Source organism: Chitinophaga sp. 10T418 (genome assembly GCF_056394125.1).
In genome coordinates this window covers 288,357-346,027 of sequence record NZ_JBFTHG010000009.1, presented here as the reverse complement: position 1 = coordinate 346,027, position 57,671 = coordinate 288,357, and the positions used below count along the sequence as shown (strand labels likewise).

Here is a 57,671-nt window from a genome sequence, read left to right as displayed (position 1 = left end):
TAGTATTGTTAACAAGTACCTGCTGGTACTAAAAATATTTATCTACCCCGTAGCCGCCTTTTTGCTATTTTATTCTGACTTGTTTTTTCAATAAGTACTGACATCTTTACGAAATAGTTTGCTGATGAAAAGGGAGTGTTATTGATAGGCCATTTCCTGGTTGACAGCTATGTTTGGGTAAAACCCAAACGATCTATTTCCTCGTCCTGTCGGATTCGAAGTATAATTAACTAAGCTATTACTCCAGCACCTTCCTACGCTCAATCCTTTCCTTAGTTTCAATGAAGAGATGATGTATTTTCTTCTCCAGTTCTTTTTTAGGAGGGAGTTCTGTCCAATATTCCGCTACCATGATCCCATCCGTGTGCATTTCCAATAACTCTACTTGGTCTCGTCTGCTTTCGGCACATAATATTAAGCCAATCGGGGATTGTTCTTCTTCTTGCTTTTCGTATTTATCCAGCCACTTTAAATACAATTCCATTTGTCCCTTGTGCTGGGCTTCGAATTTTCCCAGTTTCAGCTCAACAGCTACGAGGCGTTTTAAATTCCGGTGATAAAACAAAAGGTCCAGATGAAAATCTTCACCATCAATAATCATCCTTTTCTGACGCTCTATGAAGGCAAACCCTTTGCCCAGTTCCAATATGAAAGCCTCTAGTTCCCGAAGTATGGCTTCTTCGAGATCCTTTTCCATATAGGTATTTTGTAACCCGAGGAAGTCCAGAAAATAGGGATCTTTGAAGTTATCATTAATTGCAGGATGGTTACTGATGTTTTGTGTATTCGCAATCCCCGTCCGCTCAAATGTTTTGGTTTCAATTTGTTTCCGTAGTTCCCGGATACCCAATGCCTGATCAGCGGCCACCTGTGCATAGAAAAGCCTTGCTTCCCGGTTCTTCAATGGCAGTAATTCCACAAAATGCGACCAGCTTAGCTGTCGTGACAATGGTAGGATCGTCTCCAGATTTGTGAATTGCTCCGCAAATTGAATCATCCGTCTTAAATTCCTTATCTCAAAGTTTCTTCCATACTGACTCTTTAATTGTGTCGACAGTGTCGACACAATCTGTTTAGCATACTCCGCCCGCTTATTTTTAAGAATTTCGTCGTTAATGCGTTGGCCAATCCGCCAGAAAAGTGCAGTAAGAGTACTGTTTGCATGTGAAAATACTTGTCGTTGACTTTGCTCGATAAGCTCCGAAAGCTCATTGAATAAGGATTGTTCGATTAACGTTACGCTTTTCTTTTTTGCCATTGTACTTATTCTTTATCAGTAATCCCATATAGAAGAATGCAGGTTTTTCAGGCTAATTAAATAACCTGAAAATTAGATAGCCAAAGAATAGTATGCGTTAATTGAAAGTTAATGCAGTGAGAGAATAATTCAATTTTAAAAGAAAGTATGGTTCGATTTGCCCTGAAAAACTCACTTTTGATGGAATCAATATATGCCAGACGCGGGATTACCACAAAATAAAAATGGACAAACCGAAGTAAATCTCGATTTGTCCACTTTAGTGCCCAGAACTGGATTCGAACCAGCACACCCTTGCGAGCGCTGCGACCTGAACACAGTGCGTCTACCAATTTCGCCATCTGGGCAACTGATATTGTGTCAGGGGTTGCAAATATACATCCCCATTTTATTTTTCCAAAATTTTACTGCACTATTTTTTCACCCGGCATGTTCATTGCTGTTGAATGCCAATAACATAAACAATAACGACCAATTGGTGTTGTTAGAACAAAACCGCCCTCCTTATGGCTTCCATCATCATTATACTCGTACTTATTGCGCTCAACTTCTACTTCTCCATTGCGGAAATCGGACTCATATCCGTAGATAAAAACATGCTGCAGCAACAAGCGGATAATGGTAACAGGAAGGCCATGAACGTGCTTAACCTCATTAAAGAACCCGATGAATTCCTGAGTGCGGTGCAGGTAGGCATTACGCTGGTAGGCATCCTGGAAGGGCTTTACGGAGGCGATCTGATGGCGGCATGGCTGGAACCGGTTTTCACCAAATGGGGGTTGCATCCCTACGGGGCGCATTTAACAGCGTTGTTGGTGGGCGTAGGTAGTATTACTTACCTGACCATTGTGATCGGGGAACTGATACCTAAAACCCTTGCACTGCTGGACCCGCTCAAAACCTCCTACCTGATCACGCCGTCTATGGTCATCTTCTCCAAAGTAACTTATCCGTTTATTAAACTGCTCACAGCGAGTACCAAGCTTATCCTCGGCCTCTTTTCCATTAATACCATCCGGGAAGAAAAACTCACGGAGAACGATATACGTAGTATGCTGACCGCAGCCTATAAACAGGGATTAATCGACAAAGGCGAATTCACATTACATAAAAATCTCTTTTCTGCCTATGACCTCATGGCGGAAAACATTATGACGCCTGCTTCCATGATCACCTATGTCAAAGAAAGCATGAGCCGGGAGGAAGTAACGGAAACGATTAAACGTAGTATCCACCGCACCTTCCCGGTATCGAACGATAAAAAGGAAGTATTAGGCGCACTGGGTGCAAAGGATTTTCTGCTGTATCCGGATAAAGCCCTGACGGATATCCTCGCACCTATTTCTTTTCTGGCGCCCAACCAGGCAGTATATGATATCTTCCAGCAACTGAGGCGGGAAGGCACCAATATGGGAATTGTACTCAATGAATTCGGGGAATGCCAGGGCCTTCTCTCTTATCACGATATTGTGGCCGGTCTCCTGGGTGGTAGCCTGCCCGGATTCAATGCTACGGAACGCTTCCTCGTACAACAACCAGATAAAAGCTGGCTGACCTATGGCTATACGAAACTGAGCTACATCCGGGAAACACTGAATTATGAATGGATGCGGGAATATGAAAAAGAAGATATCACTATCGCAGGTTTGCTGATTGATAAACTAAGACATATCCCTCAGCCCGGCGAAAAAATAATGCTGAACCAGATCACTTTTGAAATCAGGAAAATGGATCACCACCGGATCGATGAAGTAATTATCCGTACGCAAACGCTTGCGCAATAAATGCTGCTCCCATAGTTATTCTACCATAACGTGTTTATCTTAACACAAATATTTTGATTGTTATGGTAAGAAGAATCCTCCTGCTAACTTTGGCTGTCCTGCCGGGCATGATGGTCGTGGCACAAGGCAAAAAAGCAACAACGGCCAGGCAAAAACCAAATATCATATTTATTTATGCTGACGACCTGGGCTATGCAGAAACAGGGCCTTATGGTCAACAGAAAATAAAGACGCCCAACCTTGACCGCCTCTCTGCAGAAGGTATTCACTTCAACCAGTTTTATACCAGCACACCAGTTTGTGCACCTGCCCGTTGCATGCTGCTTACCGGCCACCATGGCGGGCATTCCTATATCAGGGGGAATTACGAAATGGGCGGGTTTCCTGATTCACTGGAAGGCGGACAAATGCCTTTACCGGAAGGTACCGTGACCATTGGCCGCATGTTGCAACAGGCCGGATATACCACTGCTGCCATCGGCAAATGGGGACTAGGCATGCAGTATAGCAGTGGTGATCCCAATAAACAAGGCTTCAACTATTTCTATGGCTACCTGGATCAAAAGCAGGCACATAACTACTACCCTACTCACCTGTGGGAAAATGGTAAAGCCGACAGTCTGCATAATACCTTCATCAACGTACATAAATTATTGCAGCCCGAAACGGCCACCGACAGCGATTTTGATTACTTCAAAGGAAAAGATTATGCGGTAGATGAGCTGACGAAAAAAGCCACTCAGTTTATTAAATCAAATCATTCGGCGCCTTTCTTCCTCTATCTGCCCTATACGATACCGCATGTTTCCCTGCAGGTACCTGATAGTGCACTTAAACAATACATCGGACAGTTCAATGAAAAACCCTATTACGGACAACAGGGATATACGCCGCATAAATATCCATTGTCGGCCTACGCAGCCATGATCACTTACCTCGATACACAAATAGGTATTATCATGAACCTGGTGGCCAGCATGGGATTGGACGACAATACCATTATCCTGTTTTCCAGCGATAACGGCACCACTTTTAACGGCGGGGTGGACGCTGCCTTCTTCAATAGTACCGGCGGCCTTAAAGGGCTTAAAATGGACCTTTATGAAGGTGGTATCCGGGAGCCGCTCATTGCCAGGTGGCCGGGGAAAATTCCTGCCGGCAAAACATCTGAGCTGCCAGGCGTACAATATGACATGCTGGCTACGTTTGCAGACATTGCCGGTATCTCCGCTCCCGCCAATGACGGCATATCCCTGCTCCCGGAAATGACCGGCAAACACGGGCAACAAGCCAGCAGAAAATATATCTACTTTGAATATCCGGAGAAAGGTGGCGCAGTGGCCATCCGCATGGGCCAATGGAAAGCCATTAAAAACGGATTGAAGAAAAACCCGGACGCAGCCTGGGAATTATATGATCTCAATACCGACAAATCAGAAGAACATAATGTGGCAGCCGCTCACCAGGACCTGTTAGCCGGCTTTGACGCTATTGTGAAAAAGGAACACCGGAATGCTCATCTCAACGAATGGGAATTCCTCAACTCAAAAATGACAGTGACGAAATAAATGTTACACATATTACAGGGAGATGGAGCAGGTATCCATCTCCCTGTAAATACAATACCGGCTACTTACTCTCCCACTTAAACCACTTCACTCCCAGTACCACAAAAATGATAGTATAGGCAATGGACGCCAGCAACGCATAAGTTGTTTCCAGCCTCCAGGTGGCCGGATCCAGGCTCGCMGCCAGTATTTTTCTTACCACTCCATATGGCGACCAGATCACAACTTTTTCTATGACATCTCCCAGCACCCCGAATTCTCCAAACATCCCGATCATAATAAAAACAAAATAAACCAGCCGCGTAGTAGAATTTACGGTATCAGGATTTTTAATGCGGCCTACGATTGCCTGCCCCAAACCCAGGTACACAGCGCCTCCCAGCACAGCCATTAATAAGCCCGCCACATAACCGGCAGGTGATATCTTTATATGATCTACAAAATATCCGACTATAAAAACCAATATCGTCATCAGCACAATCATCGCTATCTGTACAGATATGCGGCTGATCATAATTGTCCATGCCGAAACGGGGCCTACCCGCAACCGCTGAAATACGCCCCTGTCGCGATCCCGCGCAATGCTGTTGGAATATCCCATCAGTCCAATGCTGGTAAGCCCGATGGTGATACAGGCAGAGAGTACGAATACGCCGCCCAGTTTATCGATCAGTCCTTTCCAGGAAACCAATATAATTAATGGTACAATCAGCACGAGGCGAAAAGAGCGGCGGTTGCGCCAGAGTGTGGTGAAATCTGCCCGCAGCAAGGCGGACATCACGGCAGAATTTTTAGGTATTCTTGTTTCCATGTTAAGCGCGTTTAATTATGGGCGAACTGCGGTACCGGTTAAACCAATAAATACATCTTCCAGGGTCACTTTCCCCTTCCGTACTACTTTCAATACTTCCGGATCATGACGATGCTTTTCTATCAATGCCTCCGGCGTATCAATCGCAATGATATGTCCGTGGTCGATGATAGCGATGCGGTCGCAGATGGCTTCCGCCTCTTCCATGGAATGTGTGGTGAGTAATACGGCGTGGCCGTTGTTACGGAAGTGTTCTATCCTTTCCCACAACTGCCGCCTCGACTGTGGATCCAGCCCTGTGGTGGGTTCATCCAGGAGTACCAGTTGCGGATCGTGAATGGTGGATATCACCAGCGATACCCGTTGTTGCTGACCTCCGGAGAGTTCCGATATTTTTTTACCGGCCGCATCTTCCAGGCTGATCTCCGACAGCTTTTGCTTTACCTTCTCATCATTCAGATCTACCCCATAAATGCTGGCAAAGAGCCGGATGATTTCGGCGATGGTCAGCTCCGGCTGAAAGCTGGTAGCCTGTAGCTGCACCCCCATGTTGGCGCGGGCATGCAAGGGCTTTTCCTGCGTATTGAAACCGGCTACGGAAACACTACCGGAAACAGGGCGTAACAATCCTTCGATGGCGCTGAGTGTGCTCGTTTTGCCGGCACCGTTAGGCCCCAGCAAACCGAATATTTCGCCACCATGTACCGCGAAGGAAACTTCTTTTACCGCCTGGAAAGTGCCATAGCGGACATTCAGCTGACTCACTTCCAGAATGGGGTCAGGCGACTGTTGTTGATTGTTCATCTAAAGCAGATTTGGTTTTAATTGACGATCGAAAATACAACAACACTGCTGACGGCCGGTAACAAAAAGGCGAACGCCTTGGAAAAAGCGGTAAACGGAGGAGTTATAGCGGTAAAACCGGAAGCCATAGCGCAAAAAAGGAACGGGGATCACATGGTATGATCCCCGTTCCTTTTTGATAGTAACACATCTCTACAGTGTTACCAACTGACGGCGTAAAGCTTCCAGCACCATGCCGGTGCGGCTTTGCACGTTCAGCTTATTAAATAATATTTCCCGGTACCCGTCTACTGTTCTTTCTGTTACATTCATTTTGGCGGCAATCGCCTTATAGGTAAGGTCGCTGCAGGCCAGGCTGAGAAACTCCCGTTCCCGGTCGGTAAGCGTTTGTTTTTGCTCTGATTGTAACAGCAGGCGGCGGTAGTTGACATTGGAAGCATCATTGTAATAGATGCCGGTAGTAAAGATTTCACGTAATGCTTTTTCCAGTTCCGTTGGATGGATATCTTTCAGGAGATAGGCGCAGCAACCTGCTTTCAGCATTTCGATGATAGTAGCATCATTGTCTTTCATAGACAGGGCCACTACTTTAACGGTGGGATATAACTTAAGTACGGCTTCGGTGGTTTTGGCGCCATCCATCACCGGCATGTTTACATCCAGTAACAGAATATCCGGTGCTGCCGGCAGGTGACTTAATTTATCCAGCATTTCCTTTCCATTCATAGCTTCTGCTACTATCTGGAATCCACTAAAGCCACTGATCAGCAAACTGAGTGATTTAAGGAATAGCTGATGATCGTCTGCAATGCCAATGTTGATGTTCATAAAAATTATTCAAGGGGTAATGTGATCAATACTGCAGTGCCACCGGCGGTAGTAACTTCCCAGCGAATATCGCCGCCAAGTAAACTGGTACGGTGCTGCATATTACGGATGCCCATACCGATGGATGACATACTGGCTTTATCAAAACCTGAGCCGTCATCAGCGATAAGGAGGATGAGTTGTTGATCTGCCGTTCTGATACTGATATCAATCACCTGTGGGCGGGCATGTTTGATACAGTTTTGCATGGCTTCCTGTATGATACGAAACAGGATGATCTGTGGTTCCGCCTGTAGTGGCAGTACCATCAGTTCATGGGTAAACTTCACTTGTATAGCCCTGCTGGAATTGATCCGTTCCACTTCCGCTTTCAGGTTTTCGATCAGACTGAACTGGTCGAGCCATTGCCGGCTGAAAGATTTGGAAAGCGCCCGCAAATGCTGAATAGCCGTACTCAGGGTATCTTCTGCTATTTGCAGGGTGTCCGGAATTTCCTTCATGCTCCGTTGGGTAACATTAATCAGGAGCTTGGTGCTGCTCAGTAGTTGGCCTATATCGTCATGCAGTTCCTGTCCAAGGTGGGCAAAGGCTTCTTCCTGCATTTCAATCTGGGACCACATTAACTGTTTGTCGTAATCTTCCTTCATTAACTTAAGCTGATGTAAGTAAGCATCTTGCTTCTTTTTATAACTAATCACTGCAGATACAACCACCAGTCCCATGATGGTAACCAACAGTGAAATAAAAATCACAGCTACAAAGAGATCCTGTTTGACCGGAAGCATACGACGCCTTTTATCAGCATAATATACAACAGGTAATTGGATAATGAGTTCAATACTGCGAAAAAATGCCTTGCCCTGGCAGTATCATTCTCCAGCAACAGGTTGTAAAAAGCATTTACGCTGACAGAAGCCGCGAAATAAATAAAAAAAGCAAGGGTTAGCCAAAAAACAGGGTGCCGGAATATAGAAGCTTCACTATCCGGGGTTATAGAAAAAAAGGATAAAAGGCACCAGCAGATGACCAGGAAGCTCTCTATCGTGATATTGATGCCGGGAAAGGCATGCCAACCACCCAATACAAAGCTGTAAAAAAGGGACACTATTCCGAATATAAAAATGGAAACGCCCATTAATAACCGCCATCGGTAATCCTTGATTCCTGATCGGAGAATAATTGTTATCAGACTATATTCCAGCACCACAAAGAAATGATATACTATAAAGAAACCTAAACCTTCTGTGCCGATCAACTCAACTATTATTTCTGTAATAATAGATACCCCCAGCAGCACGCTTAATATCTTTACCTCCCTGTGTTCCAGGTGAAATAGGCTGATAATAAAGCAGGCTACGAGTAATACATAATAAGCATACACCCATCCGTTCATCGGCACAAAAGTTTAAATTCTATATCGGTTGAAATAAAGTATCCAGATCCGCAGTAGCCAATGGAGAGCCCTGCGCTTTTAACAAGTCAAACAACTGCTTCAATTCAGGAGGTGGCGGATTCTTTCCGTTTCCTCTTTCTTCAATTTTAGGATCACTACTGTCGTGTACCATGTTGTTGGTAGTGGCTTTGGCGAGTAACGCCGCATAACCTACCTGCCCCTGGTTCGCAGTGAGTCCTTCTGCCGAAAGACTGATTTTCTTATTTGCTTCCGGCACGGCAAAGTGGAAACGAATGTATTCACATCCTTCCTGGCTGAGAATACGTAACAGCGACGCCTTGCTGAAATCAACAAAGAAAGTTCCCTGAAAAGCATTTCTCAATACTGGATTGCTCAATAACAATTCGTAAAAACTGTTTAACATGCCAAAATAAGCCGCCGCAGTAATCGGCATACCAAAGGTTTGCGGATCCTGGGTAAACGGCATGTTGTAGTCCAGCTGTTCGGTGGTAGGGTTCAGGTGGCCCTGGCTATCACAACCGTAGCCGGCAAGGGACATTTGATCACTCATTGTTAGGTCAGTTTAGTGGAAACAAATATTTAACTTTTTCCTCATGACTGATACCGGGAAAAACCCCGGTAAAGCTTTTTTAGCTTTTAGCCTTTAGCTGTTAGCTTTTAGGCAATGCAGCGAAGAACAACATATGATAATCTCCACTGCATTGCCTAAAAGCTAACAGCTAAAAGCTAATCCGCTGCATTGCCTAAAAGCTAACAGCTAAAAGCTAAAAGCTAATCCGCTATACCTTCAGCAGCCCCAGCTTATGCAGCGTATTAACGGGCTTATTATCCCAGAAGAGTTCAAAATCGTCCAGCCCTGCTGCTTCATAGCTGTCTTTCACTTCCTGCAGGGTATACGTTTTAGGATTGGCTACTGCCAGCTCCTGCAGCATTGTTGTTAACCATACGCCCTGTGGCGGCTGTACGCTGATATTTACTTTTTCTTTTTTACTCTGGAATGTTAAGGAAGACATTTCCCAGKAAGCGCCCTTCTTTGATTTGGTAATAATTTCCATGGACGGCTGTTTGCCCAGGTATACAACTTTGGAAGTTGGCTTAATAGTGCCTGCCTCTTCTTCCATCAGCGCAGTGGTGATGAAATCAGGATGCACGGATGTTTTGGGCACTTTAAATTCAAACCATCTGGAAAGCGGGTAATCAAAGCAGGCGCCATGCATATAATTCAACAGCGACTTTTTCAGTCCATAGCTGAAAGACTCGTGATCCGCACCAGTAGGATCAATATGCATGATATCGTTATTGGCAAAGGTGCCGGTTTCTTCAGTTTCTTTTTGCACGTTGAACTTCGCAGGGTCCAGTCCAACAGGGCTGTGTGCTGTCATGGTAAACTGGTGCCAGAAAGCAGATTGCAGGATCCCTGCCTGGAACATCTGTCGCACCATCTCCAGGGCATCGATCGTTTCCTGCGCGGTTTGCGTTGGAAATCCATACATCAGGTATGCGTGCACCATGATGCCTGCTTCCGTAAAATGACGGTTTACACGCGCTACCTGGGCTACAGTGATGCCTTTCTGTATCAGGCCAAGCAAACGGTCGGAAGCAACTTCCAGTCCGCCGGAAATGGCAATACAGCCCGATGCTTTTAACAGCAGGCAAAGGTCACGCGTAAAGCTTTTTTCAAAACGCACGTTGGTCCACCAGCTCACGGTGAGCTTACGGCGGATAATTTCCAGTGCCAGCGCACGCATCAGCGCAGGTGGCGCCGCTTCATCCACAAAGTGGAATCCGTTCTGCCCCGTTTGTGCAATGATCGCTTCCATCCGGTCGCATAACAGCGAGGCCGTGATGGGTTCGTAGATCTTTATATAATCAAGAGAAATATCGCAGAAAGTGCATTTGCCCCAATAACAACCATGCGCCATGGTAAGCTTATTCCAGCGGCCATCACTCCACAGGCTGTGCATAGGATTGACTACTTCTATCGCGGAAATATATTTATCCAGCAGCAGGTCGCTGTAGTCCGGTGTACCCAGTTGCGCCTGTTTATAATCATGGGTGGCTTTACTATTGATATACGTTACTTTTTCTTCTGTTAACAGGAAAGTACGTTTCAGTTCTTCCGCTGTTTTTTTCCCTTCCAGAAACAGTAGCAGGTTTTCTATCGGAGCTTCTCCATCATCCAGGGTAATGAAATCCACGAATTCGAACACGCGGGCATCGGCCAGCGAGCGCAGCTCCGTATTAGGAAAACCACCGCCCATGGCCACTTTTACAGCAGGATAGTGCTTTTTCACCCATTGTCCGCAACGCAATGCCGAATAGAGATTACCGGGGAAAGGTACAGAAATAGCTACCATGGCAGGTTGTACCTGTTCCAGGTGCGTAGCCAGCAGGTCTGTTAAAATACTGTCTATATAAGTATACTCCGCCTGTAAAGCATCATACAGTTCATCAAAACTATTGGCGGAACGGCTTAGTCGCTCTGCATACCGGCTGAAACCAAAATGTGGATCCACACAGGCCATGATCAGATCCGATAAATCTTCCAGGTACATCGTTGCCAGGTGTTTGGCTTTGTCCTGTGACCCCATGGAACCAAAGGCCCAGTTCAGGTCATCTAGCTGCGCGAAACGCGAGGCCTCGGGTAAATAATCACGTTTACAGATCAGATGTGCCAGCGTAGGATTCTTTCCCTGTAAAAATAAAATAACGGCGTCGATGGTTTGTATATAATCCTCCTGTAATACCAGCATCCGGGCTATATTCTCAGAGGCGGCTACTGGCGGGGCTGCAGCGATATGTTCAAACAACTGTTCCAGTCCCTGTTTTGAAAATAAACGCAAGGTGACTTCAATACCCAGATCCGCCTGGAAGGAGGTAATATCTTTGGTGTTCAGAAATCCTTTCAGGTAAGCAGTGGCCGGATACGGCGTGTTCAACTGTGTAAATGGCGGTGTTATTAAAAAAACAGAATTACTCAAGTCAGGAGGTTTAAAGCGCAAAAATAACCCTTTTTTGAGCAGAAAGCTAAAGGCAGAAAGTAAAAAGCTATTTTCGCAAATGATAAAAGCGATGATATGCCTGATTTTTTTTGCGCGAGGTCACCTAAGAAAAAGGGCTACAACGTTAGTCTTTCGCTACCATCATCCCCGAAAATAGCTTTTTGCTTTCTGCCTTCTGCTTTGCGCTCAAATGAATAGTCTACAAAATTAATAGACTTTTATTTGGAAATAATAAAAGTCCCCTTTATCTTTGTTTCACCACCGCTGATAAAGCCACCACTCCATCAGTATTCACCACCAGTTTTATTTGTAGCACCGCTTAGTCGCCCCACCAGGACCGGCATCGACTTGCATTGTTCAACCAATAATATACAATCATGAAAACGCATAAGCACTTATTTTTAACCGGCCTGATGGTGGCAGGATTGTTCAGCAACCACTCGTTTGCTGCCCCTAAAAAACCATTTGTAAAACAAGGCATCTGGCGCGGTGTATTTACCCTCAGCGAATCCCAGGTACCCTTTAATTTTGAGTTAAAAGGAAAAGATCCTGAACATGCTGTTTTTACACTGATCAACGGCACCAGGCGGGATAACTTCCATGTACAACGCCTCGGCAACGATTCTTTATTTATTAAGATGAATACCTATGATGCCGCCCTGGTAGCGCACATTGAGTCTGACGGCAAAATTTCCGGCGAATACAGAAGCCTCGTACCTAACTTCCGGGGCAATGCATTACCCTTTACTGCCGAACACGGACAAAGCTACCGCTTTGCAGAACCCGGCACAGAAGCCGCTCCTGCCTTTGATATCAGCGGCAAGTGGGAACTGAAAATAGCCAGCAAAGAGCCTACTCCCAATCGTATTGGGTTACTGAAACAGGAAGGCAACAAGCTTACCGGCGTCATCATGTCTGTAGTAGGCGACAGCCGCGAACTGGAAGGTACTGTTCATGGCGATGAATTTGAACTGTCCGGCTTCACCGGCCCCAGCCCCATCTACATTAAAGGAAAAGTGAATGACGATAAATCACTCACCGGCGAAATCAGCTTAGGCATTTATAACAACATCCGGTTTGACGGAGAAAAAAATGCCGCCGCCGAACTGCCCGATCCTTACAAGCTCACTTTCCTGAAAGAAGGTTATAAAAAACTGGACTTCACCCTGCCAGACCTCAGCGGCAACAACGTTTCCCTGAGTGATGACAAGTACAAAGGCAAAGTGGTGATTGTAGAAATCATCGGTACCTGGTGCCCTAACTGCACTGACCAAACCTCTTTCCTGTCTCCCTGGTATAATAAAAACAAAGACCGTGGTGTAGAAGCCATTGCCATTGGTTTTGAACAGAAAGATGACCTGGAATATGCGAAGTACACATTAGGAAAGTTAAAAGAGAAATACAACATACAATATGATATTCTTTTTGGTGGCATTGCTGATAAGAAAGTGGCGTCAGAGAAGCTACCAGCGCTCAACCGCATGATGGCCTTCCCTACCACCATCATCATAGACCGTAAAGGGGAAGTAAGACAAATACATACCGGGTATACCGGCGAAGTGACTGGCCAGTATTACAAAGATTATGTGGCCAAATGGAACCATGATCTGGATGAACTCATTGCGGAAAAATAACTTTAACATTAATTTCCGGATCTCGTAACCGCTAATCCGCCAGTCCAACTTAAATTCGCACCAAATTTAAACACACAACATATGCAACGATTAGCATCTCTGTTCTTTATTGGAGGATCCATCTTTCTGATGTCTTTCACTACACCTGCTACTGTCAACAAAGGAGAAAAACCAACCAAATCTGCCTCAGCCCGGAAAGCAACTGTTTTCCAGGTAGACGCTAAAGAAAGTAAACTGAGCTGGACCGGTAAAAAAGTAACCGGCCAACACCAGGGTACCATCAATGTAGCCGATGGTAAGCTGGAAGTAGAAAGCAACATATTGAAAGGTGGTACTTTTTCACTGGACACCCGCAGCATTGCTGTTACTGATATTAAAGATGAAGGCGGCAACGCGAAATTACTCGGACATCTGAAGAGTGACGACTTTTTCTCTGTAGAGAAATTTCCGGCAGCAACTTTTGCTACTACCAGCGTAACTTCCAAAGGCGGCGGTAACTACGAAGTAACCGGCAACCTCACTATCAAAGGCATCACCAATCCTGTTACCTTTCCTGCAACCGTAACTGTTGCCGGCAACAAGCTCACTGCGAAAGCAGCAATTAAAGTGGATCGTACCAAATACAATATTAAATACGGTTCCAAGAGCTTCTTTGAAGGCATCGGCGACAAAGCCATCTATGATGACTTTGATCTGGATGTAGTATTGGTAGCCACAGCCAAATAATTCGTTCATTTTTTACTACCCCATTATAATAATTCCTGGGGAGCACGGGCACTCCCGCCCTTGCTCCCGGGAATGCCAATAACCATTTCTTTTTTACAGCCTCCTTACAGCAACACAAAACTTTAATCGACCAATATTTTTTCGCAACCCCCATGTTGCGACCAGGCATTTTATGCCCTCCATAACTTTTACCACCATGAAGCTGAGAAAAATGATATTCATTTTACTGGCCATGCTATGTGCAGGCGTTATCATCACGGGATTCAATACCAGCCCACGATCTGGCGATCCACCGGGCAAGGCCCAACTGGGAGAAAAGCTGTTCTTTGATCCCCTCTTGTCGAAAGATCGCAGTGTAAGCTGCGCTTCCTGTCACATTCCTCAATTTGGATTTGCAGACACTATTGCCTTCAGCAAAGGCATCCATCATACACCTACCAAAAGAAACACACCAGGCATTACCAATCTTTCCGGTCGCCCTAACTTTTTCTGGGACGGCAGAGCAGCTACCCTGGAAGATCAGGCATTACAACCCATCATCAATCCGGATGAAATGGGCCTGCCTATCGAAGAAGCCGTACAGCGGCTGAACGACCAGGAAAGCTACCGGCTTTATTTCCAGCAGGTGTTCAACAGTCCGGCCACCACTAAAAATGTACTCCAGGCCATCGCTGCGTTTGAACGTACCCTGGAAACCGCCAACAGCCCCTATGACCGCTACATTGCCGGCAACGACAGCGCGCTAACGGTGTCGGCTATACGGGGTCGCCTCTTGTTTATTGGTAAAGCCAACTGCAATAATTGTCATTCGGGAGAAGATTTTACGGCGGACCGCTTCAAAAACATTGGTCTTTATAACGGTACTACCTTAAAAGATGCAGGCCGGTATGAAGCCACGAAAGACAGCACCCATATGGGTTTCTTTAAAGTACCCAGCTTACGTAATGTAGCCGTTACCGCTCCGTATATGCATAACGGTATGTTCAAAACATTAAAGGAAGTAATTGCCTATTACAATGAACCCGACAACATTGTACATGATGGCATCAACCGAGATCTGTCGCTCAACAAACCACTGAACCTGAGCCAGCAGGAAATGACAGACCTGGAAAACTTCCTGGTAGCGCTGACAGATGATCGTTTTAAAGTCACACATCATTAACCATAAAAATCAACCAGGGCATGAAAAAAATTATACTGCCAGTCATCTCCCCTCTGCTGCTGCTCTCAGCAACACTATCAGCACAGGACAAACACCTGACAGATACGACCAAACAACTTGGTGAAGTACAGATTGTAGGTTCCCGCAGTGCGAACCGTACCAAGCTGAACTCACCGGTACCCGTAGATGTCATCGATATTAAATCACTGCAGGAAGCGGCCCCACAAACCAGCATCACCCAACTGTTACAATATGTATCGCCCTCCTTCCATTCTGTAAACGGCAGCAATGCCGGTGATGCCGGTTCTGCCCTCAGCCTGGCGCAGCTTAAAGGATTAGGCGTAGACCAGTTGCTGGTACTGGTCAACGGCAAACGCCGGCATAAAAGCTCCAACGTAAATTGGGGCGGCCTGGGCAACGGCGCCACCGGATACGATCTTAACTCCATCCCCGCCGGCGCCATAGAGCGCATAGAAATACTCCGGGATGGCGCCGCCGCGCAATACGGCTCTGATGCCATTGCCGGCGTGATCAACATCGTATTGAAGAAGCAATCTTCCGATGTGATTGTGAGCACTACCGGCAGCATCCGCCGCAGAGGCGATGGCGCCAGCACCCGTTCCAATATCAACTATGGCGTAAAGATCGGCTCCCGCGGCGGCTACCTTAATGCCACCGCCGAATTTGCCACACAGGCCGTATCCCTGCAGCCGGGCCGCGATGACGCCGGATTATACAATGGTCCTATTTATGGCGGCGGCGCCAACACCCGCGGCTATGATAATATCTATACCAAAGAAATTGATGATGCCATTCTGAAAAGCCGGGGCATAGACCGGCACTTCTTTGATCAACGCGGCGGAGGTTCCAACAAAGCTAAAGATGCACTGCTTTTTTTTAATACAGCCATTCCCGTTAGTGACCATGCAGAAGTTTATGCTTTTGGGGGTATCAGCCACCGTAACTCCCAGTTTACCGCGGTATACCGCCTCCCTGGCTGGACAGAGCGCAACAACACCTCCCTGTATCCTGATGGATTTTTACCCGCCATGGATAACGCCATCACCGATAAGTCCATTGCTATCGGGCTGAAAGCGCAGGCAGGAGAATGGAAATTAGACGTATCCAATGTATACGGCAAAAATGATTTCGGCAACGTGATCAGCAATTCATTAAATGCGAGCCTGGGTGCAAAAAGCCCCACTACTTTTGATGCCGGCAAATACAATGCGTCTCAGAATACGGCCAGCCTGGATATCAGCCGTTACTTTCCGCAGGTGTTGCAGGGCCTTAACCTGGCCTTCGGCGCACAATACCGCACAGAAACTTATCAGATCATCGCAGGTGAAGAAGCCTCCTATAGTAAAGCAGACCTTCGCCCTGTTTATTCTGTAGATACCACCGTGGGGGGCGTCCCTTATCTGACCGACGGAGGGCTCATTGCATTGAATGGCCTCTCGCCCGGTTCACAGATCCATGCAGGCTTCCGGCCCTCCAACGAAGTAAATGTAAGCAGGGCAATTGTAGCGGGTTATGTAGACCTGGAACTCAATATCACAGAGAAGTGGTTGTTATCCGGTGCACTGCGTGCAGAAAACTTCTCGGACTTCGGCAATGTTACCACCGGCAAAATAGCTACCCGCTATAGTTTTGCGCCCTGGCTCAGCATTCGTGGATCGGCCAACAGCGGTTTCCGCGCACCCGATCTGGCGCAGTTCTATTATACAGAAACGTCTACCAGTTTTCAGCAGGGCCGCGCTATTGACCAGGTAACTGCCTCCAACAAAAATGCCGCCACAAGAGCACTGGGTATCCCTTCCCTTACCCCGGAAAAATCGACCGGATACACGGCCGGCATTACCTCTCAGCCGGCAAGAAATGTAGAACTCAGCGTAGACGCTTATCTCATCGATATCAAAAACAGGGTGGGCAATACCGGCAACTTCTCTGCCACCGATGTGAATCTGCCGGCAGATGTACGTGCATTGTTACTGGCCACCGGTACCACGCAGGCGAAGTTTTTCTACAATGCCTTCAGCACACGTACCAAGGGCATTGAATTTACCGGCAGTTATAAAATACCGCTGAACAAAAGCAGTCTACAGCTGCTGGCAGGCGGCAACTTTGTGAAAAATGAAGTGACGGCTGTCAACACCCCTAAAGGATTGGAACAATACAAAAATGTTATTTTCAGTGAGTCGGAAAAAGCCAGGGTTACAACGAACATTCCTCAGCAAAAAATAACGCTGCAGGCTATATTGAATACACGCCGGTTCAACTTCCTGGCACGTACTATTTACTTCGGCTCCGTAACTACTGCTTCTGCACTTAACGCTAATTTCCCCAAACCTGATTATTATTTCCAGGAGCTGAAACCTATCTGGGTGACTGACTTCTCCGTAGGATATCATATCAGCAAAGAAGTACAGGTAACGGTAGGCGTAAACAATGTATTCAATGTATTGGGGGATTATTCAGATGCAGCCATTTCCGGTCTGCGCAATCCTTCTATTGTAGGCATACAGAATGGCAGCGCAGGTATACAGCCATTTGCCAGGTTATATGCACGTTTTTAATCCTTAAAACATTCTCTCATGAAAAACAATCTTTCTTTCTTCCTGAGCAGCTTTACCATACTGGCTTTCAGCGCCTGCAACAAAACGGATTACCTGGATGTGAATGCAGGCGACCGGCCACCACTGTCTGCCAATATACGTTTCGTCAATGCACGCACCCAAAATACCGGCATACAATTCTGGACATTTACACAAAAGGTGACTACCACCGCAGTGCTGCCAGGTACGGCATCACCCTATGCTGCCACTACTTTTGGTAATGTACAGATCAACTTTACGGAAGGCAATGGCACTGCCTATAAAGTATCGCGGCAATTTGGCAACAGCGCCGCATACAGTGCTACAGGAGGTCCTAACGGTCCTATTGCAGGATACTACCATACTGTGTTTGCAGCACCTGCTAAAAATGATGTTACCAAAGATACGCTGCTGCTTTTTTATGATGATCTCTCCGCCCCCCCTGCCGGTAAAGCCAAATTACGCTTTGTGCATCTGGCTCCCGGCATCGCCGGCGTGAGTGTAAAACTCCGGCAGAATGGAACGGAAACCACGCTTTACAGCAATATCTCCTACGGCAGTGCCGGAGGCAGCAATCTCAAGGGATCCGCATATGACAGTGCTCCGTTCACTAACGTAAACGCCGGTACGATTTCCCTGGTGGTGAGTGCGGGCGAAGGAACAGAACCTTTGCCGGTACAGGAATCGGGGCTAAGTAATATCACGCTCGAAACCGGAAAAATTTATACGGTGTTTATACGGGGAGATAGCAAGGGGTTGATCAATGCAGGGATTATAACGCAGTAAATTTCAAAAGCAAAAGGTACATAACAGATCAGGGGCTAAACACGAATACCTTCGTGTTTAGCCCCTGATCTGTTATACGTTATTAACTAAGTTACAACTTAAAGCTCGCTCCTACTGTCACCCATCTGCCGGGCATCATCACGGCTCCTGCTTCTACGTAAGTCACGTCCAGCAGGTTGCTGGCATCTGCGTATATCTGGTAACGTGATTGCTTATACGCGATACGTGCATCTATCAGCGTATAGTCTTTATAGTTAATACGCATGCAATAACGTGCAGCAGCAGAAACGCTGAAATGCTGCAACAACTCCGTGCGCACATTCGCGGTAAACTGATGCCTTAAACTTTCAATGACGTAACGCGAAATCTTTGTAGACAGGGCATCACCTTTGAAAGAAGGAGAAAGATAGTTATAGCCGGCATTTACACTGATACTATTAAACACGTAATGCGGTTGCAGCGCGGTATTATATCCGGCATTGAGTCTGAACCCGGTCATATCTGCACGCTGAAAATTCTGTGGCTGCCAGTTGATGGTAGCCGGATTAGCCACACCTGCGGTATCTTTTACATAATCAATAAAGTTGCTGATCTGTCTGTAGAAAATGGAACCGCTGTAGGAAAATTTACCACTGAATTTACGGATACCCACTTCACCATAGCTGGCCTTTTCAGGGCCCAGGTTTTCATTGCCGATAATACCCTGACCTTTGTAATAAAGGTCGGTATAGGTAGGCAGCCGTTGTGCTGTACCGGCATTGGCATAGAGTTTCAGATCCGGGGTAATATTAAAGCCCACGTCCGCACCCGGGAAGAATTGCCAGCCATAGAAAGAATTGTAATTAAGATATCCGCCGAGGGTGAAAGTAAAACGACGGTCTGCTTTTGACTTGTATTCACCGGACAGGCCCAGATTGGTTCTGTCGTGGTTACCCAGGCTGGTACTTTTAATATGCTCATACCGTCCTTCCACGCCGGCGCCAAAGGTACCGATGCCAGTGGTGAAGGTATTATTCAGTTCTGCTCCCAGTACATTGGTGTTATGCAGATTGCGGTACTTATTGGGTTTTATGTAGATGTAATCATCTTTGGTATACCGATAACTGATCCGGGGCGTCATCACCCAGTTGCGGGTAATACGGGAAGTATTGCTGACAGCTGCCAGGAAAGTCTTCACCGTTTCTTCCGAGTTCAGATCTCCCGGAGGAGCATAGAACCCGTTGGCGCCATAGTTATTGTTGATGAACCCTGCCATTACATTGTACTGGTGCAGGGGATCATTGTTAAAGCCGGCCTGGTAAAGCGCACGATAGTTGTCGTATGCGGTGTTATAACGATATCCGTTTCCCTGGTTGCGGCTGATGGATAAAGACTGGCTGTTGCCGCCTTTTACCAGGGCGCCGCTGGCACCAAGACTGTAAGCGTCATACAGTTTATTATTTTCATTCTTTTTAAAACTGCTACCACCGCTACCGTTGATAATAAGGCCACTTTCGGTGGCTTTACGGGTCACGATGTTGATAGCCCCATTAAGGGCGTTGATACCGTAAATACGGGCCGCAGCGCCACGTAATACCTCAATATGATCAATATCTACCAGCGATACCGGCAAATTCATCATATTATGGCCTGTTTGCGGATCGGTGATCTTTACGCCGTTCAGCACGATCAGGGTCTGGTCGAAGGTGCCACCATCGATCCCTATATCCGCCTGGATGCCCTCCGGTCCACGCTGGCGTACATCCAGCCCCGGTACATATGACAACACCTCTGTAATAGAAGATACCGGCATGGCTTCTATCTCCCTACGGGTAATGATGGTAATATTGCGGTTGATGGCCTTCACTGGCGCTGCCAGCCTGTTTTCCTGTACAATTACCTCATCAAGATGGCGGGTGATAAGGGTACTATCTGTCCACTTTTGCGCGGAAGCGCTGCCACAAAGGCCCAGGAACACGGAAAAAAGTAATTTATTGCTCGAAACTGCTACACGCATCTTTAAAAATGATTGCTAAAAGACCGCAAAAGTAAGGAATTACGAATTAGGAATTACGAATTAGGAATTCCTTATTGCAATGCGTATACATTCCCATCGGTACTCCCGAAGAAGAGCACCCCATCTTCCAGCCAGGGAGTGGATAAGATGCTGCCCATGTCCAGGAAGTCGGCGTACATCTTTTTATAATCATCTTTATACCTGGCCATCAGGTCAGGGAATAATTCATTGGTAGCCGGATTAAAAAAGCGGGCCTCCTGCTGTTTGCTGGCAGCAGTTTGGAAAATAGATACGCTTTCACCAGTGCGCAGGCTCATCTTCTGAATTTTACCATCCAGACTTCCCATATAGCCGTAGTCGTTAGTTGATGTGATACTGCTGAAAACATTCAAACGTACAGGCGCCTGCCATTGCAGTTTGCCATAGGCAGCCCCAAAGGCAAGGGCACGGTGAGTGTCGGAAGTAGATACCAGCAGACGCTTGCCAGCCAGACTGGGCACGCTGGTCCAGCTACCCGGTTCATGATATACCCATAATCCTTTGCCGGTGCGAAGGTGCAGCGCATATACATTATAGTCACGCGCACAGAAATAAACACAGCTGTCTGCCACTACCGCATGAAACTGTACTTCTCCCACCGGAAAATATCTTTCTCCCATAGTATCAAATTTCCAGCGCAGTGAACCATCCGTGTTCAGTGCATAAAAGAAGCCATCAAAGCTGCCGGCCAGGATAATATTTTCAGCTATAGTAGGTGCCGCATGTACGGCGCCACCGGTGAGATATTTCCATTGCAGCTTGCCGGTGCGGGCATTTAATGCATAGATGTGACCGTCTGTACTGCCTACATATACAATACCCTGATGTACCGTAGCAGAAGATAGAAAATAGTCCCAGGGATCGGTGGCGTGCTCTCCTTTTGTTTTGAAGGTCCATTGCAGTTTACCGGTATGCATGTCGAGTGCATAAAAGTTGCCATCTTCACTCATAAAAAATACTGCAGTACTATCGCAGGCCACAGTAGCATTTACCGCTCCGTTGGTTTTAAATTTCCAGTATTGCTTCCCATTGTTGCGGTCGAGCGCATACATACAGGAATCTGCTGCACCGATAAAAAGATAATGCCCGTTGATCACCGGGGAAGACACTACTTTTCCTCCGGTTTTAAACTGCCATTTGATGGCGGGTTTATCGCTGATATCTGTGCTGCCGGTATTATTGGCTCTGTTGGGGGAACGGCCCAGCTGTTGTGCTGTCAGGGAGTGGCTCAGCGTAACCAGGATGGTCACTGACCATAACAATAATTTCATAAGCAGGAATATATATTAGCCGGTTAAGATACATTTATCTAACCGAAAAATTTGTAATTTCGTTTTGTTATGATGGCAAATAATAACAGGAAAGAAAAAATTATTAAGTGGCTCAAAAGAATTGGCTTCTGGGGATTCCTTTTCTTCCTCATAAAAGGGCTCTTATGGCTGGTGCTGGGCTACTGGATATTTAAAAGGTGAAGCACGCCCCGGAGAGCGTGCCCAAAAACGCACGGGATGCGTTGACCATTTGTTAAACTACTCCTGATGCTGAAAGAAGCATCCCTCCTGCCCTTATTGAAACACGCCTGCAAATGATCCTGCCACTGCAATATCGTGTACTACCTTTTTAAGATGATCATTCACGGACCGGTATACACTACCTCCCATGCTGATTCTTTTCACACCCGCTTCGGCCAATGCAGTAAAGGAAGGCAGCTCCGGCATAGATAACACATTCACCGGTAAAGCAGTAGCGGCAGTTACCTGGCTGATATCAGATAATTCACGGATGAAAGGCACAAAAATACTATCGGCGCCTGCTGCTTCAAATGCTTTGATGCGTGCGAAAGTTTCATTGAGCCGGTCCGGCACATTCAGCAAAAAAGTATCTATCCTGGCATTGATAAACAGGGGAATATTTTTTCGGGAAAGTTCATTTCTGATGAAACTGAGCTTGCGGCTGAACGCTTCTATTGGTGCTAAAACAAGGCTGTCCGCCATCACAGAATCTTCCAGGTTAATGCCTACCACACCGATATCATGTAACTGCTCAATATGTTGTACCACCACTGCCGGATCACTACTGTATCCTCTTTCTATATCTGCTGATAATGGCACCTTAATATGACGGGCTATTTTTTCGATGATAAAAAGCAATTCTGCAAAAGGAATCTGTTCTCCATCTTTATAACCCAGGGTATCGGCGATAGCAGAACTGGAAGTGCCGATAGCAGTAATGCCATTATCCTCCAGGATCCGGGCACTGGCTACATTCCAGGCATTGCCTAACAACAATGGGGTGTTTTGGTAATGCAGGTCTTTAAATAATTCGTACTGACTCATGTGTTGGGTTTTATGGTAGTCAAAAATTATATACGGAAAATCCCTTCAATCACGGTGATCGCTTCTCCCTTCAGCAATACTCTGTCACCCTGCAACACCACTTTCAGTTCACCACCACGTGCAGATGCCTGGTAGGCGAAGAAATCATTTTTATGAAGGCGTTCGGCCCAGTAAGGAGCGAGACTGCAGTGTGCGGAGCCTGTCACCGGATCTTCGTCTATGCCTATGGGACCTGCAAAAAAGCGGGAAGTAAAATCGTACGGGGAGCCAGCTGAGGCCCTGGCAGTAATGATACATTTATGGGCCAGCAATAATTGCCGGTCGGGTTTAAAATCAGCTACTGCTTTGTCGGATGCTAATTCCACAATATAACGGTCTACGCTATACGCCACATTCACGATTGTTTGTGTAAACATGGGTTGCCACAGATCCGGCAAAACAGCCGATTCACTGTCCCTGGCAGGAAAATCCAGTTCTATCCAGTCGCCACCGCGGCTGGCTGTCAGCACACCACTCAGCGTATAAAATTGAATGGTTGCCTCCGGAGGCACCAGCCCGGCTTCCCATAGTACATGCGCGCTGGCCAGGGTAGCGTGTCCGCAGAGCGGAATTTCTACCAATGGAGAAAACCAGCGCAAACGATATCCGTCCTGCTCCGGTAGCAGGAACGCGGTTTCGGCGAGGTTATTTTCTGCGGCGATGGCGGCGAGTGTAGCATCGTCCGGCATGCTTTCCAGCAGGCATACGCCCGCCTGGTTGCCTTTGAAAGGCTGATTCGTAAATGCGTCTACCTGGAAAAAACGGATATCCATATGTCTCTGGCTATTAATATCTCACAAAAGTGCAATTATTTACCTTGCAAAAACAGGTGCAAAAGTGGCTATTTCGACCATATCAGATGGAGTGCATTAAAATGAGAACAGGCTCAGAGCAGCCGGTTGTAACCGCTTCCCTGAGCCTGTAAGTATCGTTGCTATTCACTATTTTTTAGGAGGCAGCGCAAATGCTACCGCTTCATGCTCGAAATGACCTTTGTGAGAACCATCACAAAAAGGTTTGTTGGCAGATAAACCGCAACGGCAGATGCTTACTGCTTCCCGACCACCCAGATCGTAGTTGTTGCCGTTTTTGTCCACGATTTCAAACTCACCTTCTATTTTAAGTGAACCATTGTTGTTAACTGTAATCTTAGTAGCCATAAATTTTCCTTATTTAGCGGACAAAAGTAGGAAAAACTAAGCGAACCCACTTTTATTTCCTTATTAACTGTCGCCTGCCACCCTCATCAACCATCACCCGTGCATCCGATGCCGGCCCCCAGCCCGCCCACACATAATGGGTACGATTGTATTGTTCCATGGCTATGCTATCAATCTTTCCATTTTCTTCCAGGTTATATACATAGTAAGGATCATAGCTAAATATAGTTGTATGCAGGCTATCGTCACCACCCTCTCTCTCTGATACCCCCTTACCTATCAAAAGTACCTGGTGCTGTGCATTGTCGTCCCCTACGGCTACGGGGAAATCTATTTCTGTATGCAGGATCATTTCAGGCTGACTATCCTCAATGCGTATAACTGCCGTTGGTTCAGTAGAGGAAGCATTCCTTTCTCCAAAAATCAGCACCCAGGTTTGCTTCTTTTTTTTGTAGATAAAAACCTCGGCAGATGCCACCGCATTATTGTTCATCCTCTGAAAACTACTATCTACCTGGCCCCAGCAGCCATCCGAAAAAATCTTTTTTCCTCCCCGTGTCAGGGAAAAAGTAACTTCATCTACACAATAAAAGTTTCCATTCTTTCCCGTGGTGGCCAAACGGATAGTGTCTGGTTTATTGTCCTGATCCAGGTCGTATATAATTACTTTCGGTGAAGGCGGAGGAGCACTCATGATTTCCCCGGAGATAGCACTATCTTTATTTTGGAGCCCTTCCCCCGTTGTAGCGGCGGACATGTTATTCACAGACTGATGACAGGCCATACAGCCGGATAATAACAACAGACTGGCAGTGGTATAAGTATGCATGATGCTTCAGGTAAGAGACGAGCCTTGAAATTACTAAAAAAGGTTGTACCACCAGACGCAGTACAACCTTCTTCATAAAAAAATAACGCTTAGTTCAGCGGTAATATCTGGTAAATATTATTATCTCCTTTGGTGATCGTTTTGGTCAGGTCTTCAAATTCTTTGGTATGACTTTCATCGCCGCCCCATACTTTACGACCAGCGAGCCAGTCTGCAAAGTAATCATCCCATGTTTTAAAATCTTTGCGGGCCAGCGGCAAAGTAGCGCTGATATATTTTTCCGCTTCCGGTTTTCCTATATAACCTGCAGCATAACCCATGCAGGCATTATTGACGAGACGCGCGTAGTCCCAGGCGCGATGCGGATTTTTAGCGTCTCCTGCTGTCAGTTCTTCCAGGCTTTTCAACAGCGTAGCTTTATCTGTGATACCCCAGGCATCTTTGAGCATGCCTTGCGCACCCGCTGCATCATCCGTTTGAAAAGGAAATTCGAGTATTCCTTTGTAGCCATCAATGATGGCTTGTTTGTCATCACCTGTGATCCTTTTGCTTACTTCTTCCTGACCACCGTAGCCGTTTATAAAATAAATACCTCCCAGCATAAAACTACTGAGCTTATCATCTTTCAATGCTACTTTGGAAGCTGATGTCGCAGTACTGTCATTAGCGGGTTTACTGCCACCGCCACAGGATGCAAATCCAATTGTTACCGCCATGGCAGCAGAAAATAAAATTGTCTTGTTCATTGTTTTTTGATGTTTAAAGTATGAGGTTGTAAAGAATACAGGTTATGGGCATGTCACAAACATGATACATTCACATGATAACGGCCTGAATGTAAAAAATTATATTTGAAAAAAAATAAAATAATAATGCCGGTGTGTATMATACACACCGGCATTATAACGTGTACTAACTTTCTCCTCCTTACTGGCTAACAACGGAAAGTATGTTACCAGCGGGGTCTGCAAACCAGGCGACAGTAGGATCACTATCTCCGCGGTGAATACCTTTTGCATCTGTTTTGATGGCTCCCTCATACTGTAAAAATTTAACACCTGCCGCCGTCAGCTTATCTACTGCCTCTTCCACATTACTCACGGGAAAATTAAGAATGGTAAAAGTAGCAGGGGTATGATCCGGTTTCAGATAGATCAGTATATTGTTACCACCGGCAATTTTTAAGGTCAGCATATACTCCCCGTTTCCTTCCACTTCCAATCCCAATTTTTGCTGATAGAAATCTTTTGTCTGTTGCAGATTATTTACAGAAAACCCACTGTATGCTTTTGTGTTCCTGAACATAAAAAATATTTTTCTGGTGAAGAATACAAGCCGCAGCGGCCTGTTCAATAAAGACGCCCCTGTAAATCTACCATCATTTCATCAATAGTAAGGGGTGCAAACAAGGCAAAGTACGGGGTATTATGCGACAACAATTGCTATATGATTTGTTTCCGGTAATGGACCGCTGATTTTATCATCTTACTAATACTCATTAACAGCGGATAAAAGAGCAATGCCTGTAATATACCGGTGGCCTCAAACCAGAAATCACCTGGTAATTCATAAACCGGTGGCGGAAACAACAGCCGGAAAAAAGAATTGTTACCGGTTACTAAAAAAACAATATTTTTAACCAGGTGATTATATACGCCCTCGTATAAACCAATGATCAGCAAAGGAAACAAGAGCACCGAAAACAGATAGCATACCAAAAGCGGATTACTATCCGGATACTTCCGCAACAGCCGGTCCAGCAGGTATACCAGTAACATAACCGGTATGGCTACAAACAGGACATGCAACCGCCAGTGGGTATGATAGATAATAGCGCCGTAAACGTGATGAACAGCAGTTAGTAATAACAGCAGGGCCGTAAAAAAAGTGGTTCTTTGTAGTGGTTTCATCGTATAAATTTCTACAAAGTTGTTGCTAATCGGTGGAAGCACCCATAGGTAACCAAAAACTCACTTAGCCACTTTTATAGTTACCTGCTTTAAAATGAAAGGAATATGAAAAAAGAGATGTCCCCGGTTTTAATATATCCACCGGCGCTATGCCCGATGGCACTTACACTAAATATTATAGGCGGCAAATGGAAGCCGATGATCCTCCATCTGATTACACAGGGCGTTAACCGGTTTAGCCTGCTGGAAAAGCAATTACCGGGTATCAGCCGCAAGATGCTGGCCAATCAGCTGCGGGAGCTGGAGCAGGATGAACTACTCACCCGTGAAATATTTGCGGAGATTCCGCCCAGAGTGGAATATACACTTACCGCCCAGGGGCATTCCCTGGTAGCGGTGGTGATGCCCCTGTATGATTGGGGCGTACAGCACCTGGCGCACAAACAACCGCGGCACAGCGCTGTTATTTAAGGCTCAAACTGTTTGACCGCATTACCCAGGTCATATGTTTTCACCTGGTCTTTCAGCGCAGCGGCAATGATACTGCTACCCGCGGCACTACGGTAGCCACCGGCACAATGTACTACTACGGGCCGGCTTACCGGAATTTCGTTGGTACGTTCCCGTAATTCATCCAGTGGAATCGATATGGCGGAATCGAAAATTTTGTACTCCGCCGCTTCTGTGGCCATGCGTACGTCTACAATGGTATAATTTTCCGGATGTACCCTGAAGTCCTCCAGGGGTATAGCATCTATTTGTTCAGATCCGCCAGTATACACCGCGGCCCCTTTTATAAATGATTCATAGCCAATTTTGGCGGTCTTCCTGATCACGCTTTGCAAAACGGTCTCCTCTCCTGCCAGCAGGTAAAAAGGTTCTCCGGGAGCCACTATACTCCCCAGCCATGTTTCGAACTTAACACCGTCCTGCAGATTCACCGCACCGGGCAGATGTCCCTGTTTAAAAATGACTTCCGGCCGGGTATCAATGATCATCGTTCCTGCATCAAACACAGGCACTCCGGAAATAACCGGCACCTTTGACAGAGAGATTTCGAGCGGCGCAGCCCCGGTTCTGTTGATGTCTACATCGTAGGGGAAATATTTTGGAATAAATGGCTGCATGGATAGCAGCTCTTTTACAAATTCGGTTTCTGTCAACTCATCCAGACTCCAGTTGCTTACTTTTTCTGCTGCAATGGTGCTGCTGTCTTCCTCGCTGAGCGACTTGCCACAAAGTGTACCGGCGCCATGTGCAGGGTATACCAGCACATCATCGTCCAGCACCATTAATTTTTCCCGGAGAGAATGATACATCATACGCGCCAATGCTTCCCTGCCGGCAGTAACATTACCCGCATTCTCCCGCAGATCCGGCCGGCCGCAATCACCAATAAACAAAGTATCTCCCGTGAATACCACCCTGTCTTCTCCAGCATAGGACAGCACAATACTGATACTATCCGGCGAATGGCCGGGTGTATTCAATGCTTTGAGCGTGATATCTCCCAACATAATTTTATCTCCTTCATCAAAGCCGGTATGCAGATAGGCAGCACCCACCAGCTGGGAGCAATAGATCTTCGCGCCGGTAATCTGGTGCAATTCCAGGTGACCGCTGATAAAATCGGCATGCGGATGCGTTTCAATCACCGCGACAATTTTTGCATTCAATGAGGTTGCATAGTCCAGGTAAGGCGCTACGTCCCGGGAGGGATCTATCAAAATGATTTCATTGACTTTTTCGCTGTAAATAGCATAAGAGTAATGCGCCAGTCCTTTATCTTCAAACTGTTGGATGTCCATTTTTTCTGCCTTTTAATGATGCTGAAATGTATGATGCCTGTGTGCCGGAGTATGCTTCTCTCCGGTGTACTGCCTTATAACGGTTTCAGAGAGGAAAAGTTTGATGGCAGCACAGGATATTTAAAAAACAGTATCCCTATAAGCTATTGGCAGAAGAAGCGGGCGCACCTGTTGGAGTAGGTTGGTAATGGCTGTGGAATGCCGGGAAAGTTTGAAACAGGTAAACCGGCTTTATCGGGATGGGCCGTACAAACAGGCATGATACTGTTTGTACGGCTTATCATCCTTGTTTTATTTCGCTTGCACAAATCGTTCTTCCAGGTAGGGGGCTAATCCGGGGAGCTTCACTTTGTACCGGTACATGCCACCAAAACTATCTTCTTCCTTCAGTAACTCATGACCGGACTTGCTGATCCAGAAAATCTGGGTATAATGTCCCATCGGGGCGTCTCCTTCTGTAAATAATTTCCAACAGTCTGTTTGCTGACCATTCAGCGTTTGTAATACTTCACTACCGGTTACCTTATACATCACGTATTTTGGAGGCTCCAGCCCCGCGTCGTAAAAGTTGATCACGAAGGTTTTGCCGGCTGCCAGGGCCAGCATTTCAAATGTTTCTATGTCCAGGTGCCAGTTATAATTAGGGCGTTCAAAAGCGAGTTTAAAATCTGCCGCCTTATTATCGGGGGCGTTATCGCCTGTAATGCCGGTTTGGGACCAGTTATAGGCCTTCTGCATCGTACCCCTGGTTTCTGCATGGTATAAGGGAGAAAAGTCCGCTACGGTGTTAACGGAGCTGAATACCGCATACCGGGCGGTATCTTCACTATACCAATGCTGCGTAATCCGGAATACGGGTTCATTATTCCTGCTGGTCTTTTCAATTTCACGCACCCACAAACTTACGTTCAGTTTATTGGCATGTGCAGGGCTTTGGAAATACACCAGGTATTGTTTTACGCCTGGCTTCAGGAAGCTGGTGTTCAGCCGATGATGTTGCTGATCTACCGTATCCGTTTGCGCTGTAACGGAAGAAGTAATCAGCAAACACGCAATAACTGCCGGTAAAAATATTCGTTTACAGGACTTGAGATACATACTTGTTGGGATTTTAAGTTGAATAATAAAGAAGGATGATCCCTAAATGGAAGCATAGGTGATGAACCGGTATCAAAGTTTTCCTGTTTTCGGGACACCTGAAAATACATTCAATGACCACCGCTATATTTTAAATAGTTGCCTTTTCCGGGCACAACCTGGCAATGGTTGAAAATATCCCTAAAGCGGTTGAACTGTCACCGTCATTCGTTGAATAATGGGGGCCGGGCGATTATTTAAAAGCGCCCCCCTGCGGGATAAGTTCAAAACCTTCGTAAATTGAGGTATGCAATTTTTCAGGGAGATGACAACGAGCACCCGTCTGCAATGGCTACTGTGGCTGATTATGCTTTTAATGATGTTCTTTTCGATGTTACCGGAAGACGGCTTTAAACAAGCCGCCGTTTTTTCCTCCATGAACGGGCTCTTTTATGTAGTCATCATCTATGGCAATATTAGCTGGCTGTATCCGAAGTTATATTTGAAGGGTCGCATAGTGGGGTATATTTTTGCGGTATTGTTATTCTTACTGGTAACAGGATTAATTCGCGCATACCTGTCGGTCTGGATCTATAACACCTGGTTTACCACCATGCCCAAGCCGATAACATTCCCCATCCTGCTGCGGTACCTGGCAGGAATACCATTACTGTTTTTGCTCAGCTTTATTTTCAGGATGGCCATCGTATATTTTTCGCTGAAACAACAGGCCGCTGCGCTGGTGCTGCAAAATGCAAAAACGGAACTGAACCTCCTGAAATCACAGGTGCAGCCACATTTCCTGTTTAATACGTTAAATAACATCTATTACGAAGCGTACCGGGAAGCACCGCGTACGGCGGTGTTGATAGAACGTTTGTCTGAAATCATGCGATATTTTGTAGATGAAAGCCCGAAAGACCTGGTATTTTTATCTGCTGAAATAAATTTCCTGGAGAACTATATCGCCCTGGAGAAGATCCGCATCCGGCATGAAATAACGCTTCACTTCACCCGTGAGGTATCAGAAGGCGGCAGTATTCCTCCTATGTTGCTGATGACCTTTGTAGAAAATATTTTCAAGCACGGCATTGATAAAACCAGTATGCATAACGTCATCAATATTTCGCTGACACAACAGGATAACCGGTTGCTTTTCTCTACACAGAACAGTTTGCCGGAAGATACCGCTGCCCATAGCCATGGCTCCGGTATTGATAATCTGCGGAAGCGGCTAACACTGTTATACGGTAACAACTATACGTTGCAGACGGACAAGTCAGCGACTCATTTCACCGCCTTTTTATCTGTTCCCATATGAGTTTGAAATGTATCATAGTAGATGATGAACCCAACGCAGTCAACCTGCTGGAGCTGCATATACAACAAACGACCGACTGGCAACTGCTGGCAAAATGCTATAACGCATTGGAGGCCCTGGCTTTTCTGAAAACCAATAAAGCCGACCTGATCTTCCTGGATATCAACATGCCCAAACTGGATGGCATGGAGCTGGCGGGCTTATTACCACCGGATTTAAAAATTGTATTTACTACTGCATATACAGCGTATGCCGCTGCCAGCTATAATTTCCAGACCATCGACTACCTGCTGAAACCTATTACGCTGAAGCGTTTCCTGGCAGCCCGGCAAAAAATAGAAACAGCGTTGAGCCATTCCCGTTTGCCGGATACACCGGCGCAACAAACAGACGCTGATTACTTCTTTGTAAAATCCGGTAAAACATGGCAGCAGATCCGTTTACCGGAGTTATTATACTTTGAAGGAGAAAAGGAGTATGTACGGGTGGTGACCATTAAGGGTGAAACGCTGGTATATAAACGCCTGAAAGATATTGCAGAACAGCTGGGTCCTCCTTTTATCAGGGTACATAATTCCTACATCGTGAACACTGGGCGGATTGATAAGATCCAGGACAATCACGTATTTATTGCAGGTAAAAGCATTCCGCTGAGTGATAAGTTCAGGGCTGCTTTCATGGAATTGATCCAACAACGTTTTCTGTGACCGCTGTTTAATTAAAGTGCTGATACGGTCTGTCAGGCTTTCCCCGGCTAATAAAAGCGATATTGAATTTGTATTCCGTGATGAAAAATATCTTAATTTAAGGGGAATACTCATCAATAGCCAATACTATGAAAACCATTCTTTTTACCTGCATGATGGCGCTGTTGTGCTTCGCCTGTAAACAGCCCGGGCATTCAAGTGAAACCGTTGTTTCGCTCACGTACCGGCAAACGGATATCCAGAAACAGTTTGACACCCTGTATAACCATCAGCAAACCACGGTTGGTGTATACAATGGATTTATTGAACAGGCGCTGGCCATCTGTCATGGGAGCGACAGCAGCCGTTCCATTACCCAGGATGTATTTTCCAGCATGTATCTAAACGGGCATAGTGGCCAATACGACTGCGTGACTACCACCGTCTTCCAGTTTCCTGATGGCAGCATTGCTGCTACCGGTGTATTTAATTTAACTCCCGGCGATACCATTGCTCCGGATCATGATTTCCCGATTACCGGTGGCTCGGCGGCTTACCATCATATTACCGGTACCTACACCCGTAAATACAGGAATGGCGTGTATCATGTACAGTTACGCTATCATGCTGCGCCATAGTGGGAAAAGTATAAAGGACAATCTGGCCTAAATTGTATAATTTATGTCGTTTGAGACAAGCTGCCAGCTCCTTACTTTTACATTATGAAACGCGCAACACCACCTGCCCCCGTGATCCGGGACCGAAAGCTCACCGTCATCGTTATTATGTCGGGTAATATTTTACTGGATATTGCAGGACCGGTGGACGTATTTGTGACGGCCGGCAAAATGCTGGCTGCCAGAGCTGCAGCCGAAGATTATGACGTATTGCTCGCCTCTCCGGGGCGGTCTACCCGAATCACCTGCAGCGCCGGTATACAGCTGAGTTGCACTACTTCTGTACTGGGTATTCAACAACCCATCGACACCCTCCTTGTGGCTGGCTACGACAATGAAGCAGAAAACAGCCAATACTATGATGACTTCTATGCCTGGCTGGCTGCCACGGCAAAGCATATACGAAGAATAGGCTCCGTTTGCGTAGGCGCGTTTGCGTTAGCCAAAGCCGGGTTACTGAATGGCAGGCAGGTCACTACACACTGGGAGTACTGTGAACAACTGCAAAACAGCTACCCCGGGGTACAGGTAAATCCCAATCCATTTTTTATTAAGGATGATAATATCTATACCTCCGGCGGCGTATCCTCCGGCATGGACCTCGCATTGGCGCTCATAGAAGAAGACCATGGCAAAGACCTCGCCGCGCAGGTAGCCCGTAAGTTGGTCCTTTACCTAAAGAAACCCGGCTCACAGGCTTCCTTCGGTGCATTGCTGCCGGGATATGCTATTCATAACACCCTATCGGGACCGCTACGGTCCTGGGTGGTAAAACATGCGCATACCAAAATTGGCGTAGTGGAGCTGGCGCAACACATGAATATGAGCACCCGCAATTTCGGCCGGATGTTTACCCGCGAAACGGGACTATCACCCGCAAAGTTTGTAGAAAAAATCCGGGTGGAACTTGCCCGGAAATACCTGGAAGACAGCTCGCTCACCATAGAAGTCATTGCAGAGAAATGCGGCTTTGGAGGACTGGTGTCGATGCGGCGGATTTTTTTAAGACAACTCCTGCTTTCCCCCAGCGATTACAGAAAGAATTTCCGGACAGCGCTGGCCAAAGATCATCGCTAATAAACAGGCCGTAAGTATCCATCTCCCCTGCCCAACCTGTTCATATGAAAACATCGACTTTTCATAATGGCATTGTTATGTCTATTCACTAAAAATAAAACATCATGCAAACACAAATCCTTACAGACTTCCTACGTTTACCTGATGATCACATTTCCCGCCAGGCATTGCAATTTGTACAAACACATGAAACCGTGCCGGTTTATCATCACAGTATCCGCAGTTTCATCTTCGCACGTTTGTATGCCGCTCATGCCGGTCTGCTTACTGACCCTGGCTACAATGAACAGTTACTGTTTATCTCCTGCATATTTCATGACATGGGATTAACAGAACCCGGCAACGGACCACAACGGTTTGAAGTAGAGGGTGCAGACCAGGCACTGCTCTTTCTCTCAGGAAATTCTTTTAGCGAACAAGACGCAGACGTCGTATGGCAGGCTATCGCATTGCACACCTCTTCCGGCATTGCAGAAAGACGAGGTCCTGTTCCGCGGTTAACAAGAGCCGGAATTGTAATGGATTTCGGCGGTCCTGTTACTGCGTTTATTACGGAAGAACAGGCCAGCGCCATTTTCACGGCCTATCCCCGTTTATCTTTAGCTACCGCGATTACCGATTGCATTGTGGGACAATGCAGGGCCAATCCGGCAAAAGGCCACCCATATACCCTTGCGGGCGAATTATTACGGGAGCGGTCTACCGGCAACGGTATTACGCGGATGGAAGAAAATACCATCCATGGCAGATGGGGCAATTAAACGATCCTCACGGATGCCGGGGAGCAGTTGCCAATAACAGTGCTGCCCTGGCTTCCATTCCATCGGCATTGTGATTGAGCTTATCTGCTTTCACAGCATTGGCACAGGCCCATTGCAGTAATGCGGTATCTTTTTTCGTGGCCGCCAATTGTGCTATCCGGTAATACGTATAGGCCAATAATTCCGGTGCGCGCGACACGCATTGCAGGGAGCGTTGGTAATAAGCCAGGGCTTCTTCCGGCTTATTTTGCACTGCAGTCATACGTCCCAGCTGATACAACAGTGTGAACTCTACTCCGGCGCTATCATCCGGAATACCTTCCTTCAGGTAGGATTGTGCCAGGCTGATGGCTTCCGCGCTTTTGTCCTGAATGCGTAAATTCTGCACCCTTATCACTTTGGCCTGCGACTTTGCAATCGGCACCAATGCTTCTTCCCAATGTAATACCTTAAAGTAAGGATCTATCTGAACAGCTGTCACGGAGCCATTTACAGGCAGTTGTAAGGTATGACTGCGATCACGGATCGTGATATGTTGCAAAGACGTAGTGCCATTGCTGTACCTGATCATTACCTCCAGCGGCAGCTGGTAAATGCTGTCTTTTTGTATCACCGTCAGCTGCAATTTATTTTGTTGCTGCTGCCAGCTGCTTTGCCATTCGGGTACACCTGTTCTTTCGAACCATTGGTCAAAAAACCACTGCAGCCGATGCCCGTATGCTTTTTCTATCTCCCTTTGAAAATCCTCCCAGCTAACGCCCCTGCTGCTATACTCTTCTCCAATCACCTGCATGGCCTTATTAAATGCCGGTTTACCCACCGTGGCTGATAACAGTTCCAGCGCCAGGAAACCTTTACTGTCCGCCAGGATATGATCATTGGCGCCAGTTAATGCCACCAGCGGCTCGTCATTTCCGGCAGCCACATTCTTCAGATAGCCCAGTCCGCATTGATCTCTGATATACCCTGGATAGCCCGTTCTGCGGTAATCTACCGCATGGACGCTATCGAAATGATATACTACCTGTAACGAGCTGTATTGGGCCAGGGCTTCAGAAATGATAGACGCACCGCGCTCTCCTCTTGACCTCACTTTATTCCCCCACCACTGATGTCCTATTTCATGACCAAAGAGCGCATAATTGAATTGCCGGAGGGCGGCAGTGGGCATCACTACCCCACCCAGGATACTGGCCCCGCCAATGCCGGTCAGCTCCGACACATACTCCGGGAATTCAATAATGGAAAAGTTTGGAATAGTCAGCGGACCAAATTGAGCGGACAGGAAATCCAATACAGCAGCGGACTTGCGTGACAAATCTTTGCCATCAATGGCTGTACTTAAGCTATAAGTATAAAAAGAACGGTTGCCTTTATACTCTTGTCGGGAATAATTTCCGATATATAGAGAGAAGATATCCGGCTGGGTATAATGAAAAGTATAGGTGCGCTTATCTGCCACCATAGTCGTGTTCAGCGTACCAGCCGCCATCACGGCCATGATATTGGCCGGTGTAGTAACAGCAATGGTGCCGGTTCCCCGCGTATAACTGCCGGTACTATCTTCCTCACGCGAAATCACCTGTGGATACCATGCCGATCCATAACCGCCGGCCATACAGAAAATACTATCCAGGTAGTATTGAAAAGTGGGTGCGCTGCCCCGCTCATAAGCGTAGGTAAACCGCAACCCGGTACCTGCCGGCAACGCGTGACTAAAATACCAGCGATACACCTTATCGCCGTTTGCATTGATACTGGTGTCCATGCGGCCCGTAGCCCCCTCCAGTTGCAGCTTCACCTCTCCTACGCCTCTGCTGATGGTAATATCAACAGAGTCTGCACTGGCCTTCTCCGTTTCAAAAGAAAGACTTCCCTGCACCGCAAATGTTTTCTGCAACAGATCTACCTGTACCTGCAACTGGTAATCCAGCTTATGCTGGGCAGATAAACACAACGGCATCAACAGACAAATAACGGCAATAACCTGACGCATACTTTTTTTTACAAAGTAACAGCACCGGCCACAATTAAAATGGTACCAGATTAACTTTTCAGGAGTGACCTGAACCGGTGGGGAGTAGCCAGGTAAAAGAAACGAAAAGACCTGACCAGGTGGGAGGCGTCAGAAAAACCGGCAGCGAAAGCAATATCTATCACCGGCAATGTGGTGGTAAAAATAAGTGCCATGGCTTTTCTTACCCGCATTTTGAGCTGGTATTCACCAATGGTCATCCCCTCTCTTTCCTTAAAGGCGCGGGCCAGGTAAATGGGGTGTACAAAAACCCTCTCAGCAATAGATTTAATCGTATGATGGGTATCGAATTCATTTTCCAGGATCGCTTTCACCTTGGGCAACCAGGGCAAACGAACAGGAATGTGATCGGTAGTATATTCTGATAGCCAGCTTAAAATGTATTCTTCCGGAAGGGAGATACCAGGATCCCGGGAAAAGAAATACAAAAGCCGGTATAAATAATCAAATGTGCCGGCCTTATATACCGTCATTTTATCCGGCAAAGGCCCCCTCCATTCCAGCTCCTGCAAACCGTTTTGTTTGAATTCAATATTCAGGCACCGGCCACCTGTGTCGTGGAAATGATTGGCATGATTGTATCCGGCAGGTCTGAACAACACCTCACCGGGAGTAATTCCGCTGCTGGTCTTTTTGTTTACTTCTTCATAACTGCCGTTGATCAGTAAGCTCAGGTAGGCATTTTCATGATAATGTTCACGGATCTCCACTTGCGGCTGATAAGCCGTAATATTCAGTTTAAAAGAAGCATTCTCATTAAACTGCTGCTCTTTTCCAAAGTAATGACCGGGTGATAGAATAATGCCCATACAATAGCTAGCAATAGTAATCAAATATACTTTTTAAAAGAGATCTTACATAAAGCAAAAATGCCGGCAGATCATTGCCGGCATCTTTGCTCTAGTCTTCATAATTTATTAGTTGGCAGTACCTGTAAAAGTAATGACGCTGGCAGCTGGAACGGTTAATACAAAGCTACCGTTTGTTTGCGGCGCAATAGCAGCACTCTGCTGCCAGTGTGTGCCGGAAGCTGCTGACGTGACATAGGAAGTAACGCTGCCGGCAGCGAAACCAGACAGATTCAGCCGGCAGTGTGTTTCATTGCCGCCCGGGTTAACAATTACCAGGCTGAACTTACCGGTGGCCGGATCTTTAAAGGCCGATATTTTCAGGGTTGAATTATTAGCCAGCGTGCTATTGAAACGATAGTAGCCTGCGTGAACGAAGCGGGAATACTGCCCCATTACATCATATGTTTTAGGGTAAGAAATAGTGCCATCACCATTGGTCCCTAACAGGGATTCATTGTTATTAAAACTCAACATTCCGAGCCAGTACACATAGGCGTTCACGTTACACTCCGCAAGGAACTTATGCATGTTGATGGCCAGCTTCAAACCTCCTGTCATGGTGGCATCGTAGGTACCACTGTCGTCAGAAGCTTCGGTCATCCATACTGGCCTGTTGCCGGTGGCATAATTCCAGGTAACCGGGTTCTGATTCAGGCCTCTCTTGCCTAAAATCAGGTCGCCTATTTCTACATAACCATGACCAGCGAGAATGTCTACATTACTTTTATCCATGCCGGAGAGGAAGCTGTTAGCGGTTCCCCAGGCAGCATTTTCAGAAGAGATGATCTTCGTGGTATTCAGTGACTGTGCATTTAACGCCGGGCGGAGATTATTGCTAATAAATTGTCCCAGGTGCGACGCTGTCCAGTAGGAAGAAGCCCAGTCGGAGAAAACGTTTTCAGGTTCGTTGGTGGGCGAAATACCATAGAAACTGAGTCCTTCATTCTGGTATGATTTTACAAATCCTGCCAGGTAGTTGGCAAAATCGGTGGAACAGCAACTGTAATTAAGTCCGTTGAAATTTTTTGCGCTCTCGCTGCTGGTGTTTGTTTTCATATACAACGGCGGTGTCCAGGTGCTGGCAAACATGATGGGTACCTGGTAGCGTTCTTTCACTTTCTTAAGAATCCAGAGTTGTGCCAGCTGCTCTTTCTGATCAGGTGTCAGTGCCAGGTAGGCGGCGCTATTGGCGGCATCATCGATGCTTACGCCTGCGGGCTTGATCGTTACCACACCAGATGGTTTGTCAAACGGATAAGTATGCAATACTTCGCCGCGGATCATATTCAACTGCAAGCCTGGTTCTCCCCAGAGCAACTGCATGAAACTATCACGCTTGGCGGCTTCAAAGAAAGGGACGGCACGACCGGCAAACGATCCGAAGCCATCTATTTTCTGATACACCGTACCCCAGTTCAGCGTGATGGTAGCGGTGTCAATGGTGAGTGCCGCAGCGGTAACACCGCTGGCTAATTTGTTCACATCTGACTGGAGCGGGTTACTTGTCAGATTTTTTGTGCAGCTGCTGGCTAATAAAACAGCTAATACGGGCAAGGCAATTCCTTTCAGATTTTTTTTCATTGTCTTTGGATAGATTTGGGTTTATAAATCATTCATTCGAATGGGCAAAAGGATCGTGACTGAATCATTTTTATTCAGCAAAAACATGCATTAAAAAGCCGGTAATCTATCCAGGCATACTTCACAAAATCCTGGTTTGGAAACAGGTTAAATCATACGGCAGATAATAAAAAACGGATACGTAAGGGTTTAGTATGACTACACTTTCATTTTTCATGTTCACTAACTGATGGAAACTGGCATCATTCCTCAAACCTTCATTTAATCACTATCACTCACCTACAGGTTATCTATTCAAAAATAAGAAATTTCATGTTTAGGATATATATACACGGGTTCACAAAACAGGAGATAACTTAAATTTAATACCTGACAGTGAAAAAATATTGCAGTGAAGTAAAATGTGGTATAGCTTACATATAACGGGGCCGGGTATACGATACCCGGCCCCGTTATATGTAAACCATTAATGCTAAATTATTATACAATTAAAAAGCTGACCCGGAAATTTTATCCTGCGGCGCTATCCGGATCCAGATCCTCTTTGGGTTCCCAAAGCTCAATAACGTTTCCTTCCGGATCGAGCACATGGACAAATTTGCCATAGTCATATTCCGCAATCTCATCAACAATGGTCACGTTTTCCTTTTTCAGTTCTTCTACCAGCGCAACAATATTTTCCACCCGGTAATTAATCATAAACGGCTTGGTAGACGGATCAAAATATTTAGTATCCTTCGGAAACGTACACCAGGCAGTGGTTCCTTTTTTTGATGAATCATCGGCATGCCGCCACTCAAACGTTGCTCCGTACTCACTGGTAGCCAAGCCAAGATTTCTGGCGTACCATTCGTTCATGCTTTGCGGATTATCGCATTTAAAAAATACACCGCCAAGGCCCGTTACTTTTTTCATACTTAAACGTGTTGTACGATTAAAGAATTGATATAAAAATGAAAGAAAAAGCTACGTATTGTATTGATAATAAATATAGTAAAAAATATTAAACACCTGTTAAAACCCGGTCCGGGCAGACCCGGGCAAAGAACAAACAAAAAACCAAAAATGAAGCAGGATATTAAGATCGCCAGTCCCATGCTACTACATCCCATTCGGTGGTAGCATCTCTGTGAGTATGTATCTTTTGAAAACCTACCCTTGCATGGGCTGCCTGGGAGCGAAGATTATCCACCGCAATTTCTGTGATCATACAATCAAAGTAGGGAGAGAACAATGTTTTATGAGCGGCATATAATGCATCAAACAAACCATTTCCGCGCCAGCCTTCGCGGATGCATATCTGCCCCATAAAATAATGCCGCAGCTGCGACACCGGGCTGCCATTCAGGCTCAGTTCATTGGCCATTCTTACCAGGGGACGCATTAATTCAATTTCTTCTCCCGCGCGGATGGATGTTGCCAGCGCATACCCTACCAGGGTTTCTTCAGATATGATTACTGGCTGCGACATATCTGTCATCATTCTTTCCAGTATGTCCCTTGTATATTCAAATGTGAGGAAACCCTGTGTTTTAGCGGTTTGGGGAGAGATGTGCTGCACCAGGTTATTCCGTTGCAGTTGCAATAAACTATCTATATCTGCAGGAGATAATACCGTTGCTTCAAATGCTTTCATGTTAGTCAGATTGTTCAGATACTTCCGGCTAAGTTGCGTTTTTTTGATAAAAAAACAAGCAGGATTTATTTTTGAATGATCGTCTTCAATCCCCTGATGCCCATGTCCACCACTTTCTCTCCTTCTATCGGATCGAACTTACCATTTTTATTTTTATCCTTCCATTCAAAACTGCGGTTCACCGACAAGGAAACGGTAATCACGACATCCTTTGTTTCATTACCGGTAATTTCAAATGAATTGCCCAATGCCCCGGTCACCACACAGGAACCAGCCGGAACAGGAGAAGTGGCAGCCAGCGGATTTGGGACGGTAGTAGCGCCGGCAGGTGCCTGACCAGTGATCACTTTTCCGGCTACCTCGAGTCCCCAGTAGCCCTGTGGCCTGTTGCCTTTGACGGTAATGGTGCTGTCTTTGATCTTATAATGATCTATATAGCTCTTATACCCGATAAAAGAAGCCAGCGTGCCGGTAACTTCCCGTTTAAGGGCGGCGATATTGATTTGAATATCGTAAAACTGATAGCCCAATGATACCCGGAGGTATTGGTATTTTCCTGGCTTCACATCTTTCAGCGGCATTTCAAAAAAAACGCTGTTATCTGTTCCTATCACCGCCTTACTGAAATCAATGGCAGTGGAGCCACCAGCAGTTGTTTCCTGATTTTTATACAACACGGTCCCTCTCCCCAGCATGGTCACCGGCAGGGGCGTCAGTTCTATGTAATGTACACTGAGTCCTCTCATCACGGGCGACTGGGCTGCATTGCCGGCAGCAATAGTAGCAGGTTTACCCAGATTATTCAACCGTTCCTGGGATGCATCAAACTTATATTTAAAGATGAGCCTGGGGCTGGCAGCGGGTTTGTCATCTTTAGAACAGGAAAATAAAAGGACGCTGAAGGCAGATAATAACAGGATCGTTGCTTTCATAGAGCGGGATGTTTGCCGGTTTATTAAATCTTCCTGCAAACATATATCAAAAAACAGATAACTTACATCATCCTAAAAATTCTATGCGTAATGAAAAGAACTGCCTGGTTTGAAAGAGTATTCCCCTCCATTGAAGACAATGGGCTGATGCCTTCCATTATTGAACGTTTAAGTGGTACCCCTGCCCGGGCCGAAGAAATGGCCGGCAAACTGGCCCCTGCTTTACTCACCCATAAGTTAACCGATCGATGGTCCATCAAAGAAGAAATAGGCCATCTTTCTGATCTGGAGCCCCTCTGGTCTGGCCGGGTGGATGATTTTATTAAAGGACTACCTGAGTTAAGGGTAGCCGATTTATCGAATCAAGCCACTCATAAAGCCAATCATAATGCTACCGAGATCAGGGTATTACTGAAGCGGTTCAGAGAACACAGAAGACAATTCGTCGCCAAACTATCGAACCTGGATGAAGCACAGTTAGTCAAAACTGCGTTGCATCCCCGTCTGAAAACGCCGATGCGGGTAATTGATCTGGCACATTTTGTAGCAGAACATGATGATCATCATCTGGCCAGTATCAGAGAAATACTGGCGGAGATAAGCTGATGTATGTAGATGTCATTATTACCCCTTACTTACACCTTTGGCCCCATGAAAGAAAAAACTAACAACAAAATGCTGTACTGCTTTGGAAAATATTTCGTGACAGATACTCCATGACATTCAAAAAATACCTGAAGTAAATCGCGTATAAATACAAAAGCCCGGTCAGCCGATATTATCAGCTGCCGGGCTTTGACATTAACAACACCCCTCTATTCTGCCAGTTCGCTCAGTTTAGTAATCTCAATACAAATAATACAATAACAAAAACCATTTACACAGGCACAATCGTATACCTTTCCGTTGCATTCTCTGGTGGTACAATCAGTACAGCCGGCAGGCCGGTTAGCAGATTGTAATATCTCTACAATGCGCTGCTGATCTCCCAGATACCTATATACTTTATGATCCTTTTTGAAAGAAACTTTCATTCCTTTTAATTCACTGTCTGATGTGACCAGTTTAAACAATTTGGGATCTAATACTTTTTCGTTACCGTTATTTACGAACAGGGAGTTTAAAAATTCAACGTCTTCTTTGTATGGACGGGAAACACCTTTTTCTGAAATGCCTTTCGCTGCCGGCTGCTCTTCGTTTTTACGACCGCCAGTGTAGGTACGTTTTTCTTCTGCAGTAGCCGTAGCAGCATTGGTAGCACTATTTTCCACAGGTGAAGTCTCCAGGTTAAGCGTACCCGGTTTGGTGACTTTACCTCTTAAGCGATGCCTTTGTGCGGCGCTGCCACCGTTTACATGACCTGTCCTGAAAGTATAGCGGAGACCAACTCCGGCACTCATGTACTTATCTGGTCCATTGGTAGTGCTGGTAATGTAGGGCTGATTGGAGAGCTGTGCACTCAGCTCCTTGCCATTTCCGGTAAAATCAACATGACTAAGATCTCTGTAGGAGATGGTGGTTTCCTGTTGCCCGGGCTGCAGCAGGTACTGGACATTAGCCACCACTGCCCAGCGACCAGAGATATTACAAGCGAGACTTATGCCTGGCTTCAGCGTAAAAACATTATTGGCGTCATCGGCCGGAGGCTGATAAGCCATTACGTTAGTACCGGAAATATTATCTACGATCGCGAACTCCGGAGCGGTACGGTGGGTGATCCCTCCTTTCAGGGAGAACGTAAGTGCCAAGGCGCGCTTATGAAAAGTATATTGCGGGCCAGCGAGCACGTAGGTACTGGTCCATTTGTTGCTACCATTATGAATGCCGAAAGCATCCATTCCTTTTAACGCTTCACTGTATTGATGGAACGCGTTGTCCATTTTGCTGGTAAACATGCCTGCATCTGCTCCGATACCAAATCCGCCCCAAAACAATTCCAGGCCTATATTAGGATTAAGGCTCCAGCCACTAGATACGCCGGTGGAAGAAGAAGTACCTCCGTTGGCCGATAATGAAATATTTCCGCCGGGATTTTTGCCTCCCTTTACGATAACACCTTTTATGGGTTGTCCTGGCTTGTTTTCCTGTGCCAGCAGGTGTATACTACTGTAAATTATAAGTGCAATGGCAATAGTAATTGTTTTCATGATCGGGCGTTTTGTTGTTATGTACAGGTATATCAACAAACCGGACAAATTGTTACCCCCATCATGAAAAACGGGCATAGCAGACGCTATACCCGTTGTAGTAAAGGTGTATGATGCTGATGGTTGGTTACAATTCTTCCAATACCTTATCCAGGTGCCATAAAAATGCATCGGCATTCTCTTTATTAAACACCATGGGTGGTTTTATCTTTAATACGTTATGTAATGGCCCGTCTGTGCTGATCAGGAATCCGCGGTCCTTCATCTTTTCTACTATTACATCTATTTCCGGTACAGCAGGTTCCTGGGTATCCCTGTTGCGTACCAGTTCAGCCCCAATAAATAAGCCATGCCCGCGTACATCACCGATGATAGGATGTTTATCCATCAACAGCCGCAGTCCCTGTAAAAAATGTTCTCCTGTTTCCAGTGCATGTTGCTGCATCCCTTCTTCCTGTATCACCTGTAATACTGCTCTGCCGCAGGCCATGGATACAGGATTGCCACCGAAGGTATTGAAGTACTCCATGCCATTATTGAAGGCATCTGCAATGGCTTGTGTAGTAACAACTGCCGCCAGCGGATGACCGTTGCCAATAGGTTTACCCAATACAACGATGTCCGGTACCACGTCCTGCAACTGGAAGCCCCAGAATTGATTACCAACGCGGCCAAAGCCTACCTGTACTTCATCCGCGATACAAAGCCCCCCAGCGGCCCGCACATGCTGATATACCTTTTCCAGGTATCCCGGAGGCAGCGGAATTTGTCCGCCTACACCCAGCAGCGTTTCGCAGATAAAGGCGGCAACACCTTTTCCTTCACCGGATAATCTTTCAATGATGTCTGCTATATCCTGTGCATAGGCGGCGCCGGCATTTTCGTGTCCGTACCGGTAAGGGCCCCTGTACAGATCCGGGTTGACGGCTTTATGCGTATGGGCAGGTTTACCGAAACCGCCTTTGCCATCGAACTTATAGGGACTTAACTCCATGGCTACAGTAGAGGTGCCATGATAGGCGTGGTCAAGGACAATTACATCCTTTTGTTTGGTAAAATGACGGCTCATGCGGATAGCCAGGTCATTGGCTTCACTACCGGAGTTGGTAAAATAGCAAACCTGTAATGTTTGCGGCAAGGTAGCGGTGAGCTCCCGGCCATAGGCTACGAGGTCATCGTGCAGGTAGCGGGTATTGGTATTGAGCCGGGCAGCCTGTTGCTGAATGGCCTGCACTACGCTGGGGTGGCAATGGCCTACATGGCTTACATTATTTACACAGTCGATATATGTACGGCCTTTGTCATCATACAGGTACTGCAACGCACCTTTCCATATCTTGAGTGGTTGCTGATAGCTGATGCTGAGGTTACGCCCGATATGTTGTTTTCTTTCAGCCAGCAGGGAGGTATATTTGTCTTCGGGCATAATTTCAGGAGAAAGACCGGCTGCTACACGGAACGCATCTGTGGCGGCCATCGGGTTTATCTTTATCAGCTGATATAATAATTTCCAGGCCGCCTTTTCCGTGATAAAGTGAAAAGGATTACTGCTTCCTTCCGCCGTATGTTTGGCAGAATTGGTAACGCTGATGCATAAACGCGCAGCGATCAGGTAATACAGGCTGGCAATTTCGGGCGCTGTTAACGGCCATTCCTGATGGTAGCCTTTCACTACCATTGCGGCGGCGGTCAGCGGATCCTGTTGATGCAGCATCGCATAGGTGCAGGCAATAGCCAGGTTATTCACGAGTTGTGTATATACCATGTCGCCAAAATCTATCAGGCCGGTGACAGCTTCATTTTTCACCAGCACGTTATAATCATTGGCATCATTATGTATCACGGCCATCCGCAAATGCGGCAACTGCGGCACTATTTCCGTTTCAAACTGCAGGAGGAAGTAAGCTGCCATCCGGCGGCGTTCATGGTCTTTAATAGCGCTTAAATGCTCCTTTGCCGCCATGGTATTACGAAGATCCCAGCTGCAGATACGGTAGGCTGCCGGATGGGCAAATCCGTCCAATGCACGATCCATGCTACCCATAAATTGTCCCAGGCTGTTTAAAAGCGATGGGGTATGCGCTATTTCTTCTGCCCATATCTTCCCTTCCAGGAAAGTAAGTATCCGCATGTAGCCCGCAGGCGTAACCGTTACCGCCTCACCACTACGGTTTAACTGTACCTGTTGAAAACCTTCAACAACCGGCGTATCTGCCAGGTGCTGCAATATCTTCACCTGAGCATCCAGCAGATACCAGTTACTGTCCATACCTGCTACCTTGCAAATGTAACGGCGACCGGTATTATCTGTCAGAAGGTAGTTGCTTTCTTCATAGCCGTCCAGCGGTTGTACACTTACCTCCATTCCGTAGTGCTCCTGCACCAGGGCTTTCATTTCTGCTATATCCATGATGTTTAATTTACTCGCGCAATAACAATAAAGTATGTGCTGCCGACCAGCTGAAATTCGGTGCATTCAAGCCTTTGCCGGTCAACGGATGATAGTTTTCATACAATGGCAACTGATCATTCATCCCGGTGGCATGCTGCCATAGCTTACCTAAAAATTCATCTGCCAGCTGATCATATCCATATGCCTTCAATCCTGCCACCGCAAAATAAAACTGGTCCAGCCACACAGGACCGCGCCAGTATCCTTTCAAAGGATCAAAGTTGGGATGGTCAGCAGTTAACACCGGCAAAGGAACGGTGGTATTAAATTTCTTTTCCTGTTTCAGCACTGCCGCTACTGATGCTGCCTGCTGTGGATTGGCGATACCTGCCCACAGCGGTATCCAGCCTTCTGCACCGGCAACTTTTACCAGGGAGGTATCACGATCGTAATAAAATCCCGTCTCCCCATCATAATACTGCTGATTGATTTTTTCCTTTAACAAAGTCGCCTGTAATGTCCACTGATCCTGCAAATGCAGCAGTGCAGCCATTTTACCAAGATACAATTTTTCTGCATAGAGGTACGCGTTCAGGTCTACAGACGACTGATCGAGTGACCACGCATGCGCGTTATTCTGTTGCATCCGGGCATGATCAAAACGCACGGCATTGTCCATGCCGCTTTCCCAGGCGGCGGCAATGCGCGTCCCATCAGTGGCGCCATATTCACAAAGACTGTCCCCATCATGATCTCTATTGGCATACCACCAATGATGATATCGTACCAATGGTGCGTACATCTCTTTGATAAAAGCAGTATCCTTTGTTTGCCGGAACACTTCCCACACCGCCCATGCAGCGAGCGGTGGTTTGGTATCCCGCGCATTATTTTCTTTGCTGTTGGTATAAATACAATCCACTACCATCCCATCTGCCTGCTGATAGTCAAACATGGTGCGGATATTATCTTTTGCCAGAGCAGGATTAAACACGCATACTGCAGCGGCCTGTTTCCAGCTATCCCATGCCCAGAAGCCATAGAATCCCTGGTAGCTGGCAGAAGGAAAAATGCCGTCATGTTTCAGATCGCCGGCAGCGCTGCGCCAGTTGGTGATGAGCGTCATGATACATTTCACCATGAGGCGACGCTGTATGGTATCAACTGTAAAACATGCCTGCAGGTAATTATTCCAACGTTGCCTGTTTTGTTGCAAAGCCGTGGCGAAATCTTTTGTACCTGATTGCTCCCTGTAGCTCTGCAACTGTGTTTCCTGCCAGGTCCCCTTTGCCGGCAGGCCGATGGTTTTGACAGCGGAATAACTACTACCCGCTGATTTTATTTTCCATTTATCTGCCGACAAATACGTCATATAAAACGTATGTCCGTTACCGTTAACCTCCAATTGCTGATCCTGTTGCTGCCATACCTGGTTGCGCAGGGCTGTGGTCCCCTCCCACTCTAATGATAATTCCCTGCGCCGGTTAGCCCGATTAGTTATGGTAGCCTGAATCATCGCCGTATTGGCACTGCTGAAAATCAGCTGTAAACGGATATCCATATCCGTTAGTTGATAGCTTTGTTCTATCAGTCCCGGATAGTAATGCTGTGTTCCTTTCTCCGGCAGCAACTCTTTGCCGGCTTCAAACACATGGAGTTTAGCAATAGCGTTGCTGAGCCAGCGACCGTCCATATCCATGAGCAGCGGGCCGATGAAAGCGCCGTAGTCACTTGTTCTGGCAGGCAGTGCATATGCATGCCATGCACCCATATCTGAAAAAAAACTAACCCCTACCTGGGAAGTATCTGTTACAAAATGTTTGATGTTCAGTACGTCTGTAAACTGCTGCCTGTCTGCCTGCTGCGCTTTTACCCCGAGGGTGCTGCAACACAATAACCACCACCATTTCCTCATATTATTCGAATCTTTGTTTAGCTTGTTGTACCGGTTCAGTGCCGGGCATTAATCGTCTTAATGTAAAAGTGTATTGATAAGTACGGCAGGGCAACTGGTATTCCGGATGTGCTTTGGCACCCCAGCTGTTATCGCCGCCCACGCCTTGTTGCAGGTAATCAATATTCCACCAGATCAGGTTTTCATTCAATATAGAATGACCATGTTTATTCTGCTTACGATCGAAATCCAGGTTATCCATATTAAAATGTAATACTCCTGCGCTGAGTAAAGTGTCGGAAAAAAACAGCCATCCGGACTTGTCTTTATCCTGCAGCGCCATCCAGCTGATATCCGTGCGGTGGCCACTTTCCTGCGCACGTGGATAAGGATGGAACAGCGCATCTGCCGGCAGATGGTATACATCTACATCGGCGGCATATTTCCGGTCCTGGTAATTATCGAAAGGTCCACGACCCAGCCAGCTGACCTGGTCATATGCCGCCGGCAATATCATGCGCATGCCCATGCGGGGAATTTCCGGCAGAGTGGTATCGGCCGGTGTAAACTGTACGGCTACAGTAATATCACCATTCACCGCAATGGTATAAGTGGTGGCGTAGGTAACTTTTACTTTCGGGAGATAGTGTACTGTTTTTACCTGCGTACGCGTAGTACTCAGAGGCGTGACTTCAAACTGCTTTAGCGTTGCACCTTCCAGCGCATGTTGCCAGACACCGCAACGCACCTGCAGGCTGTTGCCAATGTCATTGTCGGTAGCGGCACGCCAGAAGTGTGGCAGCAAAGGCCCCTGCATCAGCGGCTTGTTATTGGACGTATATGTTTCCAGCCAGCCGGTGCTTTTATTAAATCCGGCACTGAATAAAGCATTGCCAATACTGCCGTCTGCTTTTACTTCCAGCGGTGGACCAATGAGGCTACTTTTCACGATCGGCAGATACGGCGGCAGTTTATACTGCTCCGTGGCGACGATGGTATTTTTCTGATCTGCTACTTCAAAATGAATGTAGTACACCGTTCCTGCGGTGGGTGTGATATCAGGCAGGGCGATGCTCATCAGCGTATCTTTACCGGGATCCAGGGATAACTGCGGGCAATCCCCTGCTGCTATAATAGCTCCGTTTCCTTTAATTTTCCAGCGAATCGTATATGCCTTCAGGTTAGTAAAGTCAAAGCGGTTGCTGACCCGCCACTTACCTGCTTCGGGTTTCACCTGCACATTCTGATAAACCTTCTTTACTTCAAATGCCTGCGGATGCGGAGTACGATCCGCAGCCAGCATGCCGTCTGCACAAAAGCTGGTGTCACTGGTAGCGCCTACGGTGCCCATATCCCCGCCATAGGCCCATATCTGCCGGCCATTGGCATCTTTCTTTAAAAAAGTCTGGTCGGCAAAGTCCCAGATAAACCCTCCCTGTAACCAGGGATGCTGGTACATCATTTCCCAGTCGTCCTGCAAATTACCACCGCTGTTGCCCATCATATGCGCATACTCACATTGAATAACCGGGCGATTATCTTTCGCCTGCAGATACTTTTTTAAGACGTAAATAGATTTGTACATCGGGCATATAATGTCCGTCCACTCGTTGCTGCCGGCAGCTTCATACTGTACCGGTCTTGTATTGTCTTTTGCTTTGATGTATTTATAGGTGGAGATAAAATTCTGTCCAAAGCCACTTTCATTGCCCAGCGACCAGGTAACGATGCTGCAATAATTCTTATCTCTTTCCACCATACGTTTAGTGCGATGCAGGTAGGCCTGCTCCCATTCCGGTTTATCAGAGAGTGTTTGCCATGGATGAAAAGACATGCCATCGCATTCTATGTTGGCTTCATCTATCACGTAAATGCCATACTCATTGCAGAGGTCATACCATTCTTCCGTATCAGGATAGTGGCTGTTGCGCACCGCATTAATATTGTATTGTTTCATCACCTCCAGGTCTCTGCGCATGCCTTCCGTTGAAACTACGCGGGCACGATACATATCATGTTCATGGCGGTTCACACCTTTGAAACGAATGGCTACTCCGTTGAGTAAAAACAAACCACCTTTTATTTCAACGGTGCGGAAACCAATTCGCTGCGCCATACTTTCCACGACTGCACCTTGCTGGTCGAGTTGTGTGACCACCAGGGTATACAGCGCCGGATGCTCTGCATTCCACGGTTTCACGTCTTTTAACAGGGCTTCCATCTCCCAGCTACTATCTTTCCCTATCGTCCACTCTTTGGTCAACAGCGCCTTTCCTTCATCCATTAACTGCACCTGCATCCGCTGCCCTGCTTCCTTAGCCAGGGGCAGTCTGTTCAATGTCAGGGCCAGGTTGAACTGTCCATCTTTATATTGATTTACCAGTAATGGTTTTGCGAAGAAATCGTACAAGCATAGCTTTGGCCTTGCCACGAGGTATACGCTGCGTTCTATGCCGCTCAGCTTCCACATGTCCTGCCCTTCCAGGTAGGAGCCGTCATTAAAACGGAATACCTGGATCGCAACACTGTTGGTGCCTGGTTGCAGGTATGGAGAGATATCAAATTCAGACGGGGTTTTACTGTCTTTACTAAGACCTACATATTGTCCGTTTATCCATAGATAGAAAAATGAATTCACGCCACCCAGGTGTATCCACACCTGTTTATTTTTCCAGTTGGCAGGTACCGTAAAATCCCGGCGATAGGAACCTACCGGGTTAAAGTCTGCCGGCACTCTTGGCGGATCCGGCGGAAAAGGATATTCTACATCTGTAAAAATGTAACTGTCATATCCTGCTGTTTGCCAGTTTTCCGGTACCCGTATTTTTTTCCATTGGGAGACATCAAAATGCTTCTTATAAAAATCTCTGGGGCGTGCAGCGGGATTGCGGGCAATATGAAACTGCCAGGTGCCATCCAGCAGCAACACAGCTGCACGCGCGGAATCCCGGCGTACAGCTGCCGCTGTGTTGATATAGGGTATGAAATGGGCATGCGGTGGCAATACATTTTCGGCTACCTTCTGCGGGTTCTCCCAGTCATTCGTTTGTGCGTAAACGGGAGCAATGCACGGTAGCAGCACCAGTAACAACAGTAATTTATAGTACATACATCCGCTTATTGAGCCATAGGATTATTAACCGTTTCTTTCAGCGGAAGCGGATAAAAAGCTTTGTCTGCCGGGAACGAGCGGCCGGCTTCTTTCATCTTTGCTTCCAGCAAACCCCATCTGCGCAGGTCGTAGTAGCGGCAACCTTCCATGGTAAACTCCATCACTCTTTCATGCACTATCTGGTTAAACACGGCAGCTTTGCCGGTGATGTTTAAGGCAGGCATTTTCGCTCTGTCCCGCACTGCATTCACGAGGTCCATAGCGCCGGGTTTACCTAACTCGTTCAATACCTCTGCCTGCATCAGCATCACATCTGCCAGTCGGATCAGCGGCACGTTGATGGCATTGTCATTACCCAAACGATCGAGCGAAGCAGGTACCCATTTCCGGAAAGCGATTACACTGGTGCCAGCCCCGAAAATGTCATCGTAAGTATAGCCATAGGCTCTTGGCGTAGTGCCATCATTAAAATAAGGATCGTTGAAAACGATGCTGGCATATACGCGGTGATCATACAACTGATCGCTGGCGGTTCTGCCTTCTTTCAGCATTTCTGTCAGCAACCGCGGCGTGCCATAAATCTCTCCATAGCCACCCATTTGAGACGCAGCTACCCAGTCACCCAGGTAAGAACCATAGGCTGCGCCATTATTAACATCAGAGGACTGCTGTAATTCAAAAACGGATTCCTGGGTGTTCTTGGCTGCGCCGTTGAACATGCTCATAAAATTACTTTCCAGGTGATACTGGTTGGAACTGATCACTTTACCCAGCCATTCTCCTGATTCAGTGAGTAAAGCGGTGGCAGCACCTTTATCCTCTCCTGCACGATACAAATACGCTTTTCCTAACAATGCCTGTGCAGTTCCTTTGGTCACACGCCCCAATTCGGCATCCGGACGCTCGCTTCTCAACGGCAGTACTTTCTCTGCAGCTTTCAGCTCATTACAGATAAAATCCCAGGTTTCTTTTCGCTCAGATAAAGCTTTGGGCAGATCTCCTTCTTTCAAAGGCACTTTATCCCTGATAATGATTTTCTCAAAATCGACGAGCAATTTGTAGTGATAGTAAGCACGGAGAAAATGTGCTTCTCCGAGGATCATGTTGCGGGACGCATCATCTATCATTTCCGGCTTCATCGCCGCTACATTTTCCAGCACCTGGTTGGTATAATAAATGCCACGGTAATTCTCCCGCCATAACAAATCGATGGCGTAATTACCGGAAGTGAAGTTGAAATTATAATGCTCTATCCACCAGGAATAATTATAAGCATCATCGCCGGCTTCCACATAATCTTCGCGGTAAAAGCTCCGCACAGAACGTGCTTCTACGTAGTTATCCCAATATACAAATCCTTCTACCTGCGAATAAGCAGCCGACAACCCTGACAACGCCCTTTCTTTGGAAGTCCAGTACAAGCTGGTTTCCAGCTTGTCCGGAGAACGCTGATCCAACACGTCTTTGCTGCAACCCGGCGCGATGGCCAGTAATGCAAGTACAACCGGAATATATAAGTGTAATTTTTTCATTTTAAATAGTTTTATGCTTAGAAAGACAATTGCGCACCCAGCATTACTTTTTTGTTCTGTGGATATTGCATCCGATCCAGACCTGCATCTAATACCGATGCCCTGGAGACTTCCGGATCCAATCCGCTGTATTTGGTAATTGTCAGCAGATTTTGTCCGCTGGCATAAAACCTGATCCGTTGGATCTTATAGCGGCTCAACAAACTTTCCGGCAACGTATAGCCGAGCTGGATAGTCTTCAGACGCAGGTAGTTACCGCTTTCCAGGAACCGGGTAGATTCACGGGCGTTTCTGTTAGGGTCGCCCAACACGGCGCGTGGCATGTCTGTATTGGTATTTTGCGGCGTCCAGGCATTTAATGTGGTAGTGAGAAAATTACGGCCGGCATCCATTCCTTCCAGTTCAAACCGGTTACCATTATACACCTTGCTACCATTTACCCCCTGCACAAAAAGTGAGAAGTCTATTCTTTTATAATTCAGCGTAACATTAAACCCATACTCAAATTTTGGGAAGCCGGAACCCTGGTAGGTTTTATCATTCTCGTCAATTACGCCATCACCGTTCGTATCCCTGAAGCGGATATCACCTGCTTTAGCGGCAGGTTGTAAGCGGTCGCCGGTCTTGCTTTTGTAGTTGGCGGCGTCTGCATCTGACTGGAAAATACCATCTGCTTCATACAGGTAGAAAGCACCTACTTCACGACCTACACGGGTTTGGTTGGCATAATGATCTGCACCGAATTTAAGACCTGTACCGTATAAAGTCTGTCCGGCGTTTGCCAGAGAAACCACTTCGTTTTTCACACTGCTGAGTGTACCGGTAAGACTATACTGCAAACCTTCTTTACGACCACCGGTGTACGTAAACTCCAGCTCCCAGCCACGATTCCTGATTTTACCCACGTTCAATGTTGGATTATTTACGCCGGAAGATGGCGGCACTTCTTTGGTGACCAATAAGTCATTGGTGTTATTGCTAAAGTAGTTGAAGGAACCACTCAGACTATTATGAATTAAACTGAAGTCAAAACCAACGTTGGCGGAACGGCTGTTTTCCCAGTGCAGCTCACGACCCAACAAATCCCGGCCAATGATACCAGGCCATGGTGTACTGCCACTACCCTGTACTGAGCCACCGGCCCAGGTATTATCCACTACCATCAGGTTCAGGTGATCATAGGGGTCCAATGCTTCTTCCGTACCTAACTCACCATAACTGGCGCGTAATTTTAACATGTCCAGCCAGGTAATGCTGTTCATGAAATTTTCTTTTTGCATATTCCATCCCAATGCTACAGAAGGGAAGATGCCATAATGCCTGGCCAGGTCAAATTTGGAGGAACCATCTCTTCTGATGGACAACTGCACCATATAGCGGTTATCGTATGCATAGTTAATACGACCTAATGTAGACAAACGAACATATTTTGTTCTGCTGCCGCCAGCGCCAAAAGTACCCCCCAGTGCACCATCTATGGTAACGAAGGAAGGGTCAAGGAAACCACCGGGAACTGTTTTTTCTACCAGCTCTCCATTCTGAATAGTGCGTACGGTTGTTTTACCATCTGCCGTAACATCCAGCCATTCGCTGGTACGTTCCTGTGCGGTGTAGCCTGCCAGTAGGTTCAGTGAATGCTTACCTGATGTCAGATCATAATACAGGAGGTTTTCCATGAGCCGTTGCCTCGCGTTGGTGCGCACATTGTAGAGATAAGCATAAGGCACCGCACCATCGTTGGCATTGATACGCACTGCCGGCCGGTAAGTAAAGCCAAAATCGTTTTCATTGACCAGGTTCAGATTGGTCACAAACTTCAGCCCTTTCCACAGCGCCAGCGTGAAGCGGGTATTCACATTAAAGTATTGTGTGTTGGTAGCGTTCTGAAAATAATGATCTGCTCCCATGGGGTTCTGATACTTGGGCAAGCCATCTACCTGCAAACCATAACCATATTTCTCTTTAGGGTCCAGTACGGGKAGTAAAGGTGACTGGAAATAGGCTTCCCGCACGGCGAACCTGGGAACAGTGGATTTCGTTTCTGAATAGGTAAGGTTAGCTTCTGCCGTTAAAATTCCTTTCTTGTATTCATTACGGGAGCGGATGGTTTTCTTCTTAAAATCAGATCCTATATAAGTACCTTTTTCATTGGTAATATCTCCGCTGAGGGCATAGGTGATATAGTCGCCACCACCACGGAGGTTCAGGTTGTAATTTTCAGCACTGCCGGGACGGATAATTTCATCCTGCCAGTTGGTATTCACACCGGTATTTTTAGTGACAAAAGCAGGTAACGTACGACCTGCATTTGTATACATCATTTTGTGAACGGCTTTATACCCTTCAGCATCCAGCATATCATATTTGCCAGTAGGATTTACCACACCATAGTAAGCATTAAAATCAATGACAGGTACCCCTTTCTTACCTTTCTTGGTGGTAATGAGGATAACGCCATTGGCACTGGAAGAACCGTAAATAGAAGCCGCAGCACCATCTTTCAATACTTCCATAGAAGCAATATCATTATTGCTCAGGTAAGTCGCATCACCGGGAGATCCATCAATAATATATAAAGGCTTGTGACTACCCATGGTACTAAGGCCGCGGATACGTACATCCGCCTGAGCGCCGGGTTGTCCGCCGCCATTCGTTACCGTTAAACCTGCTACCCTGCCCTGCAGTGCATCCACCGGGTTGTTGGTAGACATGTTCGCAATCACATCTCCTTTTACAGAAGAAATGGCGCTGGTCACATTACCTTTCCGCTGTGTACCATATCCTACCACTACTACCTGGTCCAATACTTTTACTGAAGGATACATGGTAATGTTCAGGTCCTGGTGACCGGTGGCCTTTACTTCCAGTGATTCATATCCTATAAAGGATACTTCCAGTACTGCATTTTCGGGAACACCGGTGAGATTAAACTTTCCGTTCTCGGCGGTCAGTGTACCTCTGCCTCCTCCTTTTACCTTTACGCTCACACCCGGCATCAGTTCACCGGTAGCGGCTTTTACGATACCCTGCAGGTCTCCTTCTTTTTGCTGATCTGATTTAGAAGTGGCGGGTGGAGCGACTGGCTTTACCAGGATCATGTCCTCCGTTATTTTATACTCAAGACCTGTAGCGTTACAGATTTCTTTTAGTAAGGCCTCTACGGTACGTACTTTTTTATCGATGGTAAATTTTGCGGTACGTTCAAGGTCATCGCGGTTGTAAGAAAATTTCAGGGCGGTATTTTTCTCCAGGTAACGCAAAGCACTGATTACACTGGATTGAGAGAACCCTATCTCTACTTTATTTTTAAGTCCTTCGGTAACCTGTACCCATGACAGCAAACATACTGCCACCGCGATACAGAGCACGCGCCGGGCTATACCCTTGTAGGTACAAGAGATACATTTCTTTCTCATAACATTAGAAAGTTTATTGTTTAGAATGGAATCGCAGGCTTGCTGCTATAATTAATGGTTGATAAATAACTCGCCTTTATGAATGTCTGTTTTAAGATTAGTGATGTAAGAAATAGAAGCTAATACATCTGGCAGAGATTTGTTCACGAATTCGCCATTGAAATGAATAGCCGGATAATTGCCCGGGGTGATGTGTACTTTAATGCCATACCAGTATTCCAGCTGATCTGCCACTTCAGACAGGGATGCATCTCTGAACGACAATTTCCCGTTACGCCAGTCCTGTTCGCGCGTGGCATCGAAGGTGCCGGTAATCAGCTGATCGTGGATTGTTTTTACGGTTTGTCCCGGTGATAATTCCTTTGCCTTGTTTGCTGCAGCTACACTTACTTTTCCGGAGAGCAATGATACCTGTACACTACTGTCGAAAAGATAGGCCCGCACTTTAAAAACGGTACCCAGCACCTGTACCCTGGTGTTACCCGCAGTAACGGTAAAGGGGCGCTTATCATCTTTTTGTACATCGTATAATGCTTCTCCCGTAAGTATTAAATGACGTTCCTGCTGGTTGTAATTATCAGGCACGCGCAATTCACTGTTACGGTTTAAAATTACCGTGCTGCCATCCGCCAGTAATACCTGTTTACGGGCGCTATCCGCACGATACGTGGTGTAAGCAATGGCCTTGCTATTGGTGGGTGATTGTTTTTTCCACATCCATGCAAAAGCCATACAACCTGCCAATGCAGCTGCTGCGGCATAAGGGAGATAATTTCTGCGGCGCTTTACCGAGTCATGATCTGTTTCAATAAGTGCACGCAGCTTATTGAACTCCTCCTGCTTTTCCTCCGCGTTTAGCTTTACACCTAGCCGTAGTACCCATTCCCGCGCTTTATCTGTCTCTTCCTGCTTATGTGGGTTCCGTGCAATCCAGTCATTCCAGAAAGCAACGTCCTCCTCATTACTTTGCAGACAGTAACGCACAAAAGAGTCATTCAGCATAAAGTCTTCCGCCATGAAGGATTGTAGGTTCATGTATCACCCGTTTAATGTAAAGAGGACCGGTATCTTAATTATTTACCAAAGAAATGGAAACTATTTTCCAAAATACAACATAAGTGTGAGCACGAAGAGGGACATAATCTTGCGGAGCTGTACGATGGCGGTATGCAGGGTATTATATATGGTACGGATGGAAGCAGAGGTCTGAAGAGAAATTTCTTCCATACTCATATTTTCATAAAAGCGAAGCCGGATAAATTCTTTTTGCCGGGCAGTTAACTGGGCCAGCACCCTTTCCATTTTATCGCGTAGCTGTCCGTCTGACTCCAGGTTGATCAGCACCGTTTCATAGGGCTGTTCTTCCGGCTCCTGGAATAACTGCCCGGCATATTTACCGGAGCGCTTGTTTTCTTTTCCTAATAATTTGCTGAGACGGCGTTTAAAGCAGATAAAAATATAATTCGGTATATGGTCAGGCATGATCAACTGTTCCCGCTTCTTCCATAACTCTACAAACACATCATTAATGGCTTCTTTTACCATCTGCGTATCCGGCACTACCGAGATGCCATAATGATATAAGCTATCATACAGTTCATGATAGATCTTATACAGGCCGTGTTCATTATGTTGTTGCAGTTCATTCCAGAAAACGGCAAGCCCGGTTGCTGCCGCAAGATGGCTGTTGTGTACAGGAAGTTGCCTTATATGCTTATCGGAATCAGTTAGCGCCACTGGAATCAGGTTATTGGTCGCCAATTTATTCTATTTCCTGAATGTATCCTATGTAAAAATTACCCCGAAGTATACCAATTTTAACCGAAGGGCATGTTAAAATTTGTATACTTCGGATAGGAGAAAATTGTTTTTTATCTTTATAGTGTTATATTTAGAGAGAAGCACTGGATAAAGATCGATAGCAATAAGATCCCCAAAAGATAACCTCGATACCCCCAAACCCCGATTTTAAAAGTATCAGAACATTATGGATAATAATGACAGCGCTGTCCAGGATAGGCATGGTTCATTTTCCGTGCTCGGGCAAGAGCGCAAT

The 57,671-nt window shown here is 46.5% G+C and carries 48 protein-coding genes and 1 tRNA gene (1 of these 49 only partly in view); 15 read left to right on the top strand and 34 right to left on the bottom strand.

What is annotated here, in order from left to right; translation table 11 throughout:
- Positions 1–238: 238 nt before the first annotated feature.
- Positions 239–1,258: a PDDEXK nuclease domain-containing protein gene (locus AC1DCV_RS25400; protein ID WP_477025800.1), complete on the bottom strand. Its 1,020-nt coding sequence runs from the start codon at positions 1,256–1,258 to the stop codon at positions 239–241.
- A 263-nt stretch (positions 1,259–1,521) separates the two neighbouring features.
- Positions 1,522–1,605: transfer RNA gene (locus tag AC1DCV_RS25395), tRNA-Leu, on the bottom strand.
- A 159-nt stretch (positions 1,606–1,764) separates the two neighbouring features.
- Here AC1DCV_RS25395 and AC1DCV_RS25390 point away from each other — a divergent pair.
- Both AC1DCV_RS25390 and AC1DCV_RS25385 read left to right on the top strand, forming a co-directional pair.
- Positions 1,765–3,042, top strand: a complete 1,278-nt coding sequence (locus tag AC1DCV_RS25390) for a hemolysin family protein (RefSeq protein ID WP_477025799.1) — start codon at positions 1,765–1,767, stop codon at positions 3,040–3,042.
- Between the two features lie 62 nt (positions 3,043–3,104).
- On the top strand, positions 3,105–4,610 hold the full coding sequence (locus AC1DCV_RS25385) for an arylsulfatase (protein WP_477025798.1): 1,506 nt from the start codon (positions 3,105–3,107) through the stop codon (positions 4,608–4,610).
- Positions 4,611–4,671: 61 nt separating this feature from the next.
- Here the strand turns inward: AC1DCV_RS25385 and AC1DCV_RS25380 are convergent, their stop codons facing one another.
- From AC1DCV_RS25380 to AC1DCV_RS25350, 7 genes are all read right to left on the bottom strand, one after another.
- The gene (locus AC1DCV_RS25380) at positions 4,672–5,421 is read right to left on the bottom strand and encodes an ABC transporter permease (protein ID WP_477025797.1); all 750 of its coding nucleotides are present in this window, start codon (positions 5,419–5,421) and stop codon (positions 4,672–4,674) included.
- A 15-nt stretch (positions 5,422–5,436) separates the two neighbouring features.
- Positions 5,437–6,225, bottom strand: a complete 789-nt coding sequence (locus AC1DCV_RS25375) for an ABC transporter ATP-binding protein (RefSeq protein ID WP_477025796.1) — start codon at positions 6,223–6,225, stop codon at positions 5,437–5,439.
- A 192-nt stretch (positions 6,226–6,417) separates the two neighbouring features.
- Positions 6,418–7,053 carry a response regulator gene (locus tag AC1DCV_RS25370; protein ID WP_477025795.1) on the bottom strand — a complete coding sequence of 212 codons (636 nt, stop codon included), beginning with the start codon at positions 7,051–7,053 and terminating at the stop codon, positions 6,418–6,420.
- A gap of 5 nt (positions 7,054–7,058) precedes the next feature.
- Complete coding sequence (locus AC1DCV_RS25365) at positions 7,059–7,838, bottom strand: sensor histidine kinase (RefSeq protein WP_477025794.1); 780 nt, start codon at positions 7,836–7,838, stop codon at positions 7,059–7,061.
- The gene (locus tag AC1DCV_RS25360; protein ID WP_477025793.1) at positions 7,808–8,446 is read right to left on the bottom strand and encodes a hypothetical protein; all 639 of its coding nucleotides are present in this window, start codon (positions 8,444–8,446) and stop codon (positions 7,808–7,810) included. The genes AC1DCV_RS25365 and AC1DCV_RS25360 overlap by 31 nt, the downstream gene beginning before the upstream one ends.
- A 19-nt stretch (positions 8,447–8,465) precedes the next feature.
- Positions 8,466–9,017 (bottom strand): hypothetical protein, encoded by a 552-nt coding sequence (locus AC1DCV_RS25355; RefSeq protein ID WP_477025792.1) that lies wholly within the window; start codon positions 9,015–9,017, stop codon positions 8,466–8,468.
- Between the two features lie 229 nt (positions 9,018–9,246).
- Positions 9,247–11,448: a B12-binding domain-containing radical SAM protein gene (locus AC1DCV_RS25350; RefSeq protein ID WP_477025791.1), complete on the bottom strand. Its 2,202-nt coding sequence runs from the start codon at positions 11,446–11,448 to the stop codon at positions 9,247–9,249.
- A gap of 398 nt (positions 11,449–11,846) precedes the next feature.
- On the opposite strand from AC1DCV_RS25350, the gene AC1DCV_RS25345 reads away from it, so the two are divergent.
- The 5 genes from AC1DCV_RS25345 (at position 11,847) to AC1DCV_RS25325 (ending at position 18,371) form a co-directional block, all read left to right on the top strand.
- A complete protein-coding gene (locus tag AC1DCV_RS25345; RefSeq protein ID WP_477025790.1) occupies positions 11,847–13,103 on the top strand; it encodes a peroxiredoxin family protein in 1,257 nt (418 codons plus the stop codon).
- Positions 13,104–13,184: 81 nt separating this feature from the next.
- On the top strand, positions 13,185–13,829 hold the full coding sequence (locus AC1DCV_RS25340) for a YceI family protein (protein WP_477025789.1): 645 nt from the start codon (positions 13,185–13,187) through the stop codon (positions 13,827–13,829).
- A gap of 196 nt (positions 13,830–14,025) precedes the next feature.
- Positions 14,026–14,991, top strand: a complete 966-nt coding sequence (locus tag AC1DCV_RS25335; protein ID WP_477025788.1) for a cytochrome-c peroxidase — start codon at positions 14,026–14,028, stop codon at positions 14,989–14,991.
- Between the two features lie 20 nt (positions 14,992–15,011).
- Positions 15,012–17,567, top strand: coding sequence for a TonB-dependent receptor plug domain-containing protein (locus AC1DCV_RS25330; RefSeq protein WP_477025787.1), 2,556 nt, complete (start codon positions 15,012–15,014; stop codon positions 17,565–17,567).
- 18 nt (positions 17,568–17,585) lie between these two features.
- Complete coding sequence (locus AC1DCV_RS25325) at positions 17,586–18,371, top strand: DUF4397 domain-containing protein (protein WP_477025786.1); 786 nt, start codon at positions 17,586–17,588, stop codon at positions 18,369–18,371.
- Between the two features lie 91 nt (positions 18,372–18,462).
- Here AC1DCV_RS25325 and AC1DCV_RS25320 read toward each other — a convergent pair whose 3' ends face one another.
- From AC1DCV_RS25320 to AC1DCV_RS25280, 9 genes are all read right to left on the bottom strand, one after another.
- Positions 18,463–20,367 (bottom strand): TonB-dependent receptor plug domain-containing protein, encoded by a 1,905-nt coding sequence (locus AC1DCV_RS25320; protein WP_477025785.1) that lies wholly within the window; start codon positions 20,365–20,367, stop codon positions 18,463–18,465.
- Between the two features lie 71 nt (positions 20,368–20,438).
- Complete coding sequence (locus AC1DCV_RS25315) at positions 20,439–21,677, bottom strand: outer membrane protein assembly factor BamB family protein (RefSeq protein WP_477025784.1); 1,239 nt, start codon at positions 21,675–21,677, stop codon at positions 20,439–20,441.
- 294 nt (positions 21,678–21,971) lie between these two features.
- Positions 21,972–22,742, bottom strand: coding sequence for an isocitrate lyase/PEP mutase family protein (locus AC1DCV_RS25310; RefSeq protein WP_477025783.1), 771 nt, complete (start codon positions 22,740–22,742; stop codon positions 21,972–21,974).
- A 26-nt stretch (positions 22,743–22,768) separates the two neighbouring features.
- Complete coding sequence (locus AC1DCV_RS25305; RefSeq protein WP_477025782.1) at positions 22,769–23,554, bottom strand: PhzF family phenazine biosynthesis protein; 786 nt, start codon at positions 23,552–23,554, stop codon at positions 22,769–22,771.
- 168 nt (positions 23,555–23,722) lie between these two features.
- Entirely contained in the window at positions 23,723–23,941 is a 219-nt protein-coding gene (locus AC1DCV_RS25300; protein WP_079467539.1) for a CDGSH iron-sulfur domain-containing protein, read from the bottom strand.
- Between the two features lie 52 nt (positions 23,942–23,993).
- Entirely contained in the window at positions 23,994–24,770 is a 777-nt protein-coding gene (locus tag AC1DCV_RS25295; protein ID WP_477025781.1) for a hypothetical protein, read from the bottom strand.
- An 89-nt stretch (positions 24,771–24,859) separates the two neighbouring features.
- Entirely contained in the window at positions 24,860–25,516 is a 657-nt protein-coding gene (locus AC1DCV_RS25290) for a DUF1266 domain-containing protein (protein ID WP_477025780.1), read from the bottom strand.
- A 181-nt stretch (positions 25,517–25,697) separates the two neighbouring features.
- Positions 25,698–26,075: a VOC family protein gene (locus AC1DCV_RS25285; RefSeq protein ID WP_477025779.1), complete on the bottom strand. Its 378-nt coding sequence runs from the start codon at positions 26,073–26,075 to the stop codon at positions 25,698–25,700.
- 137 nt (positions 26,076–26,212) lie between these two features.
- The gene (locus AC1DCV_RS25280; RefSeq protein WP_477025778.1) at positions 26,213–26,680 is read right to left on the bottom strand and encodes a hypothetical protein; all 468 of its coding nucleotides are present in this window, start codon (positions 26,678–26,680) and stop codon (positions 26,213–26,215) included.
- Between the two features lie 105 nt (positions 26,681–26,785).
- Here AC1DCV_RS25280 and AC1DCV_RS25275 point away from each other — a divergent pair, with 105 nt between their 5' ends.
- Positions 26,786–27,151, top strand: coding sequence for a winged helix-turn-helix transcriptional regulator (locus AC1DCV_RS25275; RefSeq protein ID WP_477025777.1), 366 nt, complete (start codon positions 26,786–26,788; stop codon positions 27,149–27,151).
- On the opposite strand, the gene AC1DCV_RS25270 is transcribed toward AC1DCV_RS25275, so the two are convergent.
- The gene (locus tag AC1DCV_RS25270) at positions 27,148–28,488 is read right to left on the bottom strand and encodes an MBL fold metallo-hydrolase (protein WP_477025776.1); all 1,341 of its coding nucleotides are present in this window, start codon (positions 28,486–28,488) and stop codon (positions 27,148–27,150) included. The genes AC1DCV_RS25275 and AC1DCV_RS25270 overlap by 4 nt on opposite strands.
- A 291-nt stretch (positions 28,489–28,779) precedes the next feature.
- The gene (locus tag AC1DCV_RS25265; RefSeq protein WP_477025775.1) at positions 28,780–29,586 is read right to left on the bottom strand and encodes a DUF3108 domain-containing protein; all 807 of its coding nucleotides are present in this window, start codon (positions 29,584–29,586) and stop codon (positions 28,780–28,782) included.
- Positions 29,587–29,890: 304 nt separating this feature from the next.
- On the opposite strand from AC1DCV_RS25265, the gene AC1DCV_RS25260 reads away from it, so the two are divergent.
- The 5 genes from AC1DCV_RS25260 (at position 29,891) to AC1DCV_RS25240 (ending at position 34,087) form a co-directional block, all read left to right on the top strand.
- Entirely contained in the window at positions 29,891–30,886 is a 996-nt protein-coding gene (locus AC1DCV_RS25260) for a sensor histidine kinase (RefSeq protein ID WP_477025774.1), read from the top strand.
- The gene (locus tag AC1DCV_RS25255) at positions 30,883–31,593 is read left to right on the top strand and encodes a LytR/AlgR family response regulator transcription factor (protein WP_477025773.1); all 711 of its coding nucleotides are present in this window, start codon (positions 30,883–30,885) and stop codon (positions 31,591–31,593) included. Before AC1DCV_RS25260 ends, AC1DCV_RS25255 begins: the two co-directional genes overlap by 4 nt.
- Positions 31,594–31,721: 128 nt before the next feature.
- A complete protein-coding gene (locus tag AC1DCV_RS25250; protein WP_477025772.1) occupies positions 31,722–32,210 on the top strand; it encodes a hypothetical protein in 489 nt (162 codons plus the stop codon).
- A gap of 84 nt (positions 32,211–32,294) precedes the next feature.
- Positions 32,295–33,326: a GlxA family transcriptional regulator gene (locus AC1DCV_RS25245; RefSeq protein ID WP_477025771.1), complete on the top strand. Its 1,032-nt coding sequence runs from the start codon at positions 32,295–32,297 to the stop codon at positions 33,324–33,326.
- A gap of 104 nt (positions 33,327–33,430) precedes the next feature.
- Entirely contained in the window at positions 33,431–34,087 is a 657-nt protein-coding gene (locus AC1DCV_RS25240) for an HD domain-containing protein (protein WP_477025770.1), read from the top strand.
- Positions 34,088–34,094: 7 nt separating this feature from the next.
- Here AC1DCV_RS25240 and AC1DCV_RS25235 read toward each other — a convergent pair whose 3' ends face one another.
- The 6 genes from AC1DCV_RS25235 to AC1DCV_RS25210 all read right to left on the bottom strand — a co-directional run bounded on the left by AC1DCV_RS25235 (position 34,095) and on the right by AC1DCV_RS25210 (position 41,122).
- Positions 34,095–36,083, bottom strand: a complete 1,989-nt coding sequence (locus tag AC1DCV_RS25235) for a M1 family aminopeptidase (RefSeq protein WP_477025769.1) — start codon at positions 36,081–36,083, stop codon at positions 34,095–34,097.
- 50 nt (positions 36,084–36,133) lie between these two features.
- Positions 36,134–36,955 carry a helix-turn-helix transcriptional regulator gene (locus AC1DCV_RS25230; protein ID WP_477025768.1) on the bottom strand — a complete coding sequence of 274 codons (822 nt, stop codon included), beginning with the start codon at positions 36,953–36,955 and terminating at the stop codon, positions 36,134–36,136.
- Positions 36,956–37,039: 84 nt separating this feature from the next.
- Positions 37,040–38,554, bottom strand: coding sequence for a glycoside hydrolase (locus tag AC1DCV_RS25225; RefSeq protein ID WP_477025767.1), 1,515 nt, complete (start codon positions 38,552–38,554; stop codon positions 37,040–37,042).
- Positions 38,555–39,064: 510 nt separating this feature from the next.
- On the bottom strand, positions 39,065–39,469 hold the full coding sequence (locus AC1DCV_RS25220) for a VOC family protein (protein ID WP_477025766.1): 405 nt from the start codon (positions 39,467–39,469) through the stop codon (positions 39,065–39,067).
- A gap of 163 nt (positions 39,470–39,632) precedes the next feature.
- Entirely contained in the window at positions 39,633–40,190 is a 558-nt protein-coding gene (locus AC1DCV_RS25215; RefSeq protein WP_477025765.1) for a GNAT family N-acetyltransferase, read from the bottom strand.
- A gap of 65 nt (positions 40,191–40,255) precedes the next feature.
- On the bottom strand, positions 40,256–41,122 hold the full coding sequence (locus tag AC1DCV_RS25210) for a hypothetical protein (protein ID WP_477025764.1): 867 nt from the start codon (positions 41,120–41,122) through the stop codon (positions 40,256–40,258).
- 90 nt (positions 41,123–41,212) lie between these two features.
- Between AC1DCV_RS25210 and AC1DCV_RS25205 the strand changes: the two genes are divergently transcribed.
- The gene (locus AC1DCV_RS25205) at positions 41,213–41,728 is read left to right on the top strand and encodes a DinB family protein (RefSeq protein ID WP_477025763.1); all 516 of its coding nucleotides are present in this window, start codon (positions 41,213–41,215) and stop codon (positions 41,726–41,728) included.
- A gap of 209 nt (positions 41,729–41,937) precedes the next feature.
- On the opposite strand, the gene AC1DCV_RS25200 is transcribed toward AC1DCV_RS25205, so the two are convergent.
- The 8 genes from AC1DCV_RS25200 to AC1DCV_RS25165 all read right to left on the bottom strand — a co-directional run bounded on the left by AC1DCV_RS25200 (position 41,938) and on the right by AC1DCV_RS25165 (position 57,376).
- On the bottom strand, positions 41,938–43,269 hold the full coding sequence (locus AC1DCV_RS25200; RefSeq protein ID WP_477025762.1) for a hypothetical protein: 1,332 nt from the start codon (positions 43,267–43,269) through the stop codon (positions 41,938–41,940).
- Between the two features lie 127 nt (positions 43,270–43,396).
- Positions 43,397–45,679 carry an aminotransferase class III-fold pyridoxal phosphate-dependent enzyme gene (locus AC1DCV_RS25195; RefSeq protein ID WP_477025761.1) on the bottom strand — a complete coding sequence of 761 codons (2,283 nt, stop codon included), beginning with the start codon at positions 45,677–45,679 and terminating at the stop codon, positions 43,397–43,399.
- 10 nt (positions 45,680–45,689) lie between these two features.
- Positions 45,690–47,576: an MGH1-like glycoside hydrolase domain-containing protein gene (locus AC1DCV_RS25190; protein WP_477025760.1), complete on the bottom strand. Its 1,887-nt coding sequence runs from the start codon at positions 47,574–47,576 to the stop codon at positions 45,690–45,692.
- 1 nt (position 47,577) lies between these two features.
- Positions 47,578–50,664 (bottom strand): glycoside hydrolase family 2 TIM barrel-domain containing protein, encoded by a 3,087-nt coding sequence (locus tag AC1DCV_RS25185; RefSeq protein ID WP_477025759.1) that lies wholly within the window; start codon positions 50,662–50,664, stop codon positions 47,578–47,580.
- 8 nt (positions 50,665–50,672) lie between these two features.
- Positions 50,673–52,199 carry a RagB/SusD family nutrient uptake outer membrane protein gene (locus AC1DCV_RS25180; protein WP_477025758.1) on the bottom strand — a complete coding sequence of 509 codons (1,527 nt, stop codon included), beginning with the start codon at positions 52,197–52,199 and terminating at the stop codon, positions 50,673–50,675.
- A gap of 17 nt (positions 52,200–52,216) precedes the next feature.
- The gene (locus tag AC1DCV_RS25175; RefSeq protein WP_477025757.1) at positions 52,217–55,615 is read right to left on the bottom strand and encodes a SusC/RagA family TonB-linked outer membrane protein; all 3,399 of its coding nucleotides are present in this window, start codon (positions 55,613–55,615) and stop codon (positions 52,217–52,219) included.
- Between the two features lie 51 nt (positions 55,616–55,666).
- Positions 55,667–56,650 carry a FecR family protein gene (locus AC1DCV_RS25170; RefSeq protein WP_477025756.1) on the bottom strand — a complete coding sequence of 328 codons (984 nt, stop codon included), beginning with the start codon at positions 56,648–56,650 and terminating at the stop codon, positions 55,667–55,669.
- A 60-nt stretch (positions 56,651–56,710) separates the two neighbouring features.
- A complete protein-coding gene (locus tag AC1DCV_RS25165) occupies positions 56,711–57,376 on the bottom strand; it encodes an RNA polymerase sigma factor (RefSeq protein ID WP_477025755.1) in 666 nt (221 codons plus the stop codon).
- A 226-nt stretch (positions 57,377–57,602) separates the two neighbouring features.
- Here AC1DCV_RS25165 and AC1DCV_RS25160 point away from each other — a divergent pair, with 226 nt between their 5' ends.
- Positions 57,603–57,671: the beginning of a SpvB/TcaC N-terminal domain-containing protein gene (locus AC1DCV_RS25160; RefSeq protein WP_477025754.1), read on the top strand. Its footprint extends 7,644 nt past the window's final position; only the first 69 of its 7,713 coding nucleotides appear in the window; the start codon lies at positions 57,603–57,605; the stop codon falls past the right edge of the window.

Excerpts from the sequence above, each read along its gene's own strand:
- AC1DCV_RS25400 (WP_477025800.1), bottom strand. The coding sequence starts at position 1,258 with ATGGCAAAAAAGAAAAGCGTAACGTTAATCGAACAATCCTTATTCAAT.
- AC1DCV_RS25390 (WP_477025799.1), top strand. The coding sequence starts at position 1,765 with ATGGCTTCCATCATCATTATACTCGTACTTATTGCGCTCAACTTCTAC.
- AC1DCV_RS25385 (WP_477025798.1), top strand. The coding sequence starts at position 3,105 with ATGGTAAGAAGAATCCTCCTGCTAACTTTGGCTGTCCTGCCGGGCATG.
- AC1DCV_RS25375 (WP_477025796.1), bottom strand. The coding sequence starts at position 6,225 with ATGAACAATCAACAACAGTCGCCTGACCCCATTCTGGAAGTGAGTCAG.
- AC1DCV_RS25370 (WP_477025795.1), bottom strand. The coding sequence starts at position 7,053 with ATGAACATCAACATTGGCATTGCAGACGATCATCAGCTATTCCTTAAA.
- AC1DCV_RS25365 (WP_477025794.1), bottom strand. The coding sequence starts at position 7,838 with ATGCTTCCGGTCAAACAGGATCTCTTTGTAGCTGTGATTTTTATTTCA.
- AC1DCV_RS25360 (WP_477025793.1), bottom strand. The coding sequence starts at position 8,446 with ATGAACGGATGGGTGTATGCTTATTATGTATTACTCGTAGCCTGCTTT.
- AC1DCV_RS25355 (WP_477025792.1), bottom strand. The coding sequence starts at position 9,017 with ATGAGTGATCAAATGTCCCTTGCCGGCTACGGTTGTGATAGCCAGGGC.
- AC1DCV_RS25345 (WP_477025790.1), top strand. The coding sequence starts at position 11,847 with ATGAAAACGCATAAGCACTTATTTTTAACCGGCCTGATGGTGGCAGGA.
- AC1DCV_RS25340 (WP_477025789.1), top strand. The coding sequence starts at position 13,185 with ATGCAACGATTAGCATCTCTGTTCTTTATTGGAGGATCCATCTTTCTG.
- AC1DCV_RS25335 (WP_477025788.1), top strand. The coding sequence starts at position 14,026 with ATGAAGCTGAGAAAAATGATATTCATTTTACTGGCCATGCTATGTGCA.
- AC1DCV_RS25330 (WP_477025787.1), top strand. The coding sequence starts at position 15,012 with ATGAAAAAAATTATACTGCCAGTCATCTCCCCTCTGCTGCTGCTCTCA.
- AC1DCV_RS25325 (WP_477025786.1), top strand. The coding sequence starts at position 17,586 with ATGAAAAACAATCTTTCTTTCTTCCTGAGCAGCTTTACCATACTGGCT.
- AC1DCV_RS25320 (WP_477025785.1), bottom strand. The coding sequence starts at position 20,367 with ATGCGTGTAGCAGTTTCGAGCAATAAATTACTTTTTTCCGTGTTCCTG.
- AC1DCV_RS25315 (WP_477025784.1), bottom strand. The coding sequence starts at position 21,677 with ATGAAATTATTGTTATGGTCAGTGACCATCCTGGTTACGCTGAGCCAC.
- AC1DCV_RS25310 (WP_477025783.1), bottom strand. The coding sequence starts at position 22,742 with ATGAGTCAGTACGAATTATTTAAAGACCTGCATTACCAAAACACCCCA.
- AC1DCV_RS25305 (WP_477025782.1), bottom strand. The coding sequence starts at position 23,554 with ATGGATATCCGTTTTTTCCAGGTAGACGCATTTACGAATCAGCCTTTC.
- AC1DCV_RS25300 (WP_079467539.1), bottom strand. The coding sequence starts at position 23,941 with ATGGCTACTAAGATTACAGTTAACAACAATGGTTCACTTAAAATAGAA.
- AC1DCV_RS25295 (WP_477025781.1), bottom strand. The coding sequence starts at position 24,770 with ATGCATACTTATACCACTGCCAGTCTGTTGTTATTATCCGGCTGTATG.
- AC1DCV_RS25290 (WP_477025780.1), bottom strand. The coding sequence starts at position 25,516 with ATGAACAAGACAATTTTATTTTCTGCTGCCATGGCGGTAACAATTGGA.
- AC1DCV_RS25285 (WP_477025779.1), bottom strand. The coding sequence starts at position 26,075 with ATGTTCAGGAACACAAAAGCATACAGTGGGTTTTCTGTAAATAATCTG.
- AC1DCV_RS25280 (WP_477025778.1), bottom strand. The coding sequence starts at position 26,680 with ATGAAACCACTACAAAGAACCACTTTTTTTACGGCCCTGCTGTTATTA.
- AC1DCV_RS25275 (WP_477025777.1), top strand. The coding sequence starts at position 26,786 with ATGAAAAAAGAGATGTCCCCGGTTTTAATATATCCACCGGCGCTATGC.
- AC1DCV_RS25270 (WP_477025776.1), bottom strand. The coding sequence starts at position 28,488 with ATGGACATCCAACAGTTTGAAGATAAAGGACTGGCGCATTACTCTTAT.
- AC1DCV_RS25265 (WP_477025775.1), bottom strand. The coding sequence starts at position 29,586 with ATGTATCTCAAGTCCTGTAAACGAATATTTTTACCGGCAGTTATTGCG.
- AC1DCV_RS25260 (WP_477025774.1), top strand. The coding sequence starts at position 29,891 with ATGACAACGAGCACCCGTCTGCAATGGCTACTGTGGCTGATTATGCTT.
- AC1DCV_RS25255 (WP_477025773.1), top strand. The coding sequence starts at position 30,883 with ATGAGTTTGAAATGTATCATAGTAGATGATGAACCCAACGCAGTCAAC.
- AC1DCV_RS25250 (WP_477025772.1), top strand. The coding sequence starts at position 31,722 with ATGAAAACCATTCTTTTTACCTGCATGATGGCGCTGTTGTGCTTCGCC.
- AC1DCV_RS25245 (WP_477025771.1), top strand. The coding sequence starts at position 32,295 with ATGAAACGCGCAACACCACCTGCCCCCGTGATCCGGGACCGAAAGCTC.
- AC1DCV_RS25240 (WP_477025770.1), top strand. The coding sequence starts at position 33,431 with ATGCAAACACAAATCCTTACAGACTTCCTACGTTTACCTGATGATCAC.
- AC1DCV_RS25235 (WP_477025769.1), bottom strand. The coding sequence starts at position 36,083 with ATGCGTCAGGTTATTGCCGTTATTTGTCTGTTGATGCCGTTGTGTTTA.
- AC1DCV_RS25225 (WP_477025767.1), bottom strand. The coding sequence starts at position 38,554 with ATGAAAAAAAATCTGAAAGGAATTGCCTTGCCCGTATTAGCTGTTTTA.
- AC1DCV_RS25220 (WP_477025766.1), bottom strand. The coding sequence starts at position 39,469 with ATGAAAAAAGTAACGGGCCTTGGCGGTGTATTTTTTAAATGCGATAAT.
- AC1DCV_RS25215 (WP_477025765.1), bottom strand. The coding sequence starts at position 40,190 with ATGAAAGCATTTGAAGCAACGGTATTATCTCCTGCAGATATAGATAGT.
- AC1DCV_RS25210 (WP_477025764.1), bottom strand. The coding sequence starts at position 41,122 with ATGAAAGCAACGATCCTGTTATTATCTGCCTTCAGCGTCCTTTTATTT.
- AC1DCV_RS25205 (WP_477025763.1), top strand. The coding sequence starts at position 41,213 with ATGAAAAGAACTGCCTGGTTTGAAAGAGTATTCCCCTCCATTGAAGAC.
- AC1DCV_RS25200 (WP_477025762.1), bottom strand. The coding sequence starts at position 43,269 with ATGAAAACAATTACTATTGCCATTGCACTTATAATTTACAGTAGTATA.
- AC1DCV_RS25195 (WP_477025761.1), bottom strand. The coding sequence starts at position 45,679 with ATGGATATAGCAGAAATGAAAGCCCTGGTGCAGGAGCACTACGGAATG.
- AC1DCV_RS25190 (WP_477025760.1), bottom strand. The coding sequence starts at position 47,576 with ATGAGGAAATGGTGGTGGTTATTGTGTTGCAGCACCCTCGGGGTAAAA.
- AC1DCV_RS25185 (WP_477025759.1), bottom strand. The coding sequence starts at position 50,664 with ATGTACTATAAATTACTGTTGTTACTGGTGCTGCTACCGTGCATTGCT.
- AC1DCV_RS25180 (WP_477025758.1), bottom strand. The coding sequence starts at position 52,199 with ATGAAAAAATTACACTTATATATTCCGGTTGTACTTGCATTACTGGCC.
- AC1DCV_RS25170 (WP_477025756.1), bottom strand. The coding sequence starts at position 56,650 with ATGAACCTACAATCCTTCATGGCGGAAGACTTTATGCTGAATGACTCT.